Source organism: Micromonospora sp. HB375, assembly GCF_017872985.1.
Classification (GTDB): Bacteria; Actinomycetota; Actinomycetes; order Mycobacteriales; family Micromonosporaceae; genus Micromonospora; species Micromonospora chalcea.
This window is the reverse complement of sequence record NZ_JAGGJO010000001.1, coordinates 6,412,684-6,466,734: the sequence shown is the minus strand read 5'-3', so window position 1 is coordinate 6,466,734 and position 54,051 is coordinate 6,412,684. Positions and strand designations below refer to the sequence as shown.

Here is a 54,051-nt window from a genome sequence, read left to right as displayed (position 1 = left end):
TGTGTCCCTCCCGGAGATCAACTCGGACCCAAACTCCTTGATCACCTCCATGGGGGCCGGCTGATCATGAAGTTGGCTGGTGGGGAAGCGCTTTCTGTGACCGCTAACTTCATGATCGCCCCGATGGGGCCCCCGAGGGGGCGAGATCTTGGTACGGGGACGCCCCACCGGGGCGTCCCCGTACCAAGATCTCTGGCTGTCGTGGGTGCGGACGGGCCGGTTGCTCTTGGGCGGGAGGAGGAGGGGGTTGGGTTAGGGGAGGTGGGACAGGGCGGTCAGGAGGGTGTCGACCTGGGGCTCGGTGGTGCCCAGGCCCAGGCTGGCGCGCAGGGCGGTCGGGGGCAGGTCGGTGCGGCCGGTACGGGCGGCGGCCTCGGCCAGCAGGCGACGGGTCAGCGGATGGGCGCAGAACAGGCCGTCCCGTACCCCGATCCGGTGCCGGCTCGCGAGATGCGCGGCCACGTCTGCGGAGTCCCGCCCGGCGACCACGAAGCTGACGATGCCCACCCGTGGGGCGTCCGGGCCGAACATGCGCAGCTCGACCACGTCGGGCAGCGTGGCGAGGCCGCGGCGCAGCCGGGTCAGCAGCGCCTGTTCCCGTACGTGCAGCGCCTGCCGGTCGGCCTCGCCGAGCGCGGCGCAGACCGCCGCCAGCGCCACCGCGCCGAGCAGGTTCGGGGTGCCGGCCTCGTGCCGGGCCGGGCCGGTGGTCCACCGCACCTCGTGCGTGGCCGCGCCGACGTGGCTGGTGGCGCCGCCACCGGCCAGGTACGGCGGGGCCGCGTCCAGCCAGTCCGCCCGCCCGGCGAGCACGCCCGCGCCGAACGGGGCGTACAGCTTGTGGCCGGACAGCGCCACGTAGTCCACGTCCATCGCGGCCAGGTCGACCGGGGCGTGCGGGGCGAGCTGCGCGGCGTCGACCAGGATGCGGGCGCCGTGCCGGTGGGCGACCCGGGCCAGTTCGGCGACCGGCCACACCTCGCCGGTGACGTTGCCGGCACCGGTGACCGCGACCAGCACCGGCAGGCCGGGCCGGGCGTCGCGGGCCAGCTCGCCGAGCGCCGCCGCGAGGGACCGGACCGCGCCGGCCGGGCTGTCCGGCACCGGCAGGCGTACCGAGCCGCGCGGCCAGGGCAGCAGGTTGGCGTGGTGCTCGCCGCCGAACGTGATCACCGTGGTGCCCGCGGGCAGCGCACGGGCCAGCAGGTTCAGCGCGTCTGTGGTGTTCCGCGTGAAGATCACGTGGTCGTCGGGGCGGGCGCCGAGGAAGTCGCCGACGGTCTGCCGGGCCTGCTCGTAGGCGAGCGTGCAGCGCCGGGACAGCGCGCCCGCGCCGCGATGCACGCTCGCGTACCAGGGAAGGAGCCCGGCCACCGCGTCGGCCGCGGCCCGCGCGCACGGCGCGCTGGCGGCGTGGTCCAGGTTGATCTCCCCCGGTACGCCGAGCACGCCGAGCGGGTCGGGCCGGACCGGCGCGGGCAGCACTGGCGACGGGGGTACGAGAGTGAGGGTCATGCCGGAGCCTCCCGGGTCACAGGTGGACCCCGGGTGGTGCCGGGACGGGGTCCGCGCTTGCCCAGCACGCGGAGCGGCGCTGGGCCCGGTCATCACCCGGGGCACCCCACCGCGAACCTCGACGAGGGTTGCCGGCCAGCAAGCCGGGGCTTGACGCTGGCGCTCGTGACCTGTTCGGGAGCATAGCCGTAGCGTTCGGCCCGGACCAGTGGGTCGCGGGTGACTACGCTGACCGCATGGCCGACACCCCGCCCGGCGGAGCCCTGCCGCCGCCGCCCGCGCCCGCCGCCCCGTCGCCGGGAGGGCCGACGCCCCGGATGCCGCTGCGCCGGCTCGGCTGGCGGCGCTTCCTCGCGCTGGCCGGTGTGGTGCTGCTGATCGCGGCCGGCGCGCTGTTCATGGTCTTCACGCTGGGCGAGAGCCTCGGCGCCGAGGCGCTGCTGGTGGGCCTGGTCGCGGCGATCCTGCCGGTGCCGGTGCTGGTCTCCTGCTTCCTGTGGCTCGACCGCTACGAGCCGGAGCCGTTGAAGTATCTGATCTTCTGCTTCGCGTGGGGCGCCTTCGTCTCCACCGCGATCTCGCTGCTGGTCAACGAGACCGGCGCGCGGCTGTTCGACGACCTGGGGCTGCCCGCCGCGCTGACAGCGGTGCTCGTCGCCCCGTTCATCGAGGAGCTGACCAAGGCGGCGGGCCCGCTCCTGGTGCTGATCTTCCGGCGCCGGGAGTTCTCCGGGATCACCGACGGCCTGGTCTACTGCGGGCTCTCCGCGGTCGGCTTCGCCATGGTCGAGAACATCCTCTACCTGGGCGGGTACGGCTACCGCACCGGCGTGGAGCAGTACGGCCCGGCCACCGGCGCGCAGCAGGTGATCGCGATCTTCATCGTCCGGATCCTGCTGTTCGGCTTCGCCCACCCGCTGTTCACCTCGATGACCGGCGTCGGGCTGGGCGTCGCGGCGCGTACCGCCGACCGGCGGGTACGGGTGCTCGCCCCGCTGGCCGGCCTGCTGCTGGCGATGATCCTGCACGGCACCTGGAACCTGCTGCCCTCGCTGGCCCAGGCCACCGGGCAGACGGTGATCGTGCTCTACGGGTACATCGGCGTGATGGTGCCGATCTTCTTCGCCATGGTGGGGCTGGCGATCTGGCTGCGCGCCTGGGAGGGCCGGCTCACCGAGCGCACGCTGCCGGACTACGTGCGGGCGGGCTGGCTCACCCCGCCCGAGGTGGCCGCGCTGGGCAGCCTGGGCCGCCGGCACGCGGCGCGTACGTGGGCCCGGCGGGTCGCCGGTGACGGCGGGGTGAAGGCGATGCGCGGCTACCAGTTCGCCGCGACCCGGCTCGCGCTGCTGCGCGACGGCATGCGCCGGGGACTGGACCGCAAACCCGCCGAGCGGGAACGGACAGCGCGGGAGGAACGGGAACTGCTGGAGGCGATCTCCGCGTACCGGTCGTTCTTCGTCGGCCGGGACCCGCAGGCGCCGGTCGGGGTCTGGGACGGTCAGCGCTACCACCTGCGGTTCCCGGACGGTTCGCAGCGCCCGGTGGAGGCGCCCGACGACCCGGTGGTGCCGATCCCGGTGGTGCTCGCCGCGCCGCCCGCGTACCCGCCGCCCGGCTACGGCCCGGGCGGCTGGCACGGCCCGGGCGCGCCCTGGCATCCCGGGCGCTGACGGGTCAGCTCATCAGGCCGGTCAGGAAGTCGCCGAGCCCCTGGGCGATGGCCATGAGCGCGGCCCCGATCCCCCTGAACACCTGCGCGGCCCCGTCCGGACGGAACGCCATGAAGTAGATCAGGAACGCGAGGAATCCCCAGGCGAGGATCTTCTTGATCACTACCGGCATGGTGTCCCTCCCCAGGGCGCTCAGGTGCCTGGGCTTCCCGCCGGGAAGCGCCGCAAACGGCGCCGATGCCGGGTCGGAGGGTGGAGAGCCGGATCAGAGGTAGAGGCCGGTGGAGCCGGCGGCGGTGCTCTCCACCCGCTCGGCCGCCACGGCGTGCACGTCCCGCTCGCGCAGGAGCACGTACGCCCGCCCGTGCAACTCGACCTCGGAGCGGTCGTCCGGGTCGAAGAGCACCCGGTCGCCGGCCACGATCGAGCGGACGTTCGGCCCGACGCCGACGGCTGTCGCCCAGGCCAGCCGCTTGCCCACGGCGGCGGTCGCGGGGATCACGATGCCGGCGGTGGAGCGGCGTTCGCCCTCGGCGCCCTCGGTGCGTACCAGCACGCGGTCGTGCAGCAGGCGGATCGGCAGCCCGGCGTCGAGACTCTGGTCGGCGGTCACGCGAAGACGCTACCGCGTGCCCGGCTGTCGATTCCGCCGTGGTTCGCAGGAGCGCCGGGCGGGCAATGTGTGGCCGAGCCGCCCTAGGGTGGGGCGAGCAGACGTATCCTGTGCCCCCTGCGACGTGGTGGGGCCGACTTTGCCGGAGGTGCGCTTGAGCCGCTTCGAGCGGATGCGCGGACGGCTCCGCCGCGCGTACGAGTCGGGCCGGGAGGCCGCCCGGACCCGCCGGGCCGACCCGGAAGCGGCGCCGGGGGAGGCAGGAGTGGCCTCGCCCGCGTCACCGGGACCGTCGGCGTCGCCGGAGGCGACTGTGGTGGGCGTCGAGCCGCCGGCCGCGATGCACTCGTCGACTGTGAGCCGGGACGACACCGAGGTGCCGCACGCGCTGCGGATCACCGCCGCGTGGTGCTGGCGGCTGATCGTGATCGGCATCGTGACCTGGGCGCTCATCAAGATCATCGGCACGATCAGCATCGTGATCATCCCGCTGACCGTCGCGCTGCTGCTCTCCGCGCTGCTCGCCCCGGCGGTCGGCTGGCTGCTCCGGGCCCGCCTGCCCCGCTCCCTGGCCACCGGTGTGGTGCTCGTCGGCGGCCTGGCCGCCGTGGTCGGCACGCTGACGCTGGTGGTCAACGAGTTCATCAAGGGCGTACCGGAGCTGAGCGAGAAGTCCTCGCAGGGCATCCGGCAGATCCAGGACTGGTTCAAGACCGGCCCGCTGCACCTGTCCGACAGCCAGCTCGACCGCTACATCAACGAGGCGCAGAACTGGATCAACGGCAACACCGAGCGGTTCACCAGCGGGGCGCTCAGCACCGCCGCCACGCTGGCCGAGGTGCTCACCGGCACCGTGCTCGTGCTCTTCGCCACGTTCTTCTTCCTGCGTGACGGCAACTCCATCTGGCGGTTCCTGGTCCGGCTGCTGCCGGTCGCGGCCCGCTGGAAGGTCGACGACGCCGGTCGCGCGTCCTGGGCGACGCTCGGCGCGTACGTGCGGGCCACCGTGCTCGTGGCCTTCATCGACGCGGTCGGCATCGGCATCTTCCTGGTGCTGTTCGACATCCCGTTCGCGTTCCCGCTGGCCGCGCTGGTCTTCCTGGGCGCGTTCATCCCGATCGTCGGCGCGTTCCTGTCCGGCGTGGTCGCAGTGCTGGTCGCGCTCGTCGACAGCGGCCCGGTGACCGCGCTGATCATCCTCGGCGTGGTGGTCGGGGTGCAGCAGGTAGAGGGCCACGTGCTCCAGCCGCTGATCATGGGCCGGGCGGTGGCCATCCACCCGCTCGCCGTGATCATCGGCATCGCCGCGGGCGTGGTGCTGGCCGGCATCGCCGGCGCGCTGGTCGCGGTGCCGCTGATCGCCGTGCTCAACACCGCGGTCCGGCGGCTCGCCGCGCGTACCGTGCCGGACACCCCACCGGACGCGGTGGTGGTCGCCTCCCAGGCGCCCTGACCCGCACGACCCCCTGACGCCCGTGTCGCCCCGCCCGGGGAGGCGCGGGCGTCAGCTCTTGGCGAGCCGTTCCAGCGCGCCCCGGGCCACCTCGGGCCGGGTCGTGTACCAGAACGGCGGCAGCGAACGGCGCAGGAACGGGCCATACCCGCGCGCCGTCTCCAGCCGCGAGTCGAGCACCGCCACCACACCCCGGTCGCCGGTGGCCCGGATCAGCCGGCCGACGCCCTGGGCCAGCCGGACCGCCGCGATCGGCACGCTCACCGCCGCGAAACCCGAGCCGCCACCGGCGTCCACCGCCGCGGCGCGCGCCGCGGCGAGCGGCTCGTCCGGCCGGGGGAACGGCAACCTGTCGATCACCACGAGCTGGCAGGCGTCGCCCGGCACGTCCACCCCCTGCCAGAGCGACATCACCCCGAACAGGCAGCTCTCCCGCACCTCGCGGAACCGGCGCACCAGCAGCGGCAGCGCCTCCTCGCCCTGCAGCAGCACGGGCAGGTCGGTCCGCGCGCGGACCAGCTCCGCCGCCTGCTGCGCGGCCCGTCGCGACGAGAAGAGCCCGAGGGTACGACCACCGAGCGCCCCGACCAGCGCCAGCAGCTCCTCACCGGCCGGCCCGGGCAGCCCGGAGACGCTGGGGCGGGGCAGGTGCGCGGCCACGTACAGGATGCCCTGCCGGGCGTAGTCGAACGGTGAGCCGACGTCCAGCGAACTCCAGCCCGGCCCCTCGGTGGCCGGCACGGTGCCGATCGACGCCCGGCTGCCCTCGGCGGCGGCCACCGGCGGCGTGACCGGGGTGCGGCCCGCGGCGGCAGCGGTGGCGATCGCGGCGGCGGCCGGGGACGGCGGGGCGGGCGGCGGCGCGTCCAGCCCCAGCGCCCGGGCCACCGTGTCGAAGCGGCCGCCCAGCGCCAGCGTCGCCGAGGTGGCGACGACTGTGCGCTCGTCGTACAGGTGGGTGGCGAGCGTGCCCGCGACCGACAGCGGCGCGACCACCAGCGCCCGGCGGCTGCCGTTGTCCGGCTTCTCGACCCAGGCGACGTCGTGGTCGGCCTCCTCCAGCAGCCGCTGCGCGGTGGTGGACAACTCGTCCAGCACCGCCTTGGCCTGCTGCTTGCGTACCGGGTCGGGGTCGTCGGACTTCACGTCGCCGATCGCCTCCAGCGCGGCCCGGGTCGCCGAGTCCAGCAGCGTGCACGCCTCGCGCAGCGCGGGCGGCAGACCGGCGGTGAGCCGCCCGGACGGCGCCTCGGCCAGCCCCACGGCGAGCGCGTCACCGGCCTCGGTGAGCCGCTCGGCCAGGTCCGGGCGCAGCAGCGGCCGGGCCCGGCGGGTGGACCTGTCGATCAGCTCCGGCACCAGCTCGGCCTGGGCCGCCGAGGAGACCCGGTCGGCCAGCTCGTGCGCCTCGTCCACCACCAGCAGCTTGTGCGGCGGCACGATGTGCCGACCGGCGAGCATGTCGACGGCGAGCAGGCTGTGGTTCGTCACCACGATGTCCGCCTCGCGGGCGCGCGCCCGGGACGCCTCCGCGAAGCACTCCTGGCCGAACGGGCAGCGGCTCGCGCCCACGCACTCGCGCGCCGGCATGGAGACGGTGCGCCACACCTGGTCGTCCACGCCCGGATCCAGCTCGTCCCGGTCGCCGGTGGCGGTCTCCTCGGCCCAGTCACGCAGCCGCTGCACCTGCTTGCCCAGGCGGCCCGCCTCGCCGAGCCACTTGGTGCCGCCGTTGCCGGGGCGCGGCGCGTCGAAGAGCGCGTCGTCCGGCTCGTCCTCGACCGAGCTGTCCAACCTCGCCAGGCACAGATAGTGGTGGCGACCCTTCAGCACGGCGAACGTGGGGCGCCGGCCCAGCACCGGCTCGACCGCGTCGGCCAGCCGGGGCAGGTCGTGCTCGACCAGCTGGGACTGCAACGCCAGCGTGGCGGTGGAGACCACCACCGGCCCGTCCACCGTCAGCGCCGGCGCGAGGTAGGCCAGGGACTTGCCGGTGCCGGTGCCGGCCTGCACCAACAGGTGCTCGCCGGAGGCGATGCTGCGCTCGATCGCCTCGGCCATCTGCTGCTGACCGGGCCGGGCCGCGCCGCCGGGAACCGCGCCCACCGCGGCGGTCAGCAGCTCCCCGGCGCCGGCGCGACCACTGCGGCGCTTCTTCGGGACGGCCGGGCCGGTGGCGGTGCGGGACGGGGTCACCGTGCGACCGTACCCGCCGGCACCGACGGGGGTCCGGTCGCTCCGGCGGCGTGGCGGGACGGCGGGTCGCGTCCGGTTACCTCCCGATCGCGTGGCGTGGCCGGAATCGGTTAGGGTGCCAGGCATGCCGAGCGACGTGGTCCGCGTGATCTACCGCAAGTACGACGGCAGCGCCCACCGCGACTACCCGGCCCGCCGCCTCGCCGAGGACGATCTCGGCGTCTGGCTCGGCGTGCCCGCCGGCACCGAATCCGTCTACCACGGCCGCCCGTCCGTCGAGCAGATCCCGTTCGTCCTGCTGGTGCCCCACCACGGCTGGTGGACCGGCATGTTCAACCCGCCGCCGCGCACCAGCGAGGTCTACTGCGACATCGCCACCCCGGCCCGCTGGGAGGGCGCGGAGACGGTCCACCTGATCGACCTCGACCTTGACGTGGTGCGCCGCCGCGAGACCGCAGTGGTCGAGCTGCGCGACGAGGACGAGTTCGCCGAGCACCGGGCCCGCTGGGGCTACCCGGACGACGTGGTCACCGAGGCCGAGGCGGCCGCCCGCTGGCTGCTCGGCGCGCTCGGCGACGGCACCGAGCCGTTCGCCACGTCGTACCGGAAGTGGCTGGCACTGGTGGTCTGAGCCGGCTCACCAGCGCGGCGGCCAGACGGCGTCCGGCCCCAGCGGCGGCAGCTCGCCGACCTTGTCCGGGTTGAGCTGGTTGAACACCCCGGTGACCCGCCCCTCGTGGACGGCGAACGAGGTGACGATCCGCATGGTCCGCCCGTCCCGGTAGGGGACCTCCGACTGCCAGCCCAGCGTGCCGTCCACCACCACCGGCCGGACCCGCATCGCGCCCCACTTGCGGGCCTGGTTGAACAGGCCGAGGAGCAGGCGACCGGCCGCCTCCGCGCCGACAACCGGCTGGCGGGCCGCCGGGAAGTGGCCGCCGGAGTCGCCGATCGCCACCACGTCGGGTGCGAGCACCCGGACCAACTGCTCCAGCTCGCCGGACTCCACGGCGGCGACGAACGCGGTGAGTACCCGTCGCTGCTCGGCGAGGTCGGCGCTGTGCTGCGGCGCGTCCGGCCGGTGCACCGCCCGCCGGGCCCGCGACGCGAGTTGACGCGCCGCCTCCGGCGTGACCGCGAGGACGTCCGCCACGTCGGAGAACGGCACCGCGAACACGTCGTGCAGCACGAACGCCACCCGCTGCTCCGGCGTCAGCCGTTCCAGCACCACCAGCAGCGCGGTGCCGATCTGGTCGGCGCGTACCGCCCGCTCGGCCGGGTCGGGCGCGAACCCGTCCGCCGCCGGCACGGTGGTCACCACCGGCTCGGGGAGCCACTGACCCGGGTACGCCTCCCGGCGCACCCGGGCGGAGCGGAGCACGTCCAGGCAGATCCGCGAGCAGGTGGTGATGAGCCAACCGCGCAGATCGCGTACGCGGGCGCGCTGCTCGGGGTCGCTCAACGCGCCGGAGAAGCGCAGCCAGGTCTCCTGGACGGCGTCCTCGGCCTCGCTGCGGCTGCCGAGCATCCGCCGCGCGACCGCCAGCAGATGCCCCCGCTCCGCTTCGAACTCCCCCGTAAGTTCATCCACCCACCCATTCTCCCGCCCCACCACCCGCCCCGGCACCCCGCCGCCCACCCGCGCCGATCTTGCGCTTGCCGCCCCGGCAAAAGCCGCTTTCCGGATGCACCAGGGGCCGCAACTGCAAGATCAGCGGGGTGGGGCGGGCGGGAAAGGGCTTCGGGGGTGAGGATCGGGGGATGAGTGAGGTGGTGGGGCCCGAGGGCGGGCCGATGCGGGAACTGCTGCGGGTGGGGCCGGGGGCGGTGGATCTGGCGGCGATCGACCCCCGGTCGACGCCCGGGCTGCCGGCGGTGGCGGGGCGCGGGCCCGCGCGCAAGGAGTGGGCACGTGCCCAGGTCGAGCTGGTCGGCGCGGAACTGGGGCGGCAGCAGGAGATGCTGTACGCCTCGGCGCAGGGCGCCGCCGGACCGGGCGGTGCCACGAGCGCGCCGGCCCAGGCGGGCGCGGGGCTCGGTGAGGGCCGGCCGCGCCGGCTGCTGCTGGTGCTCCAGGCGATGGACTGCGGCGGCAAGGACGGCACGGTGAAACGGGTGGCGGGCGCGATGAACCCGCTCGGGCTGCACATCCGCTCGTTCGGGCCGCCCACCGAGGAGGAGCTGCGGCACGACTTCCTGTGGCGGGTACGCCGGGCGCTGCCGCCGCCCGGGTACGTGGGCGTGTTCAATCGCTCGCACTACGAGGACGTGCTGATCGCCCGGGTCGAAGGGCTTGTCGACGAGGCGACCTGGCGGTCCCGGTACGCGATCATCAACGACTTCGAGCGGGAACTGGCCGAGCAGGCGGTGACCGTGATCAAAGTCATGCTGCACATCTCGTACGCGGAGCAGGGCGAGCGGCTGATGCAGCGGCTGACCGACCCGACGAAGTTCTGGAAGTACAACCCCAGTGACCTGGACACCCGGGCACGATGGGACGACTACCAGGCGGCGTACGCCGAGGCGATCGAGCGGTGCGGCGCCGACGACGCGCCCTGGTTCGTGGTCCCGGCGGACCGCAAGTGGTACCGGGACTGGGCGGTAGCCCACCTGCTGCGCGAGACGTTCGACGAGTTGCATCTGGGGTATCCGCCTGCCGATTTCGACGTTGAACGGGAGCGTGACCGGTTACGGAGCCAACTCGGCGGGTGATCAGGTGAACGGAAGGTGAACGAGCGGTGAATCGGGCTTGACCAGGGGTGGGCCGATCGAAAGCCGCCTGGACGCGATCCCTAGCATGCGCAATGCAGACGCCCGGGCGGCGACGGCCACCCTTCCACCGACACGACGAGGTCCGTGCTGTGAAGTTTTCCTTCCGTCCCACCGAGGGCGCCTTCTACGAGCTCTTCACCAGGGCCGCGCAGAACCTGGTCAAGGGGACCGACCTGCTCAACGAGCTGGGTCTGCCCGGCGCCGACGTGCAGTCGATCAGCGAGCGGCTGACCGACATCGAGCACGACAGCGACCAGATCACGCACGAGCTCTACAAGAAGATCAACTCCACGTTCATCACGCCGTTCGACCGGGAGGACATCTACCGGCTGGGCTCGCTGCTCGACGACGTGATGGACCACCTGGAGGCGGTCGGCAATCTGCTCTACCTGTACGGCCTGACCAAGCTCCCGTCCCTTCCGCGTGAGCTGCACGAGCTGGTCAACGTGCTCGACCTGCAGGCCAAGCTCACCGCCGAGGCGATGCCCCGGCTGAAGTCGATGAAGGATCTTGAGGACTACTGGATCGAGTGCAACCGGCTCGAGAACGACGGCGACCAGGCGTACCGGATGCTGCTGGTACGCCTCTTCTCCGGTGAGTACGACGCGCTCACGGTGCTGAAGATGAAGGAGGTGGCCGACGAGCTGGAGGCCGCCTGCGACGCCTTCGAGCACGTCGCCAACACCGTCGAGACCATCGCGGTCAAGGAGTCCTGATCCAGTGAGTCCCGAACTCATCGCCGTGCTGGCGGTGATCGCGGTCGCCATGGCGTTCGACTACACGAACGGCTTCCACGACGCGGCGAACGCGATCGCCACCAGCATCTCGACCCGGGCGCTGACTCCCCGGATCGCCCTGGCGCTGGCCGCCGTCGGCAACTTCGTCGGCGCGCACTTCGGCGCCGGCGTCGCCAAGACGGTCGGCGACGGCCTGGTCACGTTGCCGACCGGGGTGGAGAGCCTCGGCGTGGTCTTCGCCGGCGTGCTGGGCGCGATCATCTGGAACCTGATCACCTGGTACTTCGGCCTGCCGTCCTCCTCCTCGCACGCCCTCTTCGGCGGCCTGGTCGGCGCGACCCTGTTCGCCGCCGACGGCATCGTCCAGTGGGGCACCATCATCGAGAAGGTCCTCATCCCGATGGTGCTCTCGCCGGTGGTCGGCCTGGTGCTCGGCTTCCTGGTGATGCTGGCGATCATGTGGCTGTTCCGGAAGGGGCAGCCGGGCAAGCTCAGCCGCGGCTTCCGCTGGGCGCAGACCGCGTCCGCCGCCGCCATGTCGGTCGGCCACGGCATGCAGGACGCCGCCAAGACCATGGGCATCATCGTGCTGGCGCTCTACACCGGTGGCTTCCAGGAGAGCAAGACCCACATCCCGGGCTGGGTCTTCTGGACCTCCGCGGCGATGCTGGCCGCCGGCACGTACGCGGGTGGTTGGCGGATCATCCGGACGCTCGGCCGGAAGATCATCGACCTCGGCCCGGCGGAGGGCTTCGCGGCCGAGACCGTGGCCAGCGCGGTGCTCTACTTCAACGCGCTCGTGCTCAAGGCGCCGATCTCCACCACGCACACGATCACCTCGGCGATCATGGGTGTGGGCGCGACGAAACGGCTCTCCGCGGTGCGCTGGAACGTGGCCGGCAACATCGTGATCGCCTGGATCATCACGTTCCCGGCCGCCGCCGCGATCGCCTGCCTCGCGTACCTGCTGGTCCGCCCCCTGTTCTGAGCTCCCGCGCAACGACGTCGAGGGGTTCCCCGCCGTGGCGGGGAACCCCTCACGCGTAGGAGACGCCGATCCGGGCCTTGATGTCGTCGATCAGGCCCATCACCTCGAGCGTGGCGGCGTGCGGCACCAGCGGGCTCTCGGTCAGCCCGGCCGCCAGGCAGCGCTGCACCTCGATCGCCTCGTACTGGTAGCCGCCGCCGGTCAGGTCCGCCGGGATCGTCTCCGGCTCGGCGCCGGCCCGGTGCAGCACGGCGTGCGCGGGCCGGAAGAACAGCTCGGGCAGGTCGATCCGGCCGGTCGTGCCGGTGATCGACGCGGTGATCGCTGTCGCGCCGACCATGCCGCAGCTGAGCGTCGCCACCGCGCCGGAGTCCCAGCCGAGCACCATGCCGGTGTTCTCGTCCACCTCCTCCGGGGTCAGCTTCGCCCACGCCTGCACGTGCTGCGGCACGCCGAGCACCAGGTGGGCCAGGCTCAGCGGATAGACGCCGAGGTCGAGCAGCGCGCCGCCGCCGAGTGTGCGGGCCCGCATCCGGTGCTCCGGCGGGAACGGGCCGGCCACGCCGAAGTCCGCCCGTACGTGCGTCACCTCGCCGATCGCGCCGTCCCGGATCAGCTCCAGCACGCGCAGGATCAGCGGGTTGGTCCGCATCCACATGGCCTCCATGAGGAACAGGCCCCGGGCACGGGCCGTCTCCACCAGCTCGGTGGTGGTCGGCAGGTCCAGCGTGCAGGGCTTCTCCACCAGCACGGCCTTGCCGCCGGCCAGGCACGCCAGCGCCGCCTCGTGGTGCGCCGCGTGCGGGGTGGCCACATAGATCGCGTCCACGTCCGGGTCCGCGGCCAGTTCCGCCCACGAGGCGTACGCCCGCGGCACGTCGTGCCGGCGCGCGAACAGTTCGGCGCTCTCCCGGGTACGCGAGCCGACCGCGACCAGTTCGGCGTCCGGCACCAGCCGCAGGTCCTCGGCGAAGCGGGCGGCGATGTTTCCGGTGGCCAGGATTCCCCAACGCGTCATGCCCGGCACGCTATCCCTTCCCGCTGCGGGACCGGCAGGGTGATCCACCGGTCGGGACGGCTCAGCGGGGGGTGTCGGCGACGGCCAGGGCGGCCAGTTCGATCGTCGCCCGCCGCGTCGCCAGCGTCGGCCGGTCGGGTTCCAGGTGCGCGTACGCGGCCCATGCCCCGGTCGAGCCGTCGAGCTGTTCCCGCAGGATGTCGGCGTGCCCGGCGTGCCGGTTGGTCTCGGCCAGCACGTGGACCAAGACGTTGAACAGCTTGACGTGGGGGCGGGGCCACCACGGCACGTGGCCGGGCGCGTCGATGGGGAGGGCCTCGATGGTCGCGTCCGCGTGCTCCCACGCCCGTTGGTAGCGGCCGATCACCTCCTCGCGGGTCTCGTGCTCGGTCGCCCACATGTCGGCGCCGTCCGGGTCCGGATCGTCCCACCGGGGCAGCGGTTCCGGGAACGGCCTGCCGAACACCTCGCCGAAGTACCGGGCCTCTGTGAACGCCAGGTGCTTGACCAGGCCGAGCAGGTTGGTGCCGGACGCGGTCAGGGGGCGGCGCACGTCGTACTCGGACAGCCCGTCGAGCTTCCACAACAGCACCTCGCGGATCTGACGCAGGTCGTTGTGCAGATACTGCTTCGCGAAGTCGTCGATCACAGGTCACGACCCTGCCAGGCGCGGCCGGCGCACGCTGCCCCGTGCCTGCCGGTGGCTGCGCCGCGGTCCAGCGGCGCACGGCTGAGCGCACGTGCCGATGCTCCGGCTGCGCCCGCTTCCGGGCGGCTGAAGTCGCTCCATGGTGACCACGTAGCGTAAAGATTGCTGAGAGTGATGGCTTTCGTTCGCCTGATCACCGAGTCGGGCACCCAAAAGCGACCAGGCGGACATAAGACAGCTCTCTTTCGGGCTGACCCAGTCGCCTCTCGCCGACTTTGCTCTGCAGCCGCATGCACACTGCTCACGGAAGGTCGCCGATGCGGATCTGGCTGCAGAGCAAAGTCGGCGGAGGAGTGACCCCTGGTCGGGCGAAAATACTACCCAGTGTGATCGGGTCGCCCGCTGGGGAGCGCGGGTCCCGCGTGCCCCGGCGAGCGCGACCGGACTGCCCACCGTGTCATGCCCGGCACGCCGCCCGTAGGAACGTCAGGCGTCTCCCGTGCCATCGCGCCCGGCCCTGGATGCCCCGGGCTGCGGCGTGGCCACCAACCGCTGGCTCGCCCGGGCCGGACGGCCGTTCATCGTCTCCACTGCGACTTCGCGGCTGGCGACGAGGTGGAAATCGCCAAAGAGATGGTCCAGCCAGTCGGTGGTGTGGTGTCGGCACACCGCCCCGTCGTCGGTCTCGAATATCCCGTAGGTGCCGTACTTGGCTGCGAACCGTTCGTACCGGGAACGGTTACGGTGATCCTCCTGCAGGCACAGGTCACTGACATAGATGAGCCCGCCCGGCCGTAGCACCCGACGCAACTCCGTCACCAGCTCCCGCTGTCCGGCGTCGTCGGGTATGCACGTCAACACCGCGAACAGCAGCACCAGGTCGACGCTGTCCGCCTGGTGGTCGAGCTGCGGAGGATTGGTGAGAACCGTGAATTGCGCGCCGGCCTGCTCGTTCTTCGCGCGGCTGACGAGACGGGGCGCGACATCCACCCCCTCGACATTCTCGAAGCCCTGCTGCACGAGCAGCCCCGCCAGCCGACCGTAACCGCACCCGTAGTCGAGAACGCGTGCCCGCCGATCGATGCCGTTCAGCCACGGAAGTGCGACCGGGTGGCCGAAAGTCTTCGCGGCACCCTTGGAGTTCCAATACCCCACCTGATTGTTGAGATCCGTCATCCGAGGAGTATCGGCGCAATCGGCGGAGGGCGGCGGCATCGGGCGGCGGGGCGGCGTCGCCCGTTACGGCACTAGGCTCGCCGCATGACGATCGACGGCTTCGCCGCACCCCCCGCCCTGGTGGAGCACGCTCGCCGGTTCCGGGCCGAGGGCGCCGTACCGGCCGTGCCCCGGGTCGCTGCCACCGTGCTGCTGCTCCGCCCGGCCGGCGACGGGTTCGAGGTCTACATGATCCGCCGGGTGGCGGCGATGACCTTCGGCGGCATGTACGCCTTCCCCGGCGGCGGGGTGGACCGCTCCGACTCGGAGGCACACCTCGGCTGGGCCGGCCCGGACCCGGCGGCGTGGGGTGTGCGGCTCGGACTCGACCCGGCGGCCGCGCAGGCGGTGGTGTGCGCCGCCGCCCGCGAGGTCTTCGAGGAGGCGGGCGTGCTGCTCGCCGGGCCGGACCCCGACACGGTGGTCGGCGACGTGAGCGGCGACGACTGGGAGGCGGCCCGGCAGGACCTGGAGGGACGGCGGGTCGGCTTCGCGGACCTGCTGGCCGGGCGCGGCCTCACGCTCCGGTCCGACCTGCTGCTGCCGTGGAGCCGGTGGATCACCCCGGAGTTCGAGCCGCGCCGCTTCGACACGTACTTCTTCGTCGCCCTGCTGCCCGAGGGGCAGCGGACCAGGGACGTGTCCGGCGAGGCCGACCACACGCTGTGGCTGCGCCCGGCGGACGCGCTGGCCCGCGCGGCGGCCGGCGAGCTGACCATGCTGCCGCCGACCATGGTCACGCTCGCCGAGGTCGCCGCCGCGGGCGACCTCGACGGCGTGGCGCGGGATGCGGCGGAGCGCGACCCGGGTACGCCGATCCTGCCGTACATCGAGGGGCTGGACGGCGCCGAGCCCAGCTTCCGCCTCAGCCGAAGCGACCGGTGATGTAGTCCTCGGTCTTCTTCTGGCTCGGGTTGCTGAAGATCTTCTGCGTGTTGTCGTACTCGATCAGGCGGCCCGGGTCGCCGGTCTTCTCGATCGAGAAGAATGCGGTCCGGTCCGACACCCGCGCGGCCTGCTGCATGTTGTGCGTGACGATGATGATGGTGAACTTGTCCTTGAGCTGGAACATCAGGTCCTCGATGGCCAGCGTGGAGATCGGGTCCAGCGCCGAGCAGGGCTCGTCCATCAGCACCACCTGCGGCTCGACCGCGATGGTGCGGGCGATGCAGAGCCGCTGCTGCTGACCGCCGGACAGGCCCGCGCCGGGCTTGGCGAGGCGGTCCTTCACCTCGTCCCACAGGTTCGCCGAGCGGAGCGCCCGCTCGGCGGCCTCCTCCAGAATCGACTTGCGCCGCACGCCGTTGAGCCGCAGGCCCGCCACCACGTTCTCGAAGATGCTCATGGTGGGGAACGGGTTCGGCCGCTGGAAGACCATCCCGATCATCCGGCGGACCGCCGTGACGTCCACGTCGCGGTCGTAGATGTCCTGGTCGTCGATGGTGAGGCTGCCCTCGACCCGGGCGCCGGGCAGCACCTCGTGCATCCGGTTGATCGACCGCAGGAAGGTGGACTTGCCGCAGCCGGACGGCCCGATCAGAGCGGTGACGGTCTTCGGCTCGACGGTCAGGTTGATGTTCTCGATCGCCTTGAACCCGCCGTAGTAGGCGGTCACGTTCGTGGCTTCGATGCGCTTGGCCATGGTGGCGGTACCTCCGGGGTTCATCGGCCGAGCCGGTTGCGGCGGGACAGCAGCTTCGCCGCCACGGTGAGGACGAGGACGAGGGCGACCAGGGTCAGCGCGGCGGTCCACGCCCGTGCCGGCGAGTACCTCGACGCCTCACCGGCCTGCTGGTAGACGAAGAGGGCCAGCGACGACTGGTTGTTCTCGAACGGGTTGAAGTTGATCGCCGCGCCGCCGCCGGCGACGAGCAGCACCGGCGCGGTCTCACCGGCGGCCCGCGCGATGGCGAGCATGACGCCGGTGACGATGCCGGGCAGCGCGGTCGGCAGCACGACCCGAAGAATGGTCTTCCACTTCGGTACGCCCAGGGCGTACGCGCCCTCGCGCAGCGGCGCGGGCACCAGGCGGAGCATCTCCTCGGTGGAGCGGACCACTGTGGGCAGCATCAGCACGCTCAGCGCCAGCGCGGCGGCGAAGCCGGAGAAACCGGGCCGCCCGTCGTTGAACCACGGCGAGACGATCAGCACCCAGAAGGCCAGCACGAACAGGCCGGTGACGATCGACGGGATGCCGGTCATCACGTCCACGAAGAAGCGGATGGTGAACGCGAACCGGCCCCGGCCGTACTCGACGATGTAGATCGCGCAGAGCACGCCGAGCGGCACCGTGATCAGCGTCGCGATGCCCACCTGCTGCAGCGTGCCGACGATCGCGTGGTACGCGCCGCCGTTGGCGTCCCGCGACCCGATGTTGTTCATCGAGGTACCGAAGAAGTTCGCGTCCAGCCGCTCGGAGCCCTTGCTGACCAGCGTCCAGACCACCGAGGCCAGCGGCAGCACGGCGAGCACGAACGCGGAGTGGATCAGCGCGCTCCAGGTCCGGTCGCGGGCCGACCGGCGGCCCTCCACCGCGTTCGCCGCGACGAACAGACCGGCCAGGTAGAGCAGCGCGCCGACCACCACGACCAGGACCGGGCCGCCGATGCCGGCGCCGTACACGATGCCCGCCGCGAGCAGCAGCGCCGCGACGGCGATGGCCGGAGCGGCGTACGCGGGAAGTCGCCTTGCCCGCAGCGTGGCCGGCTGGGCCGGCGGGCGCGGGCGGCGGGGGGTGAGGGTGGTGGTCATGCGGCCGACTCCGTGAACTCGCGCCGCCGGTAGATGATCGCCCGGGCGGTGATGTTGACGATCAACGTGATCGCGAACAGCACCAGGCCGGAGGCGATGAGCGCGCCCCGGCCGGTGTCGTTCGCCTCGGCGAACCGGTTGGCGATGTTCGCGGCGATCGAGTTGCCGCCGCTGGCCAGGATGTTGAACGAGATGGCGTACGTGGAGCCGAGCGTGAGCGCCAGCGCGATGGTCTCGCCGAGCGCCCGGCCCAGGCCGAGCATCACCGCGGCGATGACGCCCGGACGCCCGTACGGCAGGACGGCGGTGCGGATCATCTCCCAGCGGGTGGCGCCGAGCGCGAGCGCGGCTTCCTCGTTCGCGGTCGGGGTCTGCCGGAACACCTCGCGGGACAGCGAGGTGATGATCGGCAGCACCATGATCGCCAGCACCACGGAGCCGAGCAGGATCGAGTTGCCGTACGGGCCGTCGCCGAAGATGGGGATCCAGCCGAAGTACCTGTTCAGCCAGGCGGACAGGTCGGCGACCGGCTGGGCGAAGTAGTCCCGGCCCCAGAGGCCGAAGACGACGCTCGGCACGGCGGCCAGCAGGTCGATCAGGAAGCCCAGGGCGTTGCCGAGCCGCCGGGGCGCGTAGTGCGACAGGTACAGGGCGATGCCCAGCGCGACCGGCACCGCCATGAGCAGCGCCAGCAGCGAGCTCAGGACGGTGCCGAAGGCGAGCGCGCCGATGCCGAACTGCGGCGGGTTGTCGTTCGGGAACCAGCCCTCGAACGTCCAGAACGACTCGGTGTTCGCCCGCAACGCCGGGACGGCCTTGGCGACCAGGAAGATCGCGATGGCCGCGATGACCACCAGGACCGTGGTGCCGGCGGCCAGGGTCAGGCCGCGGAACGCCCGTTCCGCGCCGAAGGCGCGGGCCCGGGGGAGGGCGCCGCCGCCGCCGAGGCCACCGTCGGGGCGGCCCGGGTTACCGGGGCGCTCGGCCACACGCGCCGAGGCACCGGCGGGTCCCTCGTGGCTCGTGGCCACGGGAGTCCCGCCGGTGCCGGCGTGGGCCGAGCGCTGAGGGGTGTCACCCATCTGCTCGCTCGCTTCGCGTTGAGGAGGTGTCGGTCGGGAGCGTCAGGAGAGGCTCTTGACCGCGGCCTCGACCTTGGTGCGGACGGTCTCGGGCAGCGGGGCGTAGCCGAGCTCGACCAGCTCCTTCTGCCCCTCGGCGCTGGCGGCGTGGCCGAGCAGGCCCTTGACCAGCGGCAGCTTGTCGGCGGCGAGGCCCTTGCTGCAGACGATCTCGTAGGTCGCCAGGACGATCGGGTACGCCCCGGCCTCCTTGGTGTTGTAGTCGATCGACATCTTCAGGTCGTTGCCCTGACCCTCGAACTTGGCGCCGGCGATGGTCTTGCCGGCCGAGTCACCGGTCAGCTCGACGAACTCGCCGTTACCGTTCTTGACCTTCGCCATCTTCAGGTCGGAGTTCTCGGCGTACGACCACTCGACATAGCTGATGGTGCCGTCGGTGCTCTTGACCTTGCTGGCCACGCCGTCGGACTTCGCCGCGCCGACGCCGCCCGGGGCCTTCCAAGCCTTGGAGTTGCCGAGCGTCCAGTCCGCCTCGGCGGTCTTGGAGAGGTACTTGGTGAAGTTGTCGGTGGTGCCCGACTCGTCGGAGCGGTGCACCGCCTGGATCGCGGTCGACGGCAGCTTGGCGTCCGGGTTGTCGGCCTTGATCGCCGGGTCGTCCCACTTGGTCACCTTGCCGGCGAAGATCTTCGCCAGGGTGGCCGGGCTGAACTGGAGGTTGTCCGCGCCGCTGACGTTGTAGACCACGGCGACCGGGCCGATCACCATCGGCAGGTTGAGCGCCTGGCCGCCGACGCACTTGGCGTCGGCCTGCGGCTGCTCCTCCGGCTTGAGGGGGGAGTCCGAACCGGCGAAGTCTGCGGTACCGGCGATGAAGGCCTGGATGCCGGCGCCCGAGCCGCTCGGCTCGTAGTTGATCGTGGTGCCGGCGCACTTCTGCTGGTACGCCTTGATCCACTCGGCCATGGCGTTCTTCTGGGCCGAGGAGCCCTGCGCGTTCAGCGTGCCCGTCGCGCAGTCCACCGCGGCGGTGGAGCCGGAGGCGCCGGCGGGCTCGTTGTTGTCCGAGCCGCAGGCGCTGAGACCGAGAACCGCGGTAAGAGCGAGACAGGCGATGGCGCCGTGCCGCTGGAGCTTCACTTCAGGGGTTTCCCTTCACGTCTTTGGTCAGGTCGCCCGGAGTGCCGGGGGCCGGCGCTGACCGGCTGACACGAAAGGTAGGAGGGCCAGGTGGACGGTTCGCCGGACGCAAGTGAACGCGCGGTGAACACGTTCAGCCGACGAGATGGCCGTACGCTGAGGAAGGGTTGTCCATTTCGTGAACTAGCAGCCTGGTATCGCCTTTATGGCGATTTTCCGGGGCCGCGGAACGCTCAGCCGCGCTGGTAGTTGACGTGCGCGGACCACATGGCGAAGCCCAGCCGCTCGTAGAGCGCGACCGCGGCGGTGTTGCTCTCGTCCACGTAGAGCATCACCCGGTCCAGCCCGCGCTCGTCGCGCAGGTGGGTCAGGCCGGCGGCGGTGAGCACCCGGCCCAGGCCGCCCCGGTGCGCGGACGGGTCGACGCCGAGCACGTAGACCTCGCCGATACGGGCCGAGCCCGGCCGCTCGTGCACCTTGGTCCAGTGGAAGCCGAGCAGCCGCCCGGTCGTGGAGTCGACGGCGAGCAGGAAGCCGGCCGGATCGAACCACGGCTCGGCGATGCGTACGCGCAGGTCGTCGAGCGTCCACTTGCCCTGCTCGGGGTGCTGGGCGAAGGCCGCGTTGTTCACCGCCAGCCACGCCTCGTCGTCCTCGCCGGGGCGGAACGCGCGAAGCGTCACGCCGTCCGGCACCACCGGCTCGGGCAGTTCGGGGGTCAGCGGACGGCGCATCTGCCAGAGCACCCGCGCCCGGGCGAAGCCCAGGTCGACAGCGAGCGCGGCGGCCGACGGGTGGTCGCCGTGGGCCCAGGCGCGCAGCGGACCGGGCGCGGCGTCCACCACGCCCCGGGCCAGCGCCCGGCCGACGCCGCGCCGCCGGTACGCGGGATGCACGACCAGTTCGGCGCCGACGCCCTCGGCCGGGGCGGTGACGTCGAGATGCGCGTACCCGGTGAGTGTGCCGTCGGCGGTGCGGGCGGTGAGGTGCACGGCGGGCGCCTCGGGGTCGCGCAGCCGCAGCAGCACGTGCTCGTCGAGCGGGTCGGCGCCGTCGGTGTCCCCGGCGGCGCGGGCCAGCGCCAGCACCTCCGCGACCTCGGCTGGCGTCAGCCGGTCCGTCCGGTCGGTTGCGGGGCCACTGGTCGGCTCGGGGCTCATCTGAGTCACGGTAGCCGCCGTCCGGGGGCGGTTCGCGCCGGACGAGGGCGGCGGTCGGTGGCGCTCGTCACTGCGGGCCGACGGGCAACGACTCCAGCTCGAACCGCGCCAGTATCTCGGGCAGGAGTTGCTGCAACGCCGCGACCGTGCCGGAACGGTCCCCGCCCGCGTCGTGCATGAGCACGATCGCCCCCGGCCCCATCTGTGTGCGGATCCTCGACTCGATGGTGAGCGCGCCCGGCGCCCTCCAGTCCGACGGGTCCACGCTCCAGTGCAGCGGGGTGAGGCCCAGGTCGGCGCAGGCCGAGATCACCGGGCGCGTCCAGGCCCCGCCCGGCTGCCGGTAGTACGCGATCCGCGCCCCCGGCGCGGCGGCCAGGATCGCGTCGTTCGTGCGCAGGATGTCGGCCCGGATCGTCGCCGGGGACCGCTTGCCCAGGTCGACGTCGTGCTCCCAGGAGTGGTTGCACAGGGTGTGCCCCTCGGCGACTATCGACCGGATCAGATCCGGATGGGCCTCGGCGTTCTCGCCGACGACGCAGAACGTCGCCTTCACGCCGTACTGGGCCAGCAGCGCGAGCACCTGCGGGGTCCAGCGCGGATCGGGGCCGTCGTCGAAGGTCAGCGCGACCCGGGACGAGCCGGTGACGACCAGGCTGCCGTACGGGCCGTCGCCGCCCGGTTCGACCGGGGCGGCGTCCGGCGCGGCGTCGGGGCTCGGCCCGGCGGTGGCCCGGCCGCCGGGAAAGTCCGTGCTGGGCGGCTGGTCGGCGTAGCGCGGTCCGTTGAGCGCGGTGGTGGCGCCGGCGTTCGACGGCGGGTGTTCCGGGACCAGGCTGCGGCCCAGCGCGAACGCCGAGCCGAGCAGGCCCGCGAGCACCACGGTCACGAGCCCGGTGGCGCGCAGCGTCGGGCCCCGCATCAGCGGCACCGGCCGTTCGTCGCCCCCGTGTTCACCGCACGCACCGCCGCCCCCTTTGCCCGGTAAATCCGGCAGTCAGGATATGTCTGACTGATCGGGCAAAAAGGGCGTTCTGCGGAAATGCCCCCTACCGGAGTGGGGCGTGGGCGGTCAGACCGGCAGCGGCGCGGGCTCCGACTCCGGCAGCGAACGCGACGGCGGGACGACGAACTTGTAGCCCACCTGGCGGACCGTGCCGATCATCGACTCGTACTCCGAGCCGAGCTTGGCGCGCAGGCGCCGCACGTGCACGTCGACAGTGCGGGTGCCGCCGAAGTAGTCGTAACCCCAGACCTCCCGCAGCAGCTGGTCCCGGGTGAACACCCGCCCCGGGTGCTGGGCCAGGAACTTCAACAGCTCGAACTCCTTGTACGTGAGGTCGAGCGGGCGGCCCTTCAGCTTGGCGGCGTAGGTGTCCGGGTCGATGTTCAGCTCACCGGCCCGGATCGAGCCGCCGGCGCCGGCGGTCGCGTTGCTCAGCCGGCCGACGGCGAGCCGCAGCCGGGCCTCCACCTCGGCCGGCCCGGCGCCGGCCAGGATCACGTCGTCGACACCCCAGTCCGCGTTGAGCGCGATCAGGCCCGCTTCGGTGACCACCGCGACGAGCGGTACGCCGAGCCCGGTGGCGTGCAGCATCCGGCACGTGGCGCGCGCCTCGCTCAGTTCGGAGCGGGCGTCCACCAGGACGGCGTCCGGCGTGGGGCCGGAGACCAGCGTGCGGACGTCGCGGGGTGCGGTGCGGACCGAGTGCGGCAGCAGGTCGAGTGCCGGCAACACCGCCGACGGCTCACCGGCCCGTGCGGTCACGAGCAGCAGGAGCTCCACGATCACCTCCGTCCCGGCGGCCCTTCGGCCGCGCGCGACCAGCGACACGCCCGGGTGAGGGCGGCGCTGTGAACTTGCGTGGGTCCCGGCGTCGCTGACGGGCGGGTAACGGCCTGAGCGTAACCGATGGACCCGCCGTCACCTCCGGGGTGCTTTCCCGTTTGCCCCTTCTGCCCTTGATCGCGGTGCAGGTTTTAACGTCACCGAAACCGGGACCTCCGCCGAGCCGCCCGGGTCTGGCACGATCGGGGCGTGTTTCCCTCCACCTCGCGCGACACCGGTCGTGAACCGTGGGCCGACGACCCGTCCGCCGGGCCCTCCGGCCCCGCCCGTGGCTACCCGCCCGCCCCGCGTACCGGCCCCGCCGACGAGGAGGGCGACCGGCCGGAGCGGAAGGGACCGCGTCGGCTACGGAAGGGCGGACCCGGCCGGCGGGCCGACGACGAGTCCGACGAGGCGCCCGAGGAGGAGATGCCACCGGTCCCGGTCCGCCGGCCACTGGCGCTCACCGTCGCCGGCTTCGCCGCGCTGCTCGGCGTCGGCCTGGTGCTCGGCGCGCAGACCTCCGGCCCCGGGCACCGGCTGCCGTTCGCGGCCATCATCTTCGGCGTCCAGATGCTCTTCGTGCTCGCCTGGACGATGGCCATGCGACCGCCCGCCCTGCTGGTCGTCGCCCTGGTCAGCGCCGGCACGGCCGTGATCGCCGACGTCGCGGCGGTCCAGTCGGACATCGCCGGCCTGGCCCCGCTCGGCTACGCCGCGGCCGCCGGGCTGCTGCTCGCCGTGCTGGGGCAGCTCGTCCGGCGGGTGGACCGGGTCCGGGTGACCGACTCGCTCGGCGGCACCCTGCTCATCGTGGTGGGCGTGGTCGCCTTCGGCACGCTCGTCGTGCTCAGCCGGATTCCCAAGGGCACCCAGGCGATCACGGTCTGCCTCACCGCCGCCGGGGTGGCGTTGCTGGTGGCGCGGCTCACCGACGCGGTGGCGCCGTGGCCGCGGCTCGCCCCGCAGGTGCCGCGCGGCGCGGCCGGCGTGGTCGCGGGCGCGATGCTCGGCACCCTCACCAGCGCCCTGCTCGGCAGCTACCTGGTCGGTTTCACCCCGACCAGCGCCGCCCTGGTCGGCGTGGTCAGCGCCGCCACCGCCGTCCTGGCCGACCTCGCCGTGGGGTACGCCGAGGCGGGCCGCCTGATGGCCGGTGAACCGCCGACGATGTGGGTGGCCCGGCACATGCAGGGGCCGCTGGGCGGATTCGCGCTGGCCGCGCCGGCCGCGTACGCGATGTGCGTGCTGTTCCTCTGAAACGGTTGGGGAAGATTCGCCTCGGGTAAGTACGGTTGCGCCGCGAGACGCGGTGACGGCGGCGAGGACGGGAGGCGGCGTGGCAGAGGCGTATCCGGCGGAGGGCCGACCGCGGCGACGCGGCCGGAAGGTGCTGATCGGCTTCGTCGTCCTGCTGCTGGTGCTGGTCGGGCTGCTCGTCGTCGCCGACCGGGTCGCCGCCGGGGTCGCCGAGCGGGCGATCGCCGACCAGGTGCGGCAGGAGATCGCCAAGCAGGACGCGCAGTCCGCCGCGCCGCAGGTCGAGGTGGGTGGCTTCCCGTTCCTCACCCAGGTGCTCGACGGCCGGTACGAGCGCATCTCGATCCAGCTCACCGACGTGCGGGGCGCCGTCCAGGGTGACGCCGTGGAGGTGCCGAAGCTGGACGTGGACGCGCGCAACGTGACCGCGTCGCTGGACACGCTGCGCTCCGGCCGGGGCGACGTGGTGGCCGAGAGCGTGGACGGGCGGGGCACCGTCACCTACGAGAGCCTGGCCAAGCTGCTGGACCGTCCCGGGCTGACGCTCGGCGAGCGGAACGGCAAGCTCGCCGTCACCGCCCCGGTGGACATCCTCGGCGTCAAGCTCACCGTCAACGGCACCGCCGACGTCACGGTGGCCGGCGGCAAGGTGGCGCTGCGCTTCAACGACCTCACCGCCGACGGCCTGCCGAACGTGCCGCTGGCCCGGGCCGCGCTCACCCGGTACGCGCAGGGCATCTCGATCGACGTGCCGCTGCCGGAGCTGCCGTTCCAGCTCAACCTGCGCAAGGTGGAGCCGAAGCCGGAGGGCCTGGTGGTCACGGCGGACGCGGCGAACGTGCCCATCAACTCCGCCGGCTGAAAGCCGTACACGGCCGGTCCGGGGAGCGGGCCGGCCGTCCCGGATGCTGGTCGGCCTGGTGGCAGCTGTGGCGTGGGCTGGTAATCTCCCTGCCCATGGGGACCCACCTCACCAAACGGCGCGCGGTCGACCTGTGCCGCGTGGCCACCTGCCTGTGTCGCCCCGTCATCTGACGGCGGGGCTGTCTCCGGCCGCCTGAACGGCGGCCACCCAGGGTCCACGAACCTCTCCCGGTTCCCCTCAACGCCCGGCAGCGGCGCCGTCGCACGTACCCGTGATCCGTTCCTAGCTCTGGGTCCCGCGCGTGGTGCGACAACAATCGACATCGATCTCCGCGCGCAGGCTCACCAACCATCCTCACCAGGGAGTGATCTGATGAGTCGCGACACCGCACTCGTTTCGGCCGAGTGGGCCGAGAAGAACCTCGGCGCCCCGGGCGTCGTCTTCGTCGAGGTCGACGAGGACACCTCGGCCTACGACACCGGGCACATCGCCGGCGCCGTCAAGCTCGACTGGCGCACCGACCTGCAGGACCAGGTCCGCCGGGACTTCGTCAACAAGAGCCAGTTCGAGGCGCTGCTGTCCGACCGGGGCATCGCCAACGACGACACCGTGATCCTGTACGGCGGCAACAACAACTGGTTCGCCGCGTACGCGTACTGGTACTTCAAGCTCTACGGCCACGGCGACGTCAAGCTGCTCGACGGCGGCCGCAAGAAGTGGGAGCTGGACGCCCGTCCGCTCGTCACCGACGTGGTGGAGCGGCCGAAGACGCAGTACGTCGCGCAGGAGCCGGACACCTCGATCCGCGCGTTCCGCGACGAGGTGGTAGCCGCGATCGGCACCAAGAACCTGGTCGACGTGCGCAGCCCCGACGAGTTCGCCGGCCGGCTGCTCGCCCCCGCCCACCTGCCGCAGGAGCAGGCGCAGCGGGCCGGCCACATCCCGACCGCGATCAGCGTGCCGTGGTCCAAGGCGGCGAACGAGGACGGCACGTTCAAGTCCGACGACGAGCTGCGCAAGATCTACGCCGACGCCGGGCTGGACGACAGCAAGGAGACGATCGCGTACTGCCGGATCGGCGAGCGCTCCTCGCACAGCTGGTTCGTGCTCCAGGAGCTGCTCGGGCACCGCAACGTGAAGAACTACGACGGTTCCTGGACCGAGTACGGCTCGCTCGTCGGCGTGCCGGTGGCGCTCGGTGACGAGCCGGGGGAGGCCTGATGACCGCCACCTCCGCCGCCTCGACGGCTGCCGCCGGCTGCGCCGCGCCGGACCAGGCCGCCCCCCTCCCGGCCAGCCTGGACCTGGAGAAGGAAACCGTCATCACCGGCCGTGTGCTGTCCGAGTCCGGCGAGGTCGTGCCGGGCGCGTACGTGCGGCTGCTCGACTCCACCGGTGAGTTCACCGCCGAGGTGGTGACGTCGCCGGCCGGGCAGTTCCGGTTCTTCGCCGCGCCGGGCTCGTGGACGCTGCGGGCGCTGTCCCGCCAGGGCAACGGCGACACCGCCGTGGCCGCGGCTCGCGGGATCAACGAGGTGACCGTCTCGGTCGCCGCCTGACCCACGCTCTGATCGTGGCCCGCCACCCCAGCCGGGTGGCGGGCCACGAGCCGTTCCGGTGACTGTGCGGCTTGCCCGTGGCTGGCAGGCTGGACGGCGGCGCGCCCCGGACGCGCCGGAGGGGGATCAGGTGCCCGACGACGCCGCCGCCCACGCAGTTCGCTATCTGATCGACTTCATCGACGGCAATCGGGGTGAGGAGATCGCCCGCGAACTCCAGCGCACCGCCGGGTCCGGCCGCGCGCGCCCGTTCGACGTCTCGGTCGCCAGCCTCGACACGGACCTGTCGTTCCTCACGAAGCGGGCCACGCTCGTCACCGGCAAGCTGGTCCTCTCCCAGCCCGGCGGCAAGCACTGCTACCTGGCCAACCGGGAGACCTGCAAGAGGTGCGGCAAGGATCCGGATCACTGCGACCCGCGCTGCCGGTACGAGGACATCCGGATCGACCAGCTCTACGCCGAATGCGACGACCTGGACCGCCTCGGCGCGTACCTGCGGGACTGCGCGCCGCTGCTGGAGCTGGGGCAGCTCGTCTACTTCCCGCAGACCTTCCGCCGCACCCACCTGGAGTCGCGCGCGCCGGACTCCCAGTCGACCTCCTCGCCGTTCGACACGATGGGCCGGATCGAGCTGGGCGACAACCCGGACCGCACACTCGACCTGATCGTCAAGGGGCACCGGGTCGTCGACGTGCCGAGCGGGGATCCGGTGAAGGCGCGGCTGGTGACCCCACTGCTCCAGCTCGACCTGCCGATGCTGGAGGGCACCTCGCTCCGGGACTACTGCGCCATCCTGACCCAGGAGAGCGACGCGCTCGCCGCGACCCAGGCGTACCTGCGCGGCCGGATGCTGGACGTCGACACGGATCCGGACAAGGCGCTGGTGCAGCTCGCGAAGCTCGACGCGGAGATCCAGGAGGGGGTGCGGGCGGCTCGCTCCGAGGTCGCCCGGGTGGCCCGGCGCTCGGCGGTGCAGGCCGCGGGCGCCGCGGTGGCGACCGTCGCCGCGACGCTGGTGGCGGTCGAGGGCACCCACCTGGCGCCGGTGCTCGGCATGCTGGGCGCGGGCGGGTTCTTCTCCGCGGTGCTCGCCGCCGACCAGTACGCCGACCGTCGTGGCGAGCTGCGGCAGCGCCCCTTCTACCTGCTGTGGCTGCTGTCCCGCCGGTCCGTCCCGGCCTGACCGGGAGTGCCGAGGCGCGGCCGGGCGCCTCGCCGGCACGTGACACCATTGCCGGGTGACTGCCGTCGAGACGGGCTACGCCCCGCCCAACCCTGGAGATCAGCCGGGCGCCGGCCGGCGTCGGCTGCGCTGGCTGACGGCCGCCACCATGGCGTGGGCCGTGCTGCTGGCCGGGCTGACCTGGTGGTCGGTGCGGACCGACCCGCCGACGGTCAAGGAGCAGCGCTCACTGGACCAGGCCGGTCCGGTGGTGGACCGGGCGATCGGCGAGCTGACCGGCGCGGTCGGCGCCGACGGCGTACCCGCGCTCGTACCGGACCGCCTGGAACGCGGCTGCCGGATCACGCCGATGGACTCCGGCGCGACGCTCGAGCGCGGCGTCGAGGTGGCGATCGGCGGCGACGACGTACGCGAAGTGCTGCGACGCGTGGCCGACCGGCTGCCGCAGGCGTGGCGGGCGGGCGTGTCGACGTTCGACGGCGAGCCGCTGCTGCGCGCCGACGCGGGCGACTTCGTCGCGGTCGAGGGCCGGGCCGACGGCCCGGGCCGGATCCTTCTGACCGCCGCGACCGGCTGCCGGCCGCTGGGTTCCGGCTACCGCGCGCCGACCGCCGACGCCGCTGCCGAAGCCGCCGCGCTGGCGTCGGCGCTGGGCCGGTGGGGCGGCGCGACCGGCGCGGTCCAGGTCCTGACCGCGCCCTGCCCCGGTGGGGGCGCGGCCCGCACCGCCCGGGGTGAGGCCGCCGCGCCGGCGGATCAGCCGCTCGCCGCCGCGTTCGGCGGTGGCGTCGCGCCGGTGGTGGACTCCGCCGACCGGTACGCGCGCCCCGGCGAGCCGGCCGTGCTGGCCGAGCGGGCCGACGAGCGGGTGCGCGTGGCGGTGACCACGCCCTGCCCGGCCTGACTCACCGGCCGGGCAGCCCGAGCGGCGGCGGTGCCGGTTCCTCGTGCGGTTCCCGGCTGCGGCCCAGCGCGTCCACCCGGCCCCAGCGGCCCGGGATGTCGAGCAGTTCCACCCGGCCCATCCCCGGCGGTACGGCCGGGTCGATGATCAGGTGCTCGCCCTGCGGCTCCAGTCCCAGGATCACCCGTAGCAGCAGCAGAGGCGTACCGGCGGACCACGCCTGCGGGCTGCACGCGGTGGGGTACTCCACCGGGTAGTCGGTGAGGCCACGTTCGTAGCCGGCGAACACCTCGGGCAGCCGCCCGTCGAAGAAGTGCGACGCGCTGAGCAGCGCGTCGCAGATCCGGCCGGCCTCCTGCCGGAAGCCGTACCGCCACAGACCCCAGGCGATGATCGAGTTGTCGAACGGCCACACCGTGCCGACGTGGTATCCGACCGGGTTGTACCGGCCCTGGTCGTCGGCGAGCGTGCGTACCCCCCAGCCGGAGAACAGGCGCGGGCCGAGCAGATGGGCGGCGACCGCGGGGGCCCGGGACTCGTCCACGATGCCGCTCCACAGCAGGTGGCCGATGTTCGAGGAGAGCGCGTCCACCTGCCGCCCGCGCGGATCGAGCGCCAGCGCGTAGTACTCCCGGTCGGCGATCCAGAAGTCGCGGTTGAACCGTTCCTTCAGCGCCGCCGCCTCCTGCTCCAGCCGGTCCGCGTACGCCGGGTCCTGCCAGTAGGTGCGGGCCAGGCGGGCGCCGCGCATCTTCGCGTCGTACGCGTACCCCTGCAGCTCGCAGGTGGCCCGGGGGAACTCCGGCATCCGGCCGTCGGCGTAGGAGATGGCTTCCGGTGAGTCCTTCCAGCACTGGTTCGGCAGCCCCGTCTCCGGGTTGCGGGACATGTACCAGACGTAGCCGGTGCCGAGCAGGTCCCCGTACGTGTCGAGCCAGGTCAGCGCCGCCCGGGTCTCGTACTCCAGCTTGCGTACCAGATCGGCGTCCCCGGTCCACCGCTCGTACTCGTCGAGCAGGATCACGAACAGCGCCGTCGTGTCGGCCGCGCCGTAGTACGGCGAGTGCGGCTGTTCCTCGAATCCGGCGCTCTCGCCGTAGCGCAGCTCGTGCAGGATCTTGCCCGGCTCCTCGTCGCGGAAGTCGTCGACCCGGCTGCCCTGAAGACCGGCCAGCATGATGATCGTCGGTTTGACCAGGTCGGGGAGGAACGGCAGCACCTGGAGCGAGGTGAAGATGCTGTCGCGGCCGAACAGCGTCATGAACCAGGGCAGGCCGGCCGCGAGCAGCCGGACGCCGAGCGTGATCGACTCGTACCGGAGCGCGGCCAGGTCGTTGAGGCTGCGCCGGTACGCGCTGGCCAGCGGCTCGCAGTCGCAGCCCAGCTTCGGCGCACGGCTGATCAGGGCGCTCTGCTCGGCCTCGATCTCGGCTGCCGTGCGCTGGCCGCCCAGCGGCAGGATGGCCCGGATGTCCTCACCACGCGCGCCGTAGATGATGGTGCTGACGTGCAGCCGGGTGGTCCACTCGCCGTGCGGGCTGATCCGGACCCGGAAGGTCATCCCGTCCGCGTCGACCTCGACCGGCGCGCTGCTGGTCACCAGCGTCTCGCGGCGGAACGCCTCCCGGCGGTAGGTGAGCCGCAGGCCGTTCGGTTCCACCGTCGGCGTGGTGAGTCCCTTCTTGTCGCGCCGGTTCTTGATCTCCAGGAGGTCGGCGAAGTCGGAGCCGATGTCCAGCCGGAGGTGGAACTCCTGCTCCTGTTCGGAGTGGTTGAGCACGGTCAGTTCCTCGTCGAGGCTGCCGCCGATGGCGCGGCTGCGGATCACCGAGACGTTGGCGTCCAGGTAGTGCGTCGGCTCGCCGGGGACCAGGAAGAACCGCGTCTTGTACGACAGCGAGTCGTCGATCGAGAGCGCGTGCAGACGTTGCCCGTCGATGGTGAGGAACCAGGTGGACAGGAACCGGGTGTCGAAGGAGAACAGCCCGGTGGGGAAGTCGTACGACGGTTCGATGTTGCCGCGATCGTCGCTGACCAGGAACGTGTTGCCGTCGAGGATGCTGACCCGGTCCTTCACACCAGCCGCCGGGCGTGCTCGCGGGCGGCGTCCCGGGGGTCCCGCACGTCGGGCCGTTGCGGCAGGAATCGGCGGAACGCCAGGAACAGCACGACGTGGCCGCTGAACGTGGCCTCGTTGCGCAGCACCGCCGCCATGCCGGCCGCCCGCCCGGTGACGAGCTTCTCGAACAGCTCGGTGGACAGCGTCAGCACGCCGTCCGCCGGCCGTAGCTCCTCCCGGCTCACCTGTGCCGTGCCGGGGGCCAGTGTCACGTACCAGTGCTCGGTGCGGTTGCCGTCGGCCAGGTCGATCTGGAGTGTCCCGCCGATCGGGCTGTTCAGAACGGCTGCGGCACGCGCCGGCAGCGACGCGAAGAACTCCTGGATGGCCTGACTCACATTCGCATGGTAGGCAGCATCCGGACATGCCGGGTCAGGATCGGCGCACTGGGCAGAATGGACAACCCGGGCCGGTTGTCAGTAGACCAGCGCCTGTGCGCCCTCGGTCATCGCTTCCTCGACGAACACGGCTGCGCCCGCGATGCGTACGCCGGGGATGACGTCGCCGGTGCCGATGTCCCGCCGGGCCGCGCACTGGGTGCAGGCGGTCACCCGGCCGGTGGCCAGGACGACGTGCAGCAGCTCGCCCAGTGGCGCGGAATGCGGCAGCTCGAACGACTCGGCCCGGCCGGGGAGCGCGAACCAGGTCGATTCGCCGGTGAGCCAGAGCGACACGTCCACCCCGGCCGCGGCGGCGGTGGCGGCGACTGTGAACGCCTGGGCGCAGCGTTCCGGGGAGTCCGCGCCGGCGGTGGCCTTGACGACGAGAGAGCGCGCCATGCCACCCAGCATAGGATGGTCCGGATGGTTACCGAGATCGGGTTCGTCAGCCTGCTGGTCGCCGGCCTGGGCGCGCTCGCCGGTGGCCTGGCCTATCTCGCGGTCCGCATAGCTAGAGGTAAGTGGTGAATCTGTGAGTGAGAATCCGCTTCAGCCGCCGTGGTTGAACGCGCCGCCGGTCGAGGAGTACCCGTACGAGGAGAGCCACGACCTGCGCGTCGGCCCGAAGCTGCACCCGAGCCTGGACGGCCTGCTGCCGTACATCGGGGTGTGGCGCGGCCGGGGCCGGGGTGGGTTCCCGACGATCGAGGACTTCGACTACGCGCAGGAGATCCGGATCAGCCACGACGGCCGGCCGTTCCTGTTCTACGAGTCGCGGGCCTGGATCCTGGACGAGCAGAGCCGCCCGGTCCGGCCGGCCGGCCGCGAGGTGGGCTGGTGGCGTCCGGTGCTCGACGGTGAGCGGGTCACCGACGAGCTGGAGGCGTTGATGACCACGCCGACCGGCGTGATGGAGCTGCACATCGGCAAGCGCAAGGGCACCCAGATCGAGTTCGCCACCGACGCGGTCGTGCGTACCGCGACGGCGAAGGAGGTCACCGCCGGCGCCCGGCTGTTCGGCATCGTCGAGGGCGCTCTGCTGTACGCGCAGGAGATGGCCGCCGTGGGTCAGCCCTTGAGCCCGCACCTCTCCGCCCGCCTCACCCGGGTGGCCGGCTGACCCGTCCCGCTTCCCCGGTTGATCATGAAGTTGACGGCGTCGGCTGCCCGATTTGTCACCGCCAACTTCATGATCAACGGGGGGAGGGTCGGGGGAAGTTCAGGAGGGCCTGGATGCGGGGGGTCAGGGGGGAACTCGGGCGGGGGGTTCCGTTCAGGGTCGTGACCTCCGTGGGGCCGCGTAGGGAGCTGGTCAGCCAGATCGCCTCGGCGGCGTGCAGGTCGGGCACTGTGGGCAGGTGCTCGGCCGGGGTCAGGCCCAGCTCTCCGGCGCGGCTCAGCAGGTGGTGGGCGGTCACGCCGGGCAGGATTCCGGTCTGCGCCGCCGGCACCGTGCAGAGCGTCCCGCCGCGCAGCCACACCACGTTCGCGGTGGGTCCCTCCAGCACGTAGCCGTCGGTCGAGACCCAGAGCACGTCGTCCACGCCCGTCCGCTGCGCCCAGCGCCGGGCGGCGGTGCTGAGCGCGTACGAGGTCGACTTCACGCCGTTCGGCAGCCACCCCAGCTCGGGGCGGGACCGGGCGGCCACCCCGAGCGGCAGCGTGGCCACCGTCACCCCGGTACGCCGAGCCAGCCGGGCGGCGGCGGGCACCTCGCCCAGCGTGGCGTACACCGTGGCCCGCCCGCCGCCCTCCGGCCCCCGGGTGCAGACCAGCCGCAACGCGCCCTCGGTCTCCGGCGGCCAGCCGGCGCGGACCGCGTCCAGCAGCTCGACGAGCGCGTCGTCCGGGGGCAGCGGCAGGTCGATCGCCGCCGCGCCCGCCCGCAGCCGGGCCAGGTGCGGCTCCAGCAGCCAGGGGACCCCGTCGCGCAGGTGCAGCGTCTCGAACAGGCCGTCGCCGTGCAGCACACCCCGGTCGTCGCCGCGCACCACCGGCTCACCGGCCGGTACGAGCCCCCGGCCGAGCACCGCCACCCGCGTCGCCTCCACGGGCGCAGCGTAGTGGCGTACCCCGGCGGCGGACGGACCGGCGCGGCGGCCGAACTATGATCGAAGGGTGTCCGAATCCTCCCTCGCGGAAATGCTCCGCGCGCGCGGGCTGCGGCTGACGGCGCAGCGGCAGCTGGTGCTCCAGGCCGTCCTCGACCTCGGGCACGCCACCCCGGAGCAGGTACACACGGCGGTCCGCGAGGTGGCGGCCGGCGTCAACATCACCACCATCTACCGCACCCTGGAGCTGCTGGAGCGGCTCGGCCTGGTCACGCACACGCACCTCTCGCACGGCGCGCCCACCTACCACGCGGCCGGCGAGCACCAGCACGTGCACCTGGTGTGCCGGGAGTGCGGGGCGATCGACGAGATCTCACCCGAGATGCTCCGCCCGCTCGCCGACCAGCTGGCCGAGCAGCGCGGATTCCAGGTCGACATCGGGCACGTCGCGCTCTTCGGAGTCTGCGGCCGCTGCACACTGAACGGGGAACACGCATGATCGACATCGCCGGAGCGGTGACCACCGAGAGCATCGACGAGCAGACCAGGGACCAGCCCGAGCCGGCCCACCGGGCGGCCGGTGTCGCGCCGGTGGCGGCGCACTACGGCGACCCGATGCGCGAGCAGCGGCTCCTGGCCACCGGCGTGGGCCTGGTCGACCGGTCGCACCGGGGCGTGGTCGCGGTGCCCGGCGAGGAACGGATCAGCTGGCTGCACACGCTCACCAGCCAGCACCTGGCCGCGCTGGCCCCCTGGCAGGGCACCGAACTGCTGGTGCTCTCCCCGCACGGGCACGTCGAGCAGCACGCGATGGTCGCCGACGACGGCGAGACCACCTGGCTGGACACCGAGCCGGGCATGACCGGCGGCCTGCTGTCGTACCTGGAGAAGATGCGGTTCTTCAGCAAGGTCGACCCGCGCGACGCCACCGCCGAGTTCGCGCTGCTGTCGCTGGTCGGGCCGGAGGCGCCCGGCGCGCTCGACACGCTCGGCGTGACCGGGCTGGCGGCTCCCGACGTAGCGGCGGTGCCGGGTCCGAAGTTCCGTTCCGGCGAGCTGCCCGCGCGGCCCTCCGTGGTGTACGACGTCAAGCCGCTGCCGGTCGGCGGCTGGGCCCGCCGGGTGGCGCTCGGCGTCGACCTGCTGGTGCCCCGCGCCGCCATGGACGGGGTGGTCGCCGAACTGCGCGGCGCCGGGGTGCCGGTCGCCGGGCTGTGGGCGTACGAGGCGGTCCGGGTCGCCGCCAAGCAGGTACGGGCCGGGGTGGACACCGACCACCGCACGATCCCGGCCGAGGTGGACCTGATCGCCCCGGCCGTGCACCTGGACAAGGGTTGCTACCGGGGGCAGGAGACGGTGGCCCGGGTGCACAACCTGGGCAAGCCGCCCCGCCGGCTGGTCCTGCTGCATCTGGACGGCGTGGCGAGCGACCAGCCGCCGGTGGCCGGTACGCCGGTGACGCTCGACGGCCGGACGGTCGGCTTCGTGGGCACCGCCGTGCAGCACTTCGAGCTGGGTCAGGTGGCGCTCGCCGTGCTGAAGCGCAACACGCCCGACGATGCCCGCCTGCTCGTGGGCGAGAGCGCCGCCGCCATCGACGTGTAAGGAAGGGCCCCCTATTAACGCCTCCGGTAGAGGAAGGGTCCCTTCTTAACGCCGCCCGCACCGGAAATCCTCCGGTCGACCCGACGTCGGGCACCGGTCTAGGATCCGGGGCATGACGACAGGGACGTTGATCACGGTTGCCCCCACCGGCGCGGAGTCGGCGAAGGCTGAGGTGCCGGCGCTGCCGGTGACGCTCGACGAGCTGCTGCTGACCGCCAAGGAGTGCGAGGCGCTCGGCGCCGCCGTGATCCACGTCCACATCCGCGACGACGAGGCGCGGCCCACGCTCGACCAGGGGCGGCTGCGCGACACCGTGGCGGCGCTGCGGGAGAGCACCGACCTGATCGTGCAGCTCTCCTCCGGGGGTGCGGTGACCGACCCGGAGTCCGCCCGGCTGGCGGTGCTCGACGCCGCGCCGGACATGGCCTCCTGCACCATGGGCACCGTCAACTTCGGCGACGACGTGTTCCTCAACCGGTGGGAGTTCATCGTCGACCTGCACACCCGGATGCAGGAACGCGGCGTCGTCCCCGAGTACGAGATCTTCGACCTGGGCCACCTCACCGCCCTGCAGCGGCTGCTCGGCAAGTACGGCCTGCCGCACGGCGGGCACGTGCACGTCGACTTCGTGATGGGGGTGCCGGGTGGCATGCCCGGCACCACGGCGACCCTGGTGGCGGCCCAGCAGATGCTGCGTGACCTGCCCGAGGGCACCACGTTCGCGGCCACCGGCATCGGGCGCAGCACCATCCCGGTGATGCTGGCGTCGCTGTCGGCCGGCGGCCACCTGCGGGTCGGCATGGAGGACACGGTCACGTACGCCAAGGGGCGCCCGGTGGAGTCCAACATGCAGCTCGTCGCGCGGGCGGTCGGCTTCGCCCAGCTCGCCCAGCGGCCTCCGCTGACCACCGCCGAGGCCCGTACGCTGCTCGGTCTTCCGGCCACCGGCGGGTAAGCGGCGTACCGGCCGCCGGCCCTGTACGGCCCCGGGCGACGCCGCAGGTCACCCCGCCGTCGGCCGGGCCCGCCCCATCGGTACGGTCCATTACGTGGGAAAGACGTACGAGGGCGGCGCGCCGCTCGCCGAGGTGGTCCGGTCCGGTTTCGTGGAGGGCTTCCACCGGGGTTCCGTGGTGGTGCTCGACGCCGCCGGAGCGCCTGTCGCCGGGGCCGGAGACGTGACCTCGCCGATCTTCCCCCGCTCGTCCAACAAGCCGATGCAGGCGATCGGGATGCTGCGGGCCGGGCTGCCGCTCACCGACCCGGCCGACCTGGCGCTCGTCTCGGCCAGCCACGCCGGTGAGGAGTTCCACATCGAGCGGGTCACCGCGTTGCTGCGCGGCGGCGGCCTCACCGGGGACGCGCTGCACTGCCCGCCGGACCTGCCGGTCGGCGAAGCCGCCCGGGAGGCGGTGCTGCGGGCCGGCGGCGGTCCCGCCCGGGTGCTGATGAACTGCTCCGGCAAGCACGCCGGCATGCTGCGCACCTGCCTGGCCGCCGGCTGGCCGCTGGACGGCTACTGGCGGCCCGAGCACCCGCTCCAGCAGCGCCTGACCGCCACGATCGAGGAGTTCACCGGGGAGCGGGCGGCGGCGGTCGGGGTGGACGGCTGCGGCGCGCCGGTGCTCGCCGTCTCGCTCACCGGGCTGGCGCGGGCGTTCCTGCGGCTGGTCGACGCCGAGCCGGGCACCGTCGAGCGGACCGTGGCGGACGCGATGCGCACGTACCCGGAGCTGGTCGGCGGCACCCAGGCCGAGGACACGCGGCTGATGCGCGGCGTACCCGGTCTGCTTGCCAAGATCGGCGCGGAGGGTGTGATCGCGGCGGCGGTCCCGGGGGTCGGCGCGGTCGCGCTGAAGATCGACGACGGCGCCGCGAGGGCCCGCACACCCGTCCTGGTGTCGGCCCTGGCGCGCCTGGACGTGCGCGCCCCCATCCTCACCGAGTACGCCGAACCGCCCCTGCTCGGCGGTGGCCTCCCGGTAGGAGCCATCCGCCCCACCTGGTAACCCTTCCCCGCCCTCTACCCCCGGCGATCTTGCACTTACTGCCCCGGCGAAATGCGCATTCCAGGCGTGCCGAGGGCTGCAAGTGCAAGATCAACGCGGCGAGGGGAGAGGAGCGGGGCGGTCAGGAGGGGAGGAACGGCAGGAGGGCGGTGTTGGTTTCGGTGGGGCGCTCCAGGGGGAGCAGGTGGGCCGCGTTGTGGACGTCCGGCATGCGTATGCCCCGGGGGGCCTCGTCGGCGATGCGGTCGGCCAGGCGGCGGATGTCGGCCAGGTCGTCGGCGCCCGTGCCGACCAGCACCGGTACGCGCAGCTCGCCCAGCCGGTCGATCGCCGGCGGGTCCAGCTCGTCGACGTCGACCGCGCTCAGCGCCTGCTCGGCGGCGAGCGCCCGGCGGTCCATCTCCTCGGCGAACCGGATCAGCTCCGGGTCGACGTCCTCCGGGCGGCGGGTCGGGCCGACCACCCAGAACCGCACCTCCCCGGCGGCGGTGGCGGCGAAGTCCTCCGGGTCCACGTCGCCGACCAGGTCCTCCCAGAGCTGCTCGGTCTCCTCGGACCACTCGTTGCCGGAGACGGGCGCGCCGAAGAGCGCCAGCGCCGAGACCCGCTGAGGGTGGGCGAGCGCGGTGTCCACCGCGACCCGGCCGCCGAACGAGCAGCCGACGAGCGCGGCCTGCTCGATGCCCAGCGCGTCGAGCAGCCCGATCACGTCGTCGTGGTGGGCGAACGGCGCGGGCGGCAATTCCGACTCGCCGTAGCCGCGCAGGTCCAGCGCGATCACCCGATGCCGCTGGGCGAGTGCCGGGATCTGCCCGCGCCACATCCGCCGGTCGGCGATGCCGGCGTGCAGCAGCACCACGGCGGTGCCGGTGCCGCTCTCGTCGTACGCGAGCTGGGCACCGTTGATATCGATCTTGGTCACGGGGGAGAACCGTACGGAACGGACATGGGCTCCGCAACCCGCCATCGGTGACCCTGCTAACTCTGGCTAGCGTTTTGCTTGCAGCAGTTAGCGGACCGAGCTAGCGTTGAGTCATGGCCACCAGCAAGGACCTTCCCGATGTCGGCGGGTTCATTCGCGACCTGCGGCGCAACGCGAAGATCTCACTGCGCCAGCTCGCCGAGCAGGCGGGTGTCAGCAATCCCTACCTGAGCCAGATCGAGCGAGGGCTGCGCAAGCCGAGCGCCGAGGTGCTCCAGCAGCTCGCGAGCGCGCTGCGCGTCTCCACCCCGGCGATGTACCTGCGGGCCGGGCTGCTGGACGACAAGGAGGGCCAGGGCGTGCTCGCGGCGATCGCCGTCGACCCCGAGCTGACCATGGCCCAGAAGCAGTCGCTCACCCAGATCTACGAGACGTTCCGGCGCGAGAACGCCCGCCTGGCCGAGGCTACCGAGGCCGCCGGGGCGGCGGAGACGGCCGAGAAGGCCACCGCGACCGAGCCGGCCACCGCGCCGGAGGCCCCGGCGACAGTGGCGGCGGCCGCTACCGGTCCGGTCACGCCGGAGGGCACGCCGACCGAGGCGGTCCTCGAATCGGTAGCCGTCACCGAAGCGGGTGCCGCGCCCGCCCCGACCCCCGCGCCCGCCCCGACCACCGCCGCCCCTGAGCAAGCGGCCGCCCGCCGGGCGGCCCGGAAGGCCGCCGGTGCGGCCGAAGAGGAGCAGTCATGACCACCCAGCCGAAGACCAACCGCATCCCCGCACCCCTCTACGCCGCCGCCGGCGCCGGTGAGCTGGCCCTGGAGCAGCTGCGCAAGCTGCCCACCGTGGTCAGCGGCCTCGGCACCCGGGTCGTGACCGACCTCGGCGGCAAGGCCGTCGTCACCGGTTTCGAGCTGCGCCAGAAGGCCACCGAGACGCTGAAGACCGCCAACCAGACCGCGACCGGGCTGCGCGAGCGCGCCGTCGCCACCGACCTCGACCAGCTCCGCGAGGCCGCCAACCTGGAGAAGCTGCGCGAGGCGGCGAACCTGGAGAAGCTGCGCGAGGCCGCCAACCTGGACAAGCTCCGCGAGGCCGCCACCCGCAACGCCGCCGTCGTGGTGGCCGGCGCGCACGCCGCGCAGGAGCGCGCGCTGGCCGCGTACGCCGAACTGGTCGCCCGTGGTGAGCGTGTCGTCGGCGCCGGCGTGCTGGAGGCCGCCGACACGGTGAACGCCGACATCCAGGCCACCGAGGCCACCGGCACCGACGTGGCCCCGAAGGCCGAGGTCACCCCGAAGGCCGCGGTCGCGACGAAGACCGAGGTGGCCGCGAAGCCGGACACCGCCGCCGCGACGACCGATGTGCCCAGCCCGGCCGAGGTGGCCGAGGCGGTGGCCGCCAAGCCGGCCGCGGTGAAGCGCACCCGCGCCACCAAGGCGACCGCCACCAAGGCCGTCGCCAAGACGACCGCCACCAAGGCCACCAAGCCGGCCACCCCGTCGGCGAAGCTGCCGAAGGCCACGAAGCGGACCCGCCCGGCCGCCGAGTGACCTGATGCTCCACCGGACCCCGGACAACGTCTTGTCGGACGTTTCCGGGGTCTCGGCATAAGCTTGCCCCCATGGCCATCGCCGCGCCGATCTTCGCGTTCGCAGTCCAAGACGTGATCCAGCTGATCCTGCTCGTCTTCGCCCTGGTCGTACAGGGAGTGGCGCTGGTGCACGCGATCACCCAGCGCGGCGACGGTTTCGCCGCGCTCGGCACGCTGCCCAAGGGCGGCTGGGTCGCCATCCTGGCGGTCTGCCTGCTGCTGACCCTGCTCGGCTTCGGCCCGATCAGCCTGTTCGGACTGATCGGCATCGCCGCCGGTCTGATCTACCTGCTCGACGTGCGGCCCGGCCTGCGGGACCTGCACGACGGCCGAGGGTCCTGGTGAGAGGTTTCCGCTGGCCTCCGCCGCCGGACGGCGGTCCCCGCACCTGGGGGCCCGGCCCCGGCGCGCCCCGAACCGGGCGTCCCGCGCTGCCCGAGCCGGAGACGGAGCTGGTCGCCACCCCGCACGGGGTGAGCCTGGAACAGCTGGTCACCGGCACCGGTGACCCCGTCACCGTGTTCGCGCACGGGCTGGGCAGTGGCATCGCCACCACCCGCCCGTTCGGCAGCGGCGTCGCCGGGCGGCGCGTCTTCTTCCAGTTCCGCGGGCACGGCCGCTCCGACTCCCCGCCCGGCCCGTGGACCTACCTGGACCTCGCCCGTGACCTGCGCGCGATGGCGGACCTGAGCGGCGCGACCCGGGCGTTCGGCGCGAGCCTCGGCGCGGGCGCGCTCTGCCGGCTGCTCGCGGAGAGCCCGGAACGCTTCGAGAGACTCGTCTTCTTCCTGCCCGCCGTGCTGGACACACCGCGCGGCGAGGTGGCCCGCGCCCGGCTCACCGGCCTGCTCGACGCGGTGGCCGAGGGCGACGCCTCGGCGCTGGCCGACGTGGTGTCGCTGGAGTTGCCGCCGTCGGTGCGCAACACCCCGGCCGGCTGGGCCTACCTGCGGCAGCGGCTCGACCAGTTGTTGCGCGACGGGCTCGCGCCGGGGCTGGCCGACCTGCCCGCCCAGGCCCCGCTCGACGACGCCGGGTCGCTCGCCGCGGTCACCGCGCCGGCGCTGGTCATCGCCGCCGCCGACGACGACCTGCACCCGGTCGCCGTCGCCGAACGGCTCGCCGCCGCGCTCCCGAACGCCACACTGCACGTGTACGACAGGCCCGGCGTGCTCTGGACCGAACGCGCCGACCTGCGGGGGCGCGTCTCGGAGTTCCTGAACGGGTAACGTCGCCGTCCATGGGCGTCACACACCACGGCCGTACGCACCGGCTCGACCTCGCCGACCCGACCCTGCGCGAGTGGACCTGCCGGGTGCTGGCGGCCGATCCCGAGCAGGGCATCGTGCTGGACCGGTCCGCGTTCTACCCGGGTGGGGGCGGGCAGCCGCCGGATCACGGGGTGCTGCTGTGGCAGGGCGTACAGACCCGGATCGTCGGCACCCGCAAGGGCGACGACCTGTGGCTGATCCCGGCCGAGGGCGACCCGGTGCCGCCGGTCGGCAGCGAGGTGGTCGGCGCGGTGGAGGACGCCCGCCGGACCATGCTGATGCGTACCCACTCCGGGCTGCACGTGCTCTGCGGCGTGGTGTTCCGTGACTTCGGCGCGCTCGTCACCGGCGGCAACATGGAGCCGGGCGAGGCGAGGATGGACTTCAACCTGCCCGAGGTGCCGCCGGACTTCAAGGCCCGCATCGAGGAGCTGGTGAACGCCGAGGTGGCCGCCGACCGGTCGGTGGCGGTGCGGGTGCTGCCGCGCGCCGAGGCGCTCGCGCTGCCGGACATCATCCGTACCCAGTCGAACCTGATCCCGCCGGAGGAGCAGGAGGTGCGGATCGTCGACATCGTCGGGCTGGACGTGCAGGCCGACGGCGGCACGCACGTCGCCTCCACCGCCCAGATCGGCAAGGTCCAGGTGGTCAAGGTGGAGAGCAAGGGGCGGGCCAACCGCCGGGTACGCGTACGCCTGGCGGACTGACCCGCTCAGCGCGGCAGGTACGCCGCCCGGACGGCGAGCAGCCAGCGTTCCACCGTCTCCTCGTCCGGGCGCTCCGGCAGCGGTGAGCGGATCCGGTCGAACTCCGCCTCGGCGTCCGCCACCAGCGCCTGCGCCTCCTCCAGCGCGCCGCCGGAAACCCGTTCGCCGAACGCGCGGAACCACTCCGGGTCGGCGAGGCGGATCTCCAGTACGCCTGTCGCGTACAGCACCCGGCCCTGGTGCAGCAGCCGGGCCAGGTGCCGGGCGTGCTTCGCCGAGCGCAGCCGCCCACCGGCGTCGGCGGGCCGGCCGGCGAGTTTGCGGAACTGCTGCGCGGCGTACCCGAGGTAGGCGTCACGGACGCGCGGCGCGCTGAGGAACGCCGACCGGATCGCGATCAGCTCCTCACCGAACCCGGTACGGGTCTCGTAGCAGTCGTCGGGCAGCCACATCAGCTCGGTGGCGGTGGGGTTGCCGCTCAGCGCCAGCAGCGCGTACTTGCGGGCCTCGTGCAGCGTGACGTCCGGGTCGGTGGTGACCACCGACTCGCGGGGCGGGCGCAGGCCGTGGAACGCGACTGTGGGCGCGGCGAACACGCCGAGCCGGTCGGTGTCCGAGCCGGGTCCGGCCAGCCCGTACGCGACCGAGCCGACGATCCCGGACAGCAGCAGGTGCATACCGGTGATGATCGCCCATCCGGTTCGTTCGGGAAACCGGACTTCCGTTGTCAGGTATCGCTGACACGGTGATCCCATGAACTCACCACTGACCGGAACTGTCGCGCTCGTCGCGGGCGCTACCCGGGGCGCCGGCCGGCAGATCGCCGTGCAGCTCGGCGCCGCCGGGGCCACCGTCTACGCCACCGGCCGCACCACCCGAGAGCGCCGCTCCGAGATGGACCGGCCGGAGACCATCGAGGAGACCGCCGAGCTGGTCACCGCCGCCGGGGGCACCGGAATCGCCGTCGCTGTCGACCACCTCGACCCCGAGCAGGTACGCGCCCTGGTCGAGCGGATCGACGCCGAGCAGGGCCGCCTCGACGTGCTGGTGAACGACGTCTGGGGCGCCGACCCGCTGATCACCTGGGAGAAGCCGGTCTGGGAGCAGCCGCTCGACGCCGGTTTCCGTACGCTGCGGCTGGCTGTCGACACGCACATCATCACCAGCCACTTCGCGCTGCCGCTGCTGATCCGCAATCCGGGCGGCCTGGTGGTCGAGGTCGGCGACGGCACCAAGGAGCACAACGACAGCGAGTACCGCCTGTCGGTCTTCTACGACCTGGCGAAGGTGTCGGTGAACCGGCTCGGCTTCAGCCAGGCGCACGAGCTGGCCCCGCACGGCTGCACCGCCGTCGCGCTCACGCCGGGCTGGCTGCGCTCGGAGGCGATGCTCGAACACTACGGCGTCACCGAGGCGAACTGGCGTGACGGGGCGAAGACCGAGCCCCACTTCGTCATGTCGGAGACGCCGGCGTTCGTCGGGCGCGCGGTGGCGGCCCTGGCCGCCGACCCGGACCGGGCCCGCTGGAACGGCAAGTCGCTGGACAGCGGCGGTCTGGCCCAGGTGTACGGCTTCACCGACGTCGACGGCAGCCGCCCGCACTGGGCCCGCTACTACGAGGAGGTGGTCAAGCCTGGTAAGCCGGCCGACCCGGACGGCTACCGCTGACCGTCTGACGGCGGATCGGTGTAGAGCGCCGCCGCGCGGCGGGCCGCCTCGGCGAAGCGCGCCCGCAACCGCGGCGGCGCCAGCACCTCCACCTCCGGGCCGAGCGCCAGCAACTGGGTGTACGCCACGTCGACCGACTCGACCGGCAGCCGCAGCACCAGCCGGCCCTGCTCGTCCGGCGGACCGGCCGCGTCGACCGCCTCGGTGTAGACGAACGGCGCGTCCACCAGGTGCCGAAGCGCCCGCAACCCGGCCGGGCCGAGCCGCACCGTGACCCGCTCGCGTAACAGCTCGCGCAGGAACGCGCCGGCCTGTTCCCGCCAGTACGCCCCGAGGTCGAAGTCCTCGTCCCGGTCGAAGCCGTCGGCGCTCACCTCGGCCGAGACAACCCGGTCCACCCGGTACGTCCGCCAGCCGTCACCGACCCGGCCGACCAGATACCAGACCCCGTTCTTCAGCACCAGCCCGTACGGCGCCAGCGTGCGGGTCACCTCGCGGTCCCCGCGCCGGTAGCGCAGCTCCACCATCAGGTCCCGCCAGACGGCCCGGGCCAGCTCGGCGAGGGCGGGCGGGGGCGCGGTCTCCCGGAACCAGCCGGGGACGTCCAGGTGGAACCGCTGCCCGGTACGGGCGGGCGCGTCCCGCAGGCTCGGCGGCAGCGCGGCGAGCACCTTCAGCTCGGCGGCGGCCACCGAGTCGGCCAGTCCCATGTCCCCTGCCGGTCCGGGCAGCCCGGCCAGGAACAGCGCCTCGGCCTCGTCCCGGCTCAACCCGGTCAGCCGGGTCCGGTAGCCGCCCAGCAGCCGGTAGCCGCCGGCCCGGCCCCGGTCCGCGTACACCGGGACACCGGCGGCGGAGAGCGCCAGCACGTCCCGGTAGACGGTCCGCTCGGACACCTCCAGCTCGCGGGCCAGCTCGGCAGCGGTCATCGTCTCCCGCGACTGGAGCAGCAGCACAAGCGAGATCAGCCGGGACGCACGCACCGGCCCATTGTGGTGCACCGGCAGATTAGGCTGTGCCGTCGTGAACGCCTCCCGTACGATCGCGCCGGTCACCGGCGCGGCCACCCGCTTCCTCGGCGGCGCCGGGCTGCTGCTGCGCGGCTTCGGCATGTACGTCCGCAGCCCGAAGCTGATGCTGCTCGGCGTGATCCCGGCGCTGATCACCGGCGCGCTCTACGTGGCGTTGTTCGCCACGCTGCTCTACTTCGTCGGCGACCTGGCGGGCTGGCTCACCCCGTTCGCCGACGACTGGTCGTCGCCCTGGCGCAATCTGCTGCGGGTCGCCGCCGGGCTGGCGGTGGTCGGCGTCGCCGGGCTGGTCGGGGTGCTCACGTTCACCGCCGTCACGCTCGTCATCGGCGACCCGTTCTACGAGGCGATCTCGGAGCGGGTCGAGGACCGGCTCGGCGGCACCCCCGGCGCCGTGGACGTGCCGTTCTGGTCCTCGCTGCGACGCAGCCTCGCCGACTCGTTGCGCCTGGTGGCGCTGTCCGCGCTGATCGGCGTACCCCTGTTCGCGGCCGGTTTCATCCCGGTGGTGGGACAGACGGTGGTCCCGGTGGTCGGCGCCCTGGTGGGTGGCTGGTTCCTGGCGCTGGAGCTGGTCGGCGCGCCGTTCTACCGGCGCGGGATGCGGCTGCCGGACCGGCGGGCGCGGCTGCGGGCCGACCGGCCGACGGCGCTCGGCTTCGGGGTGGCGGTCTTCCTGTGCTTCCTGATCCCGCTCGGCGCGGTGCTGGTCATGCCGGCCGCCGTGGCCGGGGCCGCGCTGCTGGCCCGCCGGTCGCTGGGCCAGCCGATCGAGGAGAGCTGAGATGGACACCGTCCTGATCGAGGGGGACATCACCGCGCAGCAGGTCGACGCGATAGTCAACGCCGCCAACTCGTCGCTGCTCGGCGGCGGGGGCGTGGACGGCGCGATCCACCGGCGCGGCGGCCCGGCGATCCTGGAGGAGTGCCGGGCGCTGCGCGCCTCCCGCTACGGGCGCGGGCTGCCCACCGGCCAGGCCGTCGCCACCACCGCCGGCAACCTGCCCGCCCGCTGGGTGGTGCACACGGTCGGCCCGGTCTTCTCGCCGGGCGAGGACCGCTCGGCGCTGCTGCGCGACTGCTACGCCAACAGCCTGCGCATCGCCGACGGGCTCGGCGCGACGAGTGTCGCGTTCCCGCTGATCTCCGCCGGGATCTACGGCTGGCCGGTCGACGACGCGGTGGCGCAGGCGCTCACCGTGCTGCACGCGGCCACCCCGGCGCACGTCACCGAGGCGCGGCTGGTGCTGTTCGGCGCGGACACGTACGCCACAGCGGTGCGGGTCGCCGCCGGGCTCAGCTGAGCGTGCGCCGGCACGACCACTGGCTGTCCACCGGCCGGTAACCGAGCCGCTCGTTGATCGCCAGCATCGGCGCGTTCACCTCGTGGTTCGAGGTGTACGCGGTCCGTACCCCGCGAGCGGCGGCGGCGTGCAGCGCGGCCTGCTTGGTCAGCCGGGCCAAGCCCTGGCCCCGGTAGGCGGGCAGCGTGCCGGTGAAGTCCGACCACATCCGGTCGCCGTCCCGCTTGACCAGGCTCAGCGCGACCAGTTCCCCGTCCACCTCGGCGAGCGTGCTCGCCTCCCGGTCCAGCCCCGGGTTGTCCCAGCACTCGTACCGCCACAGGTCGAAGCCGAGCGAGTCCGTCGGCACGTCCCCCGGCTCGTCCCGGGACGCCTCGGCGTCGACCCGGTGCACCAGACGCGGGTCGAGCCCGGCGGCGGACACCAGCCGTACGCCCGGCGGCGGCTGCGGCATCGGCGGGGGCGTGCTCAGGTCCAGCGCCGAGTAGCGCACCTCCCGGCTGGGCGTGAAGCCGTGCCGCTGCGCGAACGGCAGCGACTCGGTATGCGCGTAGGTGAGCACCTCGGTGGACCCGAGCGTCAGCAGGTGCCCGAGCGCGGTGTCGAACAGCGCCGCGCCGTTGCCGTGGCGGCGATGCGCCGGGTGTACGTGCAGCAGGGAGATCATCCCCACGCCGGGCGTCGAGGTCTGCGTGTTGCGGTACGCCGACGCCCAGCCGACGACCTCGCCGTCCGCCTCGGCGACCCAGGCCGCCCAGTCCTCGCCGGGCGGCGGTTCGGCGATCATGCGGCGGGTCGACTCGACGCCGCGCACCAGATAGGGGAAGACGAGCGCACGCAACGCCACCACGGCGGGCGCGTCGTCGGGGCGGGCGGGACGGATCTCGGCTGCGTTCATCCGGCGGACCCTAGACCCGCCGCCACCCGCGCCGCGACCGGTTAACGCGGGGCGGGCTGTTAAGAAGGGCCCCCTCCTCTACCGGAGGCGTTAAGAGGGGGCCCTTCCTTACGCGGACTCGCGCAGCACCAGCTCGGTGGGCAGCACCAGCGCCTGCTCGACCGTCTCGCCCGCCGCTATGCGCAGCAACTGCCGGGTCATCGACCGGCCCAGCTCCACTATCGGCTGCCGCACGGTGCTCAGCGGCGGCTCGGTGTACGCGGCCGTCTCGATGTCGTCGAACCCGATCACCGCCACGTCCTCGGGCACCCGCCGCCCGGCCTCCCGCAGCGTCCGCAGGGCGGCGTGCGCCATCAGGTCGGAGGCGGCGAACACGGCGTCCAGTTCCGGGTCGGCGGCGAGCAGCTCCCGCATCGCGGCGGTGCCCGACTCCCGGGTGAAGTCGCCGTACGCGACCAGCTCCGGCAGCCCGGCCTCGGTGATCGCGCTGCGGTAGCCGATCAGCCGCTCGATTCCGGCGACCATGTCCTGCGGCCCGGCGATGGTGGCGATCCGACGGCGTCCGCTCGCGATCAGGTGCTGGACCGCCGTGCTCACGCCGCCTTCGTGGTCGACGTCCACGTACGGCACGTCGGCGCCGTCCAGCGGCCGTCCGCTGCACACCACCGGGATGCCGAGGCGGGCCAGCCGGCCGGGCAGCGGGTCCTCGCCGTGCAGCGAGGCGAACAGCACCCCGTCGACGTGCCGGCCGGTGGTGTACCGCTCGACCCGTTCGTGTCCGGCCGGTGAGCCGGCGAGCATCAGCACGAGCTGCTTGTCCGCCGCCTCCAGCTCCTGCGCCGCGCCCCTGATGATGCCCGGGAACACCTGGTCGTCGGAGAAGACCCGGGTGGCCGCCTCGGGCAGCACCAGCGCCACCGAGTCGGTCCGCTGGGTGACCAGGCTGCGGGCGGCGAGGTTCGGGACGTACCCGAGTTCCTCGACCGCCCGGCGTACCGCCTGCCGGATCGGCTCGGCCACAGTGGTCGAGCCGTTCACCACCCGGGAGACGGTGGCCCGGGACACGCCGGCCAGCCGGGCCACCGCCTCCAGGGTCGGTCGCTGTGCCGTCGTCATCCCCGTAACCACCACCTCGTCACAGCCCGTTCCGGGCGATCACCTCCTGGTACCAGCGGGCGCTGTGCTTTGGTGTGCGCCGCTGGGTCAGGTAGTCGACGTGGACGATCCCGAATCGCTTCCGGTAACCCTCGGCCCATTCGAAGTTGTCCAGCACCGACCATACGAGATAACCGCGCAGGTCCACGCCGCGGGCGATGGCTTCGTGCGCGGCGCGCAGGTGCCCGTTGAGGTAGGCGACCCGGTCGGTGTCCGCCACCCCGCCCTGCTCGTCGAGGTCGGTGTCCGGAAACGCCCCGCCGTTCTCGGTGATCATCAGGGGCAGCCCGGGGTGGTCGGCGGCCACCCGTTCCAGCAGCCGGGTCAGCCCGGCCGGCTCGATCGACCAGCCCATGTCGGTGAGCGGCCCGGCCGGCGGCAGGAACTCGACGGTCCCGGCCGTGCCCGGGTACGCGTCGCCGCCCGCGCCGCCCGCCCGCCCGGCCACGTAGGTGGGCGCGTAGTAGTTCAGGCCGAGCAGGTCCAGCGGCGCGGCGATCAGCTTCTCGTCCCCGTCCCTGATGAAGTCCGGCGCGACGATCCGGCCGACGTGGGCCAGCACGTCCGCCGGGTAGCCGCCGCCGGTGAGCGGGTCCAGGAAGATCCGGTTGTGCAGGCCGTCGACCAGCCGTACCGCCTCGGCGTCCGCGGCGCTCGCGGCGTCCGCCGGCTGCACGTCGGCCAGGTTGAGCGTGATCCCCAGCGTCTCCACGCCGGCCGCGCGCAGCGCCCGCGCCGCCAGGCCGTGGCCGAGCAGCAGATGGTGTACGGCCCGGAACGCGTCACCGGCGTTCCGCCGCCCCGGCGCGTGCACCCCGGAGCCGTACCCGAGGTAGGCCGAGCACCACGGCTCGTTGAGCGTGGTCCAGGTGCGGACCCGGTCGCCGAGGCGGCCGTGCACGGCGAGCGCGTACTCGGCGAAGTGCTCGGCGGTCTCCCGGACGGTCCAGCCGCCCCGGTCCTCCAGCGCCTGCGGCAGGTCCCAGTGGTAGAGCGTGACGATCGGGTCGAGGCCGGCGTCCAGCAGCGCGTCGGTCAGCCGGTCGTAGAAGTCGAGCCCGCGCGGCTCGACCGGGCCGGTGCCGTCCGGCCGCACCCGGGGCCAGGACACCGAGAACCGGTACGCCCGCAGCCCCAGCTCGGCCATCAGCGCGACGTCCTCGGCGAACCGGTGGTAGTGGTCGCAGGCCACGTCGCCGGTGTGGCCGGCGAACACCGCGCCCGGCGTACGGCTGAAGGTGTCCCAGATCGACGGACCGCGACCGTCCTCGCGGGCGGCGCCCTCGATCTGGTACGCGGCGGTGGCCCCGCCCCAGACGAAGCCCTCCGGGAATCGGACGTTGCTCATGCCTTGACCGCACCTTCCATGATGCCGCCGATGATCTGGCGGCCGAAGACGATGAACACCAGCAGCAGCGGCAGCGTGGCGATGGCCGTGCCGGTGAACACCTGCGACATGTCCTGGTAGTACCCGTCGGAGAGGGCCCGCAGCGACAGCTGCACCGTCGGGTTCTCCGGGTCGTTCAGCACCGCGTACGGCCACAGGAAGTCGTTCCAGGTGGTCATGAACGTGAGCAGGCCGAGCACGGCGGCGGCCGGGCGCAGCGCGGGCAGCACCACGTTCCAGTAGATCCGGGCGGTGTTGCAGCCGTCCATCCGGGCCGCCTCGATCAGTTCGGTGCTGACCGCCTGGCCCGCGTACTGGCGCATCATGAACACGCCGAAGCCGGTGACCAGCGCCGGCACGATCACGGCGGGCAGCCGGTCGTTCCAGTTCAGCTTCGTCATGAGCAGGTAGAGCGGGATCACGCCGAGCTGCGTCGGGACCATCATGGTGGCGACGATGACCAGCAGCAGCGCGTTGCGCCCGGGGAAGCGCAACTTGGCGAACGCGAACCCGGCCAGCGTGGAGAAGAACACCACCGAGATCGTGACGGTGGTGGCCACGATCGCCGAGTTGATCAGGCCGGTCAGGAAGTACGCGTCAGTGTTGTCGAACAGCCGGGCGATGTTGGCGCCGAGGTTGCCGCCGGGGGTGAGCGGCGGCGGCACCTGGCCCATCGTGTCGCTGGTGCGGCTGGCCACCACGAACATCCAGTAGATCGGGAAGATCGACAGGACGGCCGAGAGCGTCAGCGCCAGATAGGTGAGCCGGCTTGCCGACCAGAGGCGGGTCATCGGGAGACCTCCTTGCGGGAGCCGCCGCCGAGCCGGCGCAGGAGCAGGACGTTTATCGCCGCGACCACGGCGATCAGCGCGAACAGCAGCCAGGCGACCGCCGACCCGTAGCCGAAGTTGTAGTGCGGCGCGAAGGCGTTCTCGAACATGTACATGGTCACCGTCTGCGACTCCCGCAGCGGTCCGCCGCGGATCGCGTTGGTGCCGGAGTTGAACATCCGCGGCTCGGTGAAGAGCTGGAGGCCGCCGATGGTGGAGATGATGACCGCGAAGATGATCGTGGGCTTGAGCAGCGGCACCGTGATGGACCAGAACTGGCGGGCCCGGCCGGCCCCGTCGATCGCGGCCGACTCGTACAGGTCGCGCGGGATGGCCTGCATGGCGGCCAGGAAGATCAGCGCGTTGTAGCCGGTCCAGCGCCAGTCGACCATGGTGGAGATGGCGACCCAGGCGGCGAACCGGTTCGCCTTCCAGTCGATCGCGCTGATCCCGACGTGGTCGAGCAGCCAGTTGATCATGCCGAACTCGCGGCCGAACAGGACTGCGAACACGATCGCCACGGCGGCGGTCGAGGTGACGTTCGGGATCAGCACCGCCATCCGCCAGGTGGTACGAGCGCGCAACTGCCGGTTGAGCAGGTTGGCCAGCCAGAGCGCGGCGAGCAACTGCGGGACCGTGGAGATCACGAAGATGCCCAGCGTGTTGACCACGGAGTGCCAGAAGTCCGAGTCGGCGAGCAGCTGGGTGTAGTTGTCGAAGCCGATGTACGGGTGCTCGGCGCCGAGCAGGTCCCAGTCGTGCAGCGAGACCCAGAACGTGTACGCCAGCGGGTACGCCCCGAAGACGCCGAACAGCAGGAAGAACGGGGCGATGAACAGGTACGGCGAGTACTTCGTGTCGAGTCGGCTGAGCCGGTTGCCCAGGCCGGGACGGGTGGGGCGGGGTGCCGGTGCGACCGGCGGGCGGGCGTCGAGCTGGACGGCCATGACCCGGGACTCCTTTCCGCCGTGCGGGCGGCCCCCGTGGCCGGGTGGCCGCCCGCACGCGCTGCTCGGGTTACTTGGCGGCGGCCTTCTCGGCGTTGGCGACCGCGTCGGTCCAGCCCTGTTCCGGGGAGCGCTTGCCCAGCTCGACGCTGCGGACGGCGTTCTCGACCTCGGTGCGTACGGCCTGGTTCTTCGGTCCCATGTAGACCGGCTTCAGGCTCTTGGCGCCCTCGGCGAAGATCTTCCCGACCGGCGCCTCGGAGAAGTAGGCGTTCTTCGAGTCGAGGATCGCCGGGTCCTCCAGCGCCTGCGGCGAAGAGGGCAGGGGACCCTTCGCCTTGAACGCGCCGATCTGACCCTTGGCGCTGGTCAGGAACTTGGCCAGCTCGATCGCCTCGGCCTGGTGCTTGCTCTGCTTCGGCACCGCGAGGAACGAGCCGCCCCAGTTGCCGCCGTTGCCGGGGATCTGGGCGATGTCCCACTTGCCCTTGGCGCCCGCGCCCGCGTTGCCCTCGATCACGCCGGTCATCCAGGCCGGGCAGGCGATGGTGGCGAACTTCGACTGCTTGAACGCCGACACCCACTCCTCGGACCACGAGCCGTACTTGCCGGACAGCCCCGAGTCGATGATGTCCATCGTGGTGTCGTACGCCTGCTTCACCGCCGGGTTGCTGCCGACGACCAGGTTGTTGCTGGTGTCGTAGTAGCTGTAGCCGCTGCTGTTGCCGGCGGTCTGGAGCAGGATCGTGTTGAAGGTGTTGGTCGCGGCGTCCAGGAACGACGCGCCCGTCTTCTTCGCGGTGAACTGCTCGCCGACCTTGATGTAGTCCTGCCAGGTGGGCCAGAGCTTGGACACGGCCTCCCGGTCGGTGGGCAGGCCGGCCTTGGCGAACAGGTCGGTGCGGTAGCACATCGCCATGCCGCCGACGTCAGTGCCGAGGCCGATGAGCTGCTTGCCGTCGGCGGTGAGCCCCTGGTTCCACTTCCAGTCGAGGAAGTTGCCCTTCAGGTCGGCCGCGCCGTGGTCGAGCAGGTTGACGAAGTTCTGCGGGTTGGCCTTGTACTCGACGAGCAGGCCCTCCTCGATGGCGACCACGTCGCCGGCGCCCTTGCCCGCGGCGAGCCACTGGGTGAGCTTCGGGGAGTACTCGTCGAGGTTGCCGCCGGTGCCGCGCTCGACGATCTTCACGCCGGGGTGGCTGGCCATGTACTCCTGGTAGAGATCGGCGTAACCGAACTGGCCGAAGACGTCGACGGTGAGCGTTATCGGCCCGTCGGCGGCGGCATCGTCGCCGCCGCCGCAGGCGGTGGTGCCGAGCAGCGCGGTGGCGGCGACCACTGCAACCGCCGCCAGGCGGCGGCGCGTGAAGGTGAGCATGCTGTCCTGACCTCTCGGGTCGTCGAAACGGGTGGTGGAAGGCGGTTCCGGAACTTAGAGAGCGCTCTCACGACAGCGTGGTGGAGGGTCCCGGACCTTGTCAAGAGAGCGCTCTCAGAGCTGTCCGAAAAGAAACGGAGAGGGGCGGCGGGCGCCCCTCTCCGTCCGGTGCCCGTCGTCAGCCGACCCGCAGGCCCCCCAGCAGGGCCGGGTCGCCCGCCACGTCCAGCGCGTCGAAGCTGATCCGGCCCATCAGCGCCAGCAGCAGATCGCTCGCCGTGCCGGCCACCTGTGCCCGGGCCCGGTGGTCGTCGTGGTCCAGGATCGTCGCGGTGTCCAGCAGCGCGACCCCCTCACCCCGCAACCGCAGGTACCACTCCTGGGCCGCGTCGGTCGCGGTCAGCTGCACCACGCCGCGCCACTGCCCGGGCTGCACCCGCCGGCCCGCCGGCAGCCAGGTGTCCAGCACCTCGCTCACCCCGTCGGCCGCGAGCTTCGCCTCGATCGGATCACCCGCACCAATCGCGAGCTGGGCGTCCCAGCGGTGCACGGCCGTCTCGTGCGCCATCCGGCGCGGCCAGAAGGCCGCCTTCTTCGGCTGCGGCGCGAAGTTCCAGGCCGGCGCCTCCGGATCCGCCGCCTCCAGCAGCGCGGTGATCCGCTCGTACTCCCGCACGTACCACTGGGCCGGCGTCAGGCCCGCCGGCGGCTCCGGGTCGTGCCGCTCCGGGCGGGTGGTGCCACCGGCGGTCAGCACGGTGCCCGCCCAGACGTACACGCGGGTCAGGTGATGGGCGAGATCGGTGACCGTCCAGCCGGGACAGGACAGCACGGGTGTCTCGGGCGGCGCCTCCGAAACCGCCGCGGCGAAGGCGGGACCCTCCGTGCGCAGCGCGCCGATCCAGAAGTCCTTCGTGTGGTGCAGTCTGCTCATCGCCATCCTCCCGGGGGTGACCGGGCCACCAGTGGGTGCGCCGGCTACCCCTCAGCCTAGGGTGAAAGGCGTGTCAGACGTCTACGCCGAACCGGCTACTGCCGGTGAACCGACCGATCCGGCCACCCTGGCGCGCTACACCACGCTCCGGCTCGGCGGACCCGCCGGGCGGCTGGAGATCGCCGAGGACGCCGCCCAGATCGTGCGAAAAGTGCAGGAAGCGGAGGCCCGCGAGCAGGCCGTGCTGGTGCTGGCGGGCGGCAGCAACGTCGTGATCGGCGATCAGGGCTTCCCCGGCACCGTCGTGCTCGTCCGCTCGCGCGGGTTCCAGGCCGTGGCCGAGGAGGGCGACACCGTCACGGTACGTGTCGAAGCCGGCGAGCCGTGGGACGACTTCGTCGCCGCCACCGTCGAGCGCGGCTGGTCCGGGCTGGAGTGCCTCTCCGGCATCCCCGGCTCGGCCGGCGCGACACCGATCCAGAACGTCGGCGCGTACGGCCAGGAGGTCGCCGAGACCATCGTCGCCGTCGAGGCGTACGACCGGACCGAACGCCGGGTGACGCGGATCGCGGCGGCCGACTGCGGGTTCGTCTACCGGGGGAGCATCTTCAAGTACAGCGACCGCTGGGTGGTGCTCTCGGTCGACTTCCGGCTCACCCGGTCCCCGCGCTCCGGCCCGGTCCGCTACGCCGAACTGGCCCGGGCGCTCGGCGTCGAGGTCGGCGACCGGGTGCCGCTGGCCGACGCCCGGTCCACCGTGCGGAAGCTGCGCGCCGGCAAGGGCATGGTGCTGGACGCGGCCGACCCGGACACCTGGTCGGTCGGCTCGTTCTTCACCAACCCGGTGCTGCCGGGCGAGGTGTTCGAGCAGGTACGGGAACGCGCCGCCGAGGTGGGTGAGCCGCCGCACTGGCCGGGCGCCGACGGCACGGTGAAGGTCAGCGCCGCCTGGCTGATCGACAAGGCGGGCTTCGGCAAGGGGTACGCGGGCCCGGAGGGCGTCGCCATCTCCAGCAAGCACACGCTCGCGCTCACCAACCACTCCGGCAGCGCCAGCACGGCCGCGCTGGTGGCGCTGGCCCGCGAGATCCGAGACGGCGTCCAGTCCCGCTTCGGCGTAACCCTCCACCCCGAACCAGTCCTCGTCAACTGCACCATCTGACCCCCGCCCCCGCCCCCGCCCCCTCCCACTCCCACTCCCACTCCCCTCCCCCTCCCCCTCCCACCCCCGCGATCTTGCACTTCCGGCCCTCGGTCCGAGCGGTTTGACCCGTATTGCCGGGGCAGCAAGTGCAAGATCA

Annotated in this window: 58 protein-coding genes and 1 riboswitch; of the genes, 29 read left to right on the top strand and 29 right to left on the bottom strand. The window is 72.7% G+C overall.

The window, feature by feature from the left end; genetic code table 11:
- Nucleotides 1-252: 252 nt before the first annotated feature.
- Nucleotides 253-1,515, bottom strand: a complete 1,263-nt coding sequence (locus J3R08_RS28805) for an aminotransferase class V-fold PLP-dependent enzyme (RefSeq protein WP_209963461.1) — start codon at nt 1,513-1,515, stop codon at nt 253-255.
- Between the two features lie 48 nt (nt 1,516-1,563).
- A riboswitch (SAM riboswitch) is annotated at nt 1,564-1,686 on the bottom strand.
- Between the two features lie 65 nt (nt 1,687-1,751).
- On the opposite strand from J3R08_RS28805, the gene J3R08_RS28800 reads away from it, so the two are divergent.
- Nucleotides 1,752-3,188: a PrsW family intramembrane metalloprotease gene (locus J3R08_RS28800; RefSeq protein WP_083296944.1), complete on the top strand. Its 1,437-nt coding sequence runs from the start codon at nt 1,752-1,754 to the stop codon at nt 3,186-3,188.
- 4 nt (nt 3,189-3,192) lie between these two features.
- Here the strand turns inward: J3R08_RS28800 and J3R08_RS28795 are convergent, their stop codons facing one another.
- Complete coding sequence (locus tag J3R08_RS28795; RefSeq protein WP_166457585.1) at nt 3,193-3,360, bottom strand: hypothetical protein; 168 nt, start codon at nt 3,358-3,360, stop codon at nt 3,193-3,195.
- Nucleotides 3,361-3,453: 93 nt separating this feature from the next.
- Nucleotides 3,454-3,801, bottom strand: a complete 348-nt coding sequence (locus J3R08_RS28790; protein WP_043327996.1) for a co-chaperone GroES — start codon at nt 3,799-3,801, stop codon at nt 3,454-3,456.
- A gap of 154 nt (nt 3,802-3,955) precedes the next feature.
- On the opposite strand from J3R08_RS28790, the gene J3R08_RS28785 reads away from it, so the two are divergent.
- Nucleotides 3,956-5,254 (top strand): AI-2E family transporter, encoded by a 1,299-nt coding sequence (locus tag J3R08_RS28785; protein ID WP_231915501.1) that lies wholly within the window; start codon nt 3,956-3,958, stop codon nt 5,252-5,254.
- Between the two features lie 51 nt (nt 5,255-5,305).
- On the opposite strand, the gene J3R08_RS28780 is transcribed toward J3R08_RS28785, so the two are convergent.
- Complete coding sequence (locus J3R08_RS28780; protein ID WP_113973533.1) at nt 5,306-7,450, bottom strand: ATP-dependent DNA helicase; 2,145 nt, start codon at nt 7,448-7,450, stop codon at nt 5,306-5,308.
- Nucleotides 7,451-7,574: 124 nt separating this feature from the next.
- Here J3R08_RS28780 and J3R08_RS28775 point away from each other — a divergent pair, with 124 nt between their 5' ends.
- Nucleotides 7,575-8,081, top strand: coding sequence for a DUF402 domain-containing protein (locus J3R08_RS28775; protein ID WP_043327997.1), 507 nt, complete (start codon nt 7,575-7,577; stop codon nt 8,079-8,081).
- Between the two features lie 6 nt (nt 8,082-8,087).
- On the opposite strand, the gene sigJ is transcribed toward J3R08_RS28775, so the two are convergent.
- The gene (sigJ, locus tag J3R08_RS28770) at nt 8,088-9,041 is read right to left on the bottom strand and encodes an RNA polymerase sigma factor SigJ (RefSeq protein ID WP_113973532.1); all 954 of its coding nucleotides are present in this window, start codon (nt 9,039-9,041) and stop codon (nt 8,088-8,090) included.
- Between the two features lie 170 nt (nt 9,042-9,211).
- On the opposite strand from sigJ, the gene J3R08_RS28765 reads away from it, so the two are divergent.
- The 3 genes from J3R08_RS28765 (at nt 9,212) to J3R08_RS28755 (ending at nt 11,947) form a co-directional block, all read left to right on the top strand.
- A complete protein-coding gene (locus J3R08_RS28765) occupies nt 9,212-10,162 on the top strand; it encodes a PPK2 family polyphosphate kinase (protein ID WP_113973531.1) in 951 nt (316 codons plus the stop codon).
- A gap of 149 nt (nt 10,163-10,311) precedes the next feature.
- Nucleotides 10,312-10,938, top strand: coding sequence for a DUF47 domain-containing protein (locus J3R08_RS28760; RefSeq protein ID WP_030504473.1), 627 nt, complete (start codon nt 10,312-10,314; stop codon nt 10,936-10,938).
- Nucleotides 10,939-10,942: 4 nt separating this feature from the next.
- Complete coding sequence (locus J3R08_RS28755; protein ID WP_030504472.1) at nt 10,943-11,947, top strand: inorganic phosphate transporter; 1,005 nt, start codon at nt 10,943-10,945, stop codon at nt 11,945-11,947.
- Nucleotides 11,948-11,996: 49 nt separating this feature from the next.
- Here the strand turns inward: J3R08_RS28755 and J3R08_RS28750 are convergent, their stop codons facing one another.
- From J3R08_RS28750 to J3R08_RS28740, 3 genes are all read right to left on the bottom strand, one after another.
- Nucleotides 11,997-12,965, bottom strand: coding sequence for a Gfo/Idh/MocA family protein (locus J3R08_RS28750; RefSeq protein WP_209963458.1), 969 nt, complete (start codon nt 12,963-12,965; stop codon nt 11,997-11,999).
- Between the two features lie 61 nt (nt 12,966-13,026).
- Nucleotides 13,027-13,614, bottom strand: coding sequence for a DinB family protein (locus tag J3R08_RS28745; protein ID WP_209963456.1), 588 nt, complete (start codon nt 13,612-13,614; stop codon nt 13,027-13,029).
- A gap of 486 nt (nt 13,615-14,100) precedes the next feature.
- Nucleotides 14,101-14,790 carry a bifunctional 2-polyprenyl-6-hydroxyphenol methylase/3-demethylubiquinol 3-O-methyltransferase UbiG gene (locus J3R08_RS28740; protein WP_174536653.1) on the bottom strand — a complete coding sequence of 230 codons (690 nt, stop codon included), beginning with the start codon at nt 14,788-14,790 and terminating at the stop codon, nt 14,101-14,103.
- An 84-nt stretch (nt 14,791-14,874) separates the two neighbouring features.
- Here J3R08_RS28740 and J3R08_RS28735 point away from each other — a divergent pair, with 84 nt between their 5' ends.
- A complete protein-coding gene (locus J3R08_RS28735; protein ID WP_209963453.1) occupies nt 14,875-15,714 on the top strand; it encodes an NUDIX domain-containing protein in 840 nt (279 codons plus the stop codon).
- Here J3R08_RS28735 and pstB read toward each other — a convergent pair.
- The 7 genes from pstB to J3R08_RS28700 form a co-directional block, all read right to left on the bottom strand.
- The gene (gene pstB / locus J3R08_RS28730; protein ID WP_013288829.1) at nt 15,695-16,471 is read right to left on the bottom strand and encodes a phosphate ABC transporter ATP-binding protein PstB; all 777 of its coding nucleotides are present in this window, start codon (nt 16,469-16,471) and stop codon (nt 15,695-15,697) included. The two genes, J3R08_RS28735 and pstB, sit on opposite strands and share 20 nt — an antisense overlap.
- A 20-nt stretch (nt 16,472-16,491) precedes the next feature.
- A complete protein-coding gene (pstA, locus tag J3R08_RS28725) occupies nt 16,492-17,580 on the bottom strand; it encodes a phosphate ABC transporter permease PstA (RefSeq protein ID WP_209963451.1) in 1,089 nt (362 codons plus the stop codon).
- Nucleotides 17,577-18,662 (bottom strand): phosphate ABC transporter permease subunit PstC, encoded by a 1,086-nt coding sequence (pstC, locus tag J3R08_RS28720; RefSeq protein ID WP_043328007.1) that lies wholly within the window; start codon nt 18,660-18,662, stop codon nt 17,577-17,579. The genes pstA and pstC overlap by 4 nt, the downstream gene beginning before the upstream one ends.
- Nucleotides 18,663-18,704: 42 nt before the next feature.
- Nucleotides 18,705-19,802, bottom strand: coding sequence for a phosphate ABC transporter substrate-binding protein PstS (pstS, locus tag J3R08_RS28715; protein ID WP_043328009.1), 1,098 nt, complete (start codon nt 19,800-19,802; stop codon nt 18,705-18,707).
- 233 nt (nt 19,803-20,035) lie between these two features.
- On the bottom strand, nt 20,036-20,962 hold the full coding sequence (gene mshD, locus J3R08_RS28710) for a mycothiol synthase (protein ID WP_187694112.1): 927 nt from the start codon (nt 20,960-20,962) through the stop codon (nt 20,036-20,038).
- 67 nt (nt 20,963-21,029) lie between these two features.
- Nucleotides 21,030-21,884 (bottom strand): polysaccharide deacetylase family protein, encoded by an 855-nt coding sequence (locus J3R08_RS28705; protein ID WP_043330897.1) that lies wholly within the window; start codon nt 21,882-21,884, stop codon nt 21,030-21,032.
- Nucleotides 21,885-22,034: 150 nt separating this feature from the next.
- The gene (locus tag J3R08_RS28700; RefSeq protein WP_176722767.1) at nt 22,035-22,754 is read right to left on the bottom strand and encodes a response regulator transcription factor; all 720 of its coding nucleotides are present in this window, start codon (nt 22,752-22,754) and stop codon (nt 22,035-22,037) included.
- A gap of 246 nt (nt 22,755-23,000) precedes the next feature.
- On the opposite strand from J3R08_RS28700, the gene J3R08_RS28695 reads away from it, so the two are divergent.
- From J3R08_RS28695 to J3R08_RS28670, 7 genes are all read left to right on the top strand, one after another.
- The gene (locus tag J3R08_RS28695) at nt 23,001-24,050 is read left to right on the top strand and encodes a hypothetical protein (protein WP_064446713.1); all 1,050 of its coding nucleotides are present in this window, start codon (nt 23,001-23,003) and stop codon (nt 24,048-24,050) included.
- A 79-nt stretch (nt 24,051-24,129) separates the two neighbouring features.
- Nucleotides 24,130-24,912 (top strand): DUF2993 domain-containing protein, encoded by a 783-nt coding sequence (locus J3R08_RS28690; protein WP_030504460.1) that lies wholly within the window; start codon nt 24,130-24,132, stop codon nt 24,910-24,912.
- A gap of 95 nt (nt 24,913-25,007) precedes the next feature.
- The gene (locus J3R08_RS32905; protein ID WP_310503780.1) at nt 25,008-25,085 is read left to right on the top strand and encodes an Ms5788A family Cys-rich leader peptide; all 78 of its coding nucleotides are present in this window, start codon (nt 25,008-25,010) and stop codon (nt 25,083-25,085) included.
- 202 nt (nt 25,086-25,287) lie between these two features.
- Nucleotides 25,288-26,136: a sulfurtransferase gene (locus tag J3R08_RS28685; RefSeq protein WP_030504459.1), complete on the top strand. Its 849-nt coding sequence runs from the start codon at nt 25,288-25,290 to the stop codon at nt 26,134-26,136.
- Entirely contained in the window at nt 26,136-26,474 is a 339-nt protein-coding gene (locus J3R08_RS28680; RefSeq protein WP_064446712.1) for a DUF1416 domain-containing protein, read from the top strand. The genes J3R08_RS28685 and J3R08_RS28680 overlap by 1 nt, the downstream gene beginning before the upstream one ends.
- Nucleotides 26,475-26,532: 58 nt before the next feature.
- Entirely contained in the window at nt 26,533-27,657 is a 1,125-nt protein-coding gene (locus J3R08_RS28675) for a hypothetical protein (protein ID WP_307849622.1), read from the top strand.
- 55 nt (nt 27,658-27,712) lie between these two features.
- Nucleotides 27,713-28,561, top strand: coding sequence for a hypothetical protein (locus J3R08_RS28670; protein ID WP_113973525.1), 849 nt, complete (start codon nt 27,713-27,715; stop codon nt 28,559-28,561).
- A 1-nt stretch (nt 28,562) separates the two neighbouring features.
- Here the strand turns inward: J3R08_RS28670 and J3R08_RS28665 are convergent, their stop codons facing one another.
- The 3 genes from J3R08_RS28665 to J3R08_RS28655 form a co-directional block, all read right to left on the bottom strand.
- The gene (locus J3R08_RS28665; protein ID WP_043328017.1) at nt 28,563-30,638 is read right to left on the bottom strand and encodes a glycogen debranching N-terminal domain-containing protein; all 2,076 of its coding nucleotides are present in this window, start codon (nt 30,636-30,638) and stop codon (nt 28,563-28,565) included.
- Nucleotides 30,635-31,018: an SCP2 sterol-binding domain-containing protein gene (locus J3R08_RS28660; protein WP_064446708.1), complete on the bottom strand. Its 384-nt coding sequence runs from the start codon at nt 31,016-31,018 to the stop codon at nt 30,635-30,637. Before J3R08_RS28660 ends, J3R08_RS28665 begins: the two co-directional genes overlap by 4 nt.
- A gap of 78 nt (nt 31,019-31,096) precedes the next feature.
- Nucleotides 31,097-31,471: a DsrE family protein gene (locus tag J3R08_RS28655; protein WP_043328020.1), complete on the bottom strand. Its 375-nt coding sequence runs from the start codon at nt 31,469-31,471 to the stop codon at nt 31,097-31,099.
- Nucleotides 31,472-31,483: 12 nt separating this feature from the next.
- Between J3R08_RS28655 and mtfM the strand changes: the two genes are divergently transcribed.
- Together mtfM and J3R08_RS28650 are read left to right on the top strand one after the other, a co-directional pair.
- On the top strand, nt 31,484-31,588 hold the full coding sequence (gene mtfM, locus J3R08_RS32550) for a small membrane protein MtfM (RefSeq protein WP_043330899.1): 105 nt from the start codon (nt 31,484-31,486) through the stop codon (nt 31,586-31,588).
- Between the two features lie 4 nt (nt 31,589-31,592).
- Nucleotides 31,593-32,180, top strand: a complete 588-nt coding sequence (locus J3R08_RS28650) for an FABP family protein (RefSeq protein WP_030504451.1) — start codon at nt 31,593-31,595, stop codon at nt 32,178-32,180.
- 73 nt (nt 32,181-32,253) lie between these two features.
- Here J3R08_RS28650 and J3R08_RS28645 read toward each other — a convergent pair whose 3' ends face one another.
- Complete coding sequence (locus tag J3R08_RS28645) at nt 32,254-33,111, bottom strand: aminotransferase class IV (protein WP_209963450.1); 858 nt, start codon at nt 33,109-33,111, stop codon at nt 32,254-32,256.
- 91 nt (nt 33,112-33,202) lie between these two features.
- Between J3R08_RS28645 and J3R08_RS28640 the strand changes: the two genes are divergently transcribed.
- From J3R08_RS28640 to J3R08_RS28625, 4 genes are all read left to right on the top strand, one after another.
- A complete protein-coding gene (locus J3R08_RS28640) occupies nt 33,203-33,610 on the top strand; it encodes a Fur family transcriptional regulator (protein WP_083296943.1) in 408 nt (135 codons plus the stop codon).
- Nucleotides 33,607-34,716, top strand: a complete 1,110-nt coding sequence (locus J3R08_RS28635) for a folate-binding protein YgfZ (protein WP_209963447.1) — start codon at nt 33,607-33,609, stop codon at nt 34,714-34,716. The genes J3R08_RS28640 and J3R08_RS28635 overlap by 4 nt, the downstream gene beginning before the upstream one ends.
- 112 nt (nt 34,717-34,828) lie before the next feature.
- Nucleotides 34,829-35,671, top strand: a complete 843-nt coding sequence (locus J3R08_RS28630) for a 3-keto-5-aminohexanoate cleavage protein (RefSeq protein WP_209963446.1) — start codon at nt 34,829-34,831, stop codon at nt 35,669-35,671.
- 94 nt (nt 35,672-35,765) lie between these two features.
- Entirely contained in the window at nt 35,766-36,725 is a 960-nt protein-coding gene (locus tag J3R08_RS28625) for an asparaginase (RefSeq protein WP_280841812.1), read from the top strand.
- A gap of 121 nt (nt 36,726-36,846) precedes the next feature.
- Here J3R08_RS28625 and J3R08_RS28620 read toward each other — a convergent pair whose 3' ends face one another.
- On the bottom strand, nt 36,847-37,647 hold the full coding sequence (locus tag J3R08_RS28620; protein ID WP_280841813.1) for an alpha/beta fold hydrolase: 801 nt from the start codon (nt 37,645-37,647) through the stop codon (nt 36,847-36,849).
- Between the two features lie 113 nt (nt 37,648-37,760).
- On the opposite strand from J3R08_RS28620, the gene J3R08_RS28615 reads away from it, so the two are divergent.
- The 5 genes from J3R08_RS28615 (at nt 37,761) to J3R08_RS28595 (ending at nt 41,218) form a co-directional block, all read left to right on the top strand.
- Nucleotides 37,761-38,396 (top strand): helix-turn-helix domain-containing protein, encoded by a 636-nt coding sequence (locus J3R08_RS28615; RefSeq protein ID WP_209963440.1) that lies wholly within the window; start codon nt 37,761-37,763, stop codon nt 38,394-38,396.
- Nucleotides 38,393-39,199 (top strand): hypothetical protein, encoded by an 807-nt coding sequence (locus J3R08_RS28610; RefSeq protein ID WP_043328031.1) that lies wholly within the window; start codon nt 38,393-38,395, stop codon nt 39,197-39,199. Before J3R08_RS28615 ends, J3R08_RS28610 begins: the two co-directional genes overlap by 4 nt.
- Before the next feature lie 71 nt (nt 39,200-39,270).
- Entirely contained in the window at nt 39,271-39,585 is a 315-nt protein-coding gene (locus tag J3R08_RS28605; RefSeq protein ID WP_209963437.1) for a DUF2516 family protein, read from the top strand.
- Nucleotides 39,582-40,469 carry an alpha/beta fold hydrolase gene (locus J3R08_RS28600; protein WP_209963434.1) on the top strand — a complete coding sequence of 296 codons (888 nt, stop codon included), beginning with the start codon at nt 39,582-39,584 and terminating at the stop codon, nt 40,467-40,469. Before J3R08_RS28605 ends, J3R08_RS28600 begins: the two co-directional genes overlap by 4 nt.
- 11 nt (nt 40,470-40,480) lie before the next feature.
- Entirely contained in the window at nt 40,481-41,218 is a 738-nt protein-coding gene (locus J3R08_RS28595; RefSeq protein WP_043328035.1) for an alanyl-tRNA editing protein, read from the top strand.
- 5 nt (nt 41,219-41,223) lie between these two features.
- On the opposite strand, the gene J3R08_RS28590 is transcribed toward J3R08_RS28595, so the two are convergent.
- A complete protein-coding gene (locus tag J3R08_RS28590) occupies nt 41,224-41,895 on the bottom strand; it encodes a DNA polymerase beta superfamily protein (protein WP_113973518.1) in 672 nt (223 codons plus the stop codon).
- Nucleotides 41,896-41,971: 76 nt separating this feature from the next.
- Here J3R08_RS28590 and J3R08_RS28585 point away from each other — a divergent pair, with 76 nt between their 5' ends.
- Entirely contained in the window at nt 41,972-42,886 is a 915-nt protein-coding gene (locus J3R08_RS28585; protein WP_064446698.1) for an SDR family oxidoreductase, read from the top strand.
- Here the strand turns inward: J3R08_RS28585 and J3R08_RS28580 are convergent.
- Nucleotides 42,877-43,869: a YafY family protein gene (locus tag J3R08_RS28580; RefSeq protein ID WP_209963430.1), complete on the bottom strand. Its 993-nt coding sequence runs from the start codon at nt 43,867-43,869 to the stop codon at nt 42,877-42,879. The genes J3R08_RS28585 and J3R08_RS28580 overlap by 10 nt on opposite strands.
- 40 nt (nt 43,870-43,909) lie before the next feature.
- On the opposite strand from J3R08_RS28580, the gene J3R08_RS28575 reads away from it, so the two are divergent.
- Together J3R08_RS28575 and J3R08_RS28570 are read left to right on the top strand one after the other, a co-directional pair.
- Nucleotides 43,910-44,701 carry an EI24 domain-containing protein gene (locus tag J3R08_RS28575; RefSeq protein WP_043328041.1) on the top strand — a complete coding sequence of 264 codons (792 nt, stop codon included), beginning with the start codon at nt 43,910-43,912 and terminating at the stop codon, nt 44,699-44,701.
- 1 nt (nt 44,702) lies between these two features.
- Nucleotides 44,703-45,221, top strand: coding sequence for an O-acetyl-ADP-ribose deacetylase (locus J3R08_RS28570; RefSeq protein WP_166457601.1), 519 nt, complete (start codon nt 44,703-44,705; stop codon nt 45,219-45,221).
- On the opposite strand, the gene J3R08_RS28565 is transcribed toward J3R08_RS28570, so the two are convergent.
- The 7 genes from J3R08_RS28565 to J3R08_RS28535 all read right to left on the bottom strand — a co-directional run bounded on the left by J3R08_RS28565 (nt 45,214) and on the right by J3R08_RS28535 (nt 52,750).
- Entirely contained in the window at nt 45,214-46,119 is a 906-nt protein-coding gene (locus J3R08_RS28565) for a GNAT family N-acetyltransferase (RefSeq protein WP_209963427.1), read from the bottom strand. The two genes, J3R08_RS28570 and J3R08_RS28565, sit on opposite strands and share 8 nt — an antisense overlap.
- Nucleotides 46,120-46,227: 108 nt before the next feature.
- Complete coding sequence (locus J3R08_RS28560; protein WP_043328047.1) at nt 46,228-47,235, bottom strand: LacI family DNA-binding transcriptional regulator; 1,008 nt, start codon at nt 47,233-47,235, stop codon at nt 46,228-46,230.
- Between the two features lie 19 nt (nt 47,236-47,254).
- On the bottom strand, nt 47,255-48,622 hold the full coding sequence (locus J3R08_RS28555; protein ID WP_209963424.1) for a GH1 family beta-glucosidase: 1,368 nt from the start codon (nt 48,620-48,622) through the stop codon (nt 47,255-47,257).
- Complete coding sequence (locus J3R08_RS28550) at nt 48,619-49,452, bottom strand: carbohydrate ABC transporter permease (RefSeq protein WP_209963422.1); 834 nt, start codon at nt 49,450-49,452, stop codon at nt 48,619-48,621. The genes J3R08_RS28555 and J3R08_RS28550 overlap by 4 nt, the downstream gene beginning before the upstream one ends.
- Nucleotides 49,449-50,438, bottom strand: a complete 990-nt coding sequence (locus tag J3R08_RS28545; protein ID WP_043328051.1) for a carbohydrate ABC transporter permease — start codon at nt 50,436-50,438, stop codon at nt 49,449-49,451. The genes J3R08_RS28550 and J3R08_RS28545 overlap by 4 nt, the downstream gene beginning before the upstream one ends.
- 70 nt (nt 50,439-50,508) lie before the next feature.
- A complete protein-coding gene (locus tag J3R08_RS28540; protein WP_209963419.1) occupies nt 50,509-51,816 on the bottom strand; it encodes an ABC transporter substrate-binding protein in 1,308 nt (435 codons plus the stop codon).
- Between the two features lie 178 nt (nt 51,817-51,994).
- Complete coding sequence (locus J3R08_RS28535; protein WP_209963417.1) at nt 51,995-52,750, bottom strand: maleylpyruvate isomerase family mycothiol-dependent enzyme; 756 nt, start codon at nt 52,748-52,750, stop codon at nt 51,995-51,997.
- Between the two features lie 70 nt (nt 52,751-52,820).
- On the opposite strand from J3R08_RS28535, the gene J3R08_RS28530 reads away from it, so the two are divergent.
- Nucleotides 52,821-53,912, top strand: a complete 1,092-nt coding sequence (locus J3R08_RS28530) for a UDP-N-acetylmuramate dehydrogenase (RefSeq protein ID WP_209963415.1) — start codon at nt 52,821-52,823, stop codon at nt 53,910-53,912.
- Nucleotides 53,913-54,051 lie beyond the last annotated feature (139 nt).

Excerpts from the sequence above, each read along its gene's own strand:
- J3R08_RS28805 (WP_209963461.1), bottom strand. The coding sequence starts at position 1,515 with ATGACCCTCACTCTCGTACCCCCGTCGCCAGTGCTGCCCGCGCCGGTC.
- J3R08_RS28800 (WP_083296944.1), top strand. The coding sequence starts at position 1,752 with ATGGCCGACACCCCGCCCGGCGGAGCCCTGCCGCCGCCGCCCGCGCCC.
- J3R08_RS28795 (WP_166457585.1), bottom strand. The coding sequence starts at position 3,360 with ATGCCGGTAGTGATCAAGAAGATCCTCGCCTGGGGATTCCTCGCGTTC.
- J3R08_RS28775 (WP_043327997.1), top strand. The coding sequence starts at position 7,575 with ATGCCGAGCGACGTGGTCCGCGTGATCTACCGCAAGTACGACGGCAGC.
- J3R08_RS28765 (WP_113973531.1), top strand. The coding sequence starts at position 9,212 with ATGAGTGAGGTGGTGGGGCCCGAGGGCGGGCCGATGCGGGAACTGCTG.
- J3R08_RS28750 (WP_209963458.1), bottom strand. The coding sequence starts at position 12,965 with ATGACGCGTTGGGGAATCCTGGCCACCGGAAACATCGCCGCCCGCTTC.
- J3R08_RS28740 (WP_174536653.1), bottom strand. The coding sequence starts at position 14,790 with ATGACGGATCTCAACAATCAGGTGGGGTATTGGAACTCCAAGGGTGCC.
- J3R08_RS28735 (WP_209963453.1), top strand. The coding sequence starts at position 14,875 with ATGACGATCGACGGCTTCGCCGCACCCCCCGCCCTGGTGGAGCACGCT.
- pstB (WP_013288829.1), bottom strand. The coding sequence starts at position 16,471 with ATGGCCAAGCGCATCGAAGCCACGAACGTGACCGCCTACTACGGCGGG.
- pstA (WP_209963451.1), bottom strand. The coding sequence starts at position 17,580 with ATGACCACCACCCTCACCCCCCGCCGCCCGCGCCCGCCGGCCCAGCCG.
- pstC (WP_043328007.1), bottom strand. The coding sequence starts at position 18,662 with ATGGGTGACACCCCTCAGCGCTCGGCCCACGCCGGCACCGGCGGGACT.
- mshD (WP_187694112.1), bottom strand. The coding sequence starts at position 20,962 with ATGAGCCCCGAGCCGACCAGTGGCCCCGCAACCGACCGGACGGACCGG.
- J3R08_RS28705 (WP_043330897.1), bottom strand. The coding sequence starts at position 21,884 with ATGCGGGGCCCGACGCTGCGCGCCACCGGGCTCGTGACCGTGGTGCTC.
- J3R08_RS32905 (WP_310503780.1), top strand. The coding sequence starts at position 25,008 with ATGGGGACCCACCTCACCAAACGGCGCGCGGTCGACCTGTGCCGCGTG.
- J3R08_RS28685 (WP_030504459.1), top strand. The coding sequence starts at position 25,288 with ATGAGTCGCGACACCGCACTCGTTTCGGCCGAGTGGGCCGAGAAGAAC.
- J3R08_RS28680 (WP_064446712.1), top strand. The coding sequence starts at position 26,136 with ATGACCGCCACCTCCGCCGCCTCGACGGCTGCCGCCGGCTGCGCCGCG.
- J3R08_RS28655 (WP_043328020.1), bottom strand. The coding sequence starts at position 31,471 with ATGCTGGGTGGCATGGCGCGCTCTCTCGTCGTCAAGGCCACCGCCGGC.
- mtfM (WP_043330899.1), top strand. The coding sequence starts at position 31,484 with ATGGTTACCGAGATCGGGTTCGTCAGCCTGCTGGTCGCCGGCCTGGGC.
- J3R08_RS28640 (WP_083296943.1), top strand. The coding sequence starts at position 33,203 with ATGCTCCGCGCGCGCGGGCTGCGGCTGACGGCGCAGCGGCAGCTGGTG.
- J3R08_RS28635 (WP_209963447.1), top strand. The coding sequence starts at position 33,607 with ATGATCGACATCGCCGGAGCGGTGACCACCGAGAGCATCGACGAGCAG.
- J3R08_RS28630 (WP_209963446.1), top strand. The coding sequence starts at position 34,829 with ATGACGACAGGGACGTTGATCACGGTTGCCCCCACCGGCGCGGAGTCG.
- J3R08_RS28615 (WP_209963440.1), top strand. The coding sequence starts at position 37,761 with ATGGCCACCAGCAAGGACCTTCCCGATGTCGGCGGGTTCATTCGCGAC.
- J3R08_RS28610 (WP_043328031.1), top strand. The coding sequence starts at position 38,393 with ATGACCACCCAGCCGAAGACCAACCGCATCCCCGCACCCCTCTACGCC.
- J3R08_RS28605 (WP_209963437.1), top strand. The coding sequence starts at position 39,271 with ATGGCCATCGCCGCGCCGATCTTCGCGTTCGCAGTCCAAGACGTGATC.
- J3R08_RS28595 (WP_043328035.1), top strand. The coding sequence starts at position 40,481 with ATGGGCGTCACACACCACGGCCGTACGCACCGGCTCGACCTCGCCGAC.
- J3R08_RS28590 (WP_113973518.1), bottom strand. The coding sequence starts at position 41,895 with ATGCACCTGCTGCTGTCCGGGATCGTCGGCTCGGTCGCGTACGGGCTG.
- J3R08_RS28585 (WP_064446698.1), top strand. The coding sequence starts at position 41,972 with ATGAACTCACCACTGACCGGAACTGTCGCGCTCGTCGCGGGCGCTACC.
- J3R08_RS28570 (WP_166457601.1), top strand. The coding sequence starts at position 44,703 with ATGGACACCGTCCTGATCGAGGGGGACATCACCGCGCAGCAGGTCGAC.
- J3R08_RS28565 (WP_209963427.1), bottom strand. The coding sequence starts at position 46,119 with ATGAACGCAGCCGAGATCCGTCCCGCCCGCCCCGACGACGCGCCCGCC.
- J3R08_RS28560 (WP_043328047.1), bottom strand. The coding sequence starts at position 47,235 with ATGACGACGGCACAGCGACCGACCCTGGAGGCGGTGGCCCGGCTGGCC.
- J3R08_RS28555 (WP_209963424.1), bottom strand. The coding sequence starts at position 48,622 with ATGAGCAACGTCCGATTCCCGGAGGGCTTCGTCTGGGGCGGGGCCACC.
- J3R08_RS28550 (WP_209963422.1), bottom strand. The coding sequence starts at position 49,452 with ATGACCCGCCTCTGGTCGGCAAGCCGGCTCACCTATCTGGCGCTGACG.
- J3R08_RS28545 (WP_043328051.1), bottom strand. The coding sequence starts at position 50,438 with ATGGCCGTCCAGCTCGACGCCCGCCCGCCGGTCGCACCGGCACCCCGC.
- J3R08_RS28540 (WP_209963419.1), bottom strand. The coding sequence starts at position 51,816 with ATGCTCACCTTCACGCGCCGCCGCCTGGCGGCGGTTGCAGTGGTCGCC.
- J3R08_RS28535 (WP_209963417.1), bottom strand. The coding sequence starts at position 52,750 with ATGAGCAGACTGCACCACACGAAGGACTTCTGGATCGGCGCGCTGCGC.